Source organism: uncultured Lactobacillus sp. (assembly GCF_946477725.1).
Taxonomy (GTDB): domain Bacteria; phylum Bacillota; class Bacilli; order Lactobacillales; family Lactobacillaceae; genus Lactobacillus.
Window position 1 is genome coordinate 1 of record NZ_CAMKZC010000013.1, and the last position, 43082, is coordinate 43082.

Annotated in this window: 40 protein-coding genes and 2 tRNA genes; 9 read left to right on the forward strand and 33 right to left on the reverse strand. The window is 37.3% G+C overall.

Annotation, left to right across the window (positions count from 1 at the left end; all coding sequences use genetic code 11):
• Window positions 1–793, reverse strand: a 793-nt coding sequence (gene trpS / locus Q0R51_RS06295; protein ID WP_294757458.1) for a tryptophan--tRNA ligase, incomplete at its 3' end; no start/stop codon positions are given.
• A gap of 97 nt (window positions 794–890) precedes the next feature.
• Between trpS and Q0R51_RS06300 the strand changes: the two genes are divergently transcribed.
• From Q0R51_RS06300 to Q0R51_RS06310, 3 genes are all read left to right on the forward strand, one after another.
• Window positions 891–1496 (forward strand): SOS response-associated peptidase family protein, encoded by a 606-nt coding sequence (locus Q0R51_RS06300; RefSeq protein ID WP_294757460.1) that lies wholly within the window; start codon window positions 891–893, stop codon window positions 1494–1496.
• A 156-nt stretch (window positions 1497–1652) separates the two neighbouring features.
• Window positions 1653–1723: transfer RNA gene (locus Q0R51_RS06305), tRNA-Gly, on the forward strand.
• A 205-nt stretch (window positions 1724–1928) separates the two neighbouring features.
• Entirely contained in the window at window positions 1929–4667 is a 2739-nt protein-coding gene (locus tag Q0R51_RS06310; RefSeq protein WP_294757461.1) for a MucBP domain-containing protein, read from the forward strand.
• 53 nt (window positions 4668–4720) lie between these two features.
• Here Q0R51_RS06310 and Q0R51_RS06315 read toward each other — a convergent pair whose 3' ends face one another.
• The 4 genes from Q0R51_RS06315 to greA all read right to left on the reverse strand — a co-directional run bounded on the left by Q0R51_RS06315 (window position 4721) and on the right by greA (window position 7674).
• Window positions 4721–5383 carry a CPBP family intramembrane glutamic endopeptidase gene (locus Q0R51_RS06315; protein ID WP_294757463.1) on the reverse strand — a complete coding sequence of 221 codons (663 nt, stop codon included), beginning with the start codon at window positions 5381–5383 and terminating at the stop codon, window positions 4721–4723.
• An 88-nt stretch (window positions 5384–5471) separates the two neighbouring features.
• Entirely contained in the window at window positions 5472–5828 is a 357-nt protein-coding gene (locus Q0R51_RS06320) for a hypothetical protein (RefSeq protein ID WP_110446526.1), read from the reverse strand.
• The gene (locus tag Q0R51_RS06325; RefSeq protein ID WP_174795091.1) at window positions 5821–7134 is read right to left on the reverse strand and encodes a Y-family DNA polymerase; all 1314 of its coding nucleotides are present in this window, start codon (window positions 7132–7134) and stop codon (window positions 5821–5823) included. The genes Q0R51_RS06320 and Q0R51_RS06325 overlap by 8 nt, the downstream gene beginning before the upstream one ends.
• 78 nt (window positions 7135–7212) lie before the next feature.
• The gene (greA, locus tag Q0R51_RS06330) at window positions 7213–7674 is read right to left on the reverse strand and encodes a transcription elongation factor GreA (RefSeq protein ID WP_294757467.1); all 462 of its coding nucleotides are present in this window, start codon (window positions 7672–7674) and stop codon (window positions 7213–7215) included.
• Window positions 7675–7883: 209 nt separating this feature from the next.
• Between greA and Q0R51_RS06335 the strand changes: the two genes are divergently transcribed.
• Both Q0R51_RS06335 and Q0R51_RS06340 read left to right on the forward strand, forming a co-directional pair.
• Window positions 7884–8306 (forward strand): Hsp20/alpha crystallin family protein, encoded by a 423-nt coding sequence (locus Q0R51_RS06335; protein WP_046325466.1) that lies wholly within the window; start codon window positions 7884–7886, stop codon window positions 8304–8306.
• Window positions 8307–8444: 138 nt separating this feature from the next.
• Complete coding sequence (locus Q0R51_RS06340; RefSeq protein ID WP_174795093.1) at window positions 8445–9761, forward strand: C1 family peptidase; 1317 nt, start codon at window positions 8445–8447, stop codon at window positions 9759–9761.
• Window positions 9762–9836: 75 nt separating this feature from the next.
• Here the strand turns inward: Q0R51_RS06340 and Q0R51_RS06345 are convergent, their stop codons facing one another.
• The 6 genes from Q0R51_RS06345 to Q0R51_RS06370 form a co-directional block, all read right to left on the reverse strand.
• Entirely contained in the window at window positions 9837–10772 is a 936-nt protein-coding gene (locus tag Q0R51_RS06345) for a nucleoside hydrolase (protein ID WP_122037974.1), read from the reverse strand.
• Between the two features lie 9 nt (window positions 10773–10781).
• Window positions 10782–11738, reverse strand: a complete 957-nt coding sequence (locus Q0R51_RS06350) for an ABC transporter permease (protein WP_046325476.1) — start codon at window positions 11736–11738, stop codon at window positions 10782–10784.
• Window positions 11738–12883 carry an ABC transporter permease gene (locus tag Q0R51_RS06355; RefSeq protein WP_046325477.1) on the reverse strand — a complete coding sequence of 382 codons (1146 nt, stop codon included), beginning with the start codon at window positions 12881–12883 and terminating at the stop codon, window positions 11738–11740. The genes Q0R51_RS06350 and Q0R51_RS06355 overlap by 1 nt, the downstream gene beginning before the upstream one ends.
• Window positions 12876–14411: an ABC transporter ATP-binding protein gene (locus tag Q0R51_RS06360; protein ID WP_046325478.1), complete on the reverse strand. Its 1536-nt coding sequence runs from the start codon at window positions 14409–14411 to the stop codon at window positions 12876–12878. Before Q0R51_RS06360 ends, Q0R51_RS06355 begins: the two co-directional genes overlap by 8 nt.
• Window positions 14412–14485: 74 nt before the next feature.
• Entirely contained in the window at window positions 14486–15556 is a 1071-nt protein-coding gene (locus tag Q0R51_RS06365) for a BMP family protein (RefSeq protein WP_110446541.1), read from the reverse strand.
• Window positions 15557–15675: 119 nt separating this feature from the next.
• Window positions 15676–16767, reverse strand: a complete 1092-nt coding sequence (locus tag Q0R51_RS06370; RefSeq protein WP_110446542.1) for a BMP family protein — start codon at window positions 16765–16767, stop codon at window positions 15676–15678.
• A 281-nt stretch (window positions 16768–17048) separates the two neighbouring features.
• Here Q0R51_RS06370 and Q0R51_RS06375 point away from each other — a divergent pair, with 281 nt between their 5' ends.
• On the forward strand, window positions 17049–17582 hold the full coding sequence (locus Q0R51_RS06375) for a methylated-DNA--[protein]-cysteine S-methyltransferase (RefSeq protein WP_122037977.1): 534 nt from the start codon (window positions 17049–17051) through the stop codon (window positions 17580–17582).
• Between the two features lie 53 nt (window positions 17583–17635).
• Here Q0R51_RS06375 and Q0R51_RS06380 read toward each other — a convergent pair whose 3' ends face one another.
• The 12 genes from Q0R51_RS06380 to Q0R51_RS06435 all read right to left on the reverse strand — a co-directional run bounded on the left by Q0R51_RS06380 (window position 17636) and on the right by Q0R51_RS06435 (window position 29716).
• Entirely contained in the window at window positions 17636–18289 is a 654-nt protein-coding gene (locus tag Q0R51_RS06380) for an HD domain-containing protein (RefSeq protein WP_187156755.1), read from the reverse strand.
• Window positions 18290–18515: 226 nt separating this feature from the next.
• Window positions 18516–19352, reverse strand: a complete 837-nt coding sequence (locus Q0R51_RS06385; RefSeq protein ID WP_110446545.1) for a hypothetical protein — start codon at window positions 19350–19352, stop codon at window positions 18516–18518.
• Window positions 19353–19592: 240 nt separating this feature from the next.
• Window positions 19593–19665 (reverse strand) — tRNA-Thr (locus Q0R51_RS06390).
• Between the two features lie 63 nt (window positions 19666–19728).
• A complete protein-coding gene (locus Q0R51_RS06395; protein ID WP_046325482.1) occupies window positions 19729–20067 on the reverse strand; it encodes a heavy metal-binding domain-containing protein in 339 nt (112 codons plus the stop codon).
• A gap of 75 nt (window positions 20068–20142) precedes the next feature.
• Window positions 20143–20538, reverse strand: coding sequence for an NUDIX domain-containing protein (locus Q0R51_RS06400; protein WP_187156756.1), 396 nt, complete (start codon window positions 20536–20538; stop codon window positions 20143–20145).
• 99 nt (window positions 20539–20637) lie between these two features.
• Window positions 20638–21903, reverse strand: a complete 1266-nt coding sequence (gene tyrS, locus Q0R51_RS06405; RefSeq protein ID WP_294757480.1) for a tyrosine--tRNA ligase — start codon at window positions 21901–21903, stop codon at window positions 20638–20640.
• Between the two features lie 272 nt (window positions 21904–22175).
• Window positions 22176–25148: an LTA synthase family protein gene (locus Q0R51_RS06410; RefSeq protein ID WP_294757482.1), complete on the reverse strand. Its 2973-nt coding sequence runs from the start codon at window positions 25146–25148 to the stop codon at window positions 22176–22178.
• A gap of 21 nt (window positions 25149–25169) precedes the next feature.
• On the reverse strand, window positions 25170–25802 hold the full coding sequence (locus Q0R51_RS06415; protein ID WP_294757484.1) for a glycerol-3-phosphate acyltransferase: 633 nt from the start codon (window positions 25800–25802) through the stop codon (window positions 25170–25172).
• Entirely contained in the window at window positions 25802–26926 is a 1125-nt protein-coding gene (locus Q0R51_RS06420; RefSeq protein WP_294757485.1) for an LCP family protein, read from the reverse strand. The genes Q0R51_RS06415 and Q0R51_RS06420 overlap by 1 nt, the downstream gene beginning before the upstream one ends.
• Before the next feature lie 103 nt (window positions 26927–27029).
• Window positions 27030–27596, reverse strand: coding sequence for an aldose epimerase (locus tag Q0R51_RS06425; protein ID WP_294757486.1), 567 nt, complete (start codon window positions 27594–27596; stop codon window positions 27030–27032).
• Window positions 27597–27855: 259 nt separating this feature from the next.
• Window positions 27856–28143: a type II toxin-antitoxin system HicB family antitoxin gene (locus Q0R51_RS06430; protein WP_046325489.1), complete on the reverse strand. Its 288-nt coding sequence runs from the start codon at window positions 28141–28143 to the stop codon at window positions 27856–27858.
• Window positions 28144–28282: 139 nt separating this feature from the next.
• Entirely contained in the window at window positions 28283–29716 is a 1434-nt protein-coding gene (locus Q0R51_RS06435) for an MFS transporter (protein ID WP_294757488.1), read from the reverse strand.
• 342 nt (window positions 29717–30058) lie between these two features.
• On the opposite strand from Q0R51_RS06435, the gene hflX reads away from it, so the two are divergent.
• Window positions 30059–31339: a GTPase HflX gene (gene hflX / locus Q0R51_RS06440; RefSeq protein WP_294757489.1), complete on the forward strand. Its 1281-nt coding sequence runs from the start codon at window positions 30059–30061 to the stop codon at window positions 31337–31339.
• Window positions 31340–31416: 77 nt separating this feature from the next.
• Here hflX and Q0R51_RS06445 read toward each other — a convergent pair whose 3' ends face one another.
• The 4 genes from Q0R51_RS06445 to Q0R51_RS06460 form a co-directional block, all read right to left on the reverse strand.
• Window positions 31417–32340 carry a C40 family peptidase gene (locus Q0R51_RS06445; protein WP_294757490.1) on the reverse strand — a complete coding sequence of 308 codons (924 nt, stop codon included), beginning with the start codon at window positions 32338–32340 and terminating at the stop codon, window positions 31417–31419.
• 153 nt (window positions 32341–32493) lie between these two features.
• Complete coding sequence (locus Q0R51_RS06450) at window positions 32494–33213, reverse strand: C40 family peptidase (protein ID WP_294757491.1); 720 nt, start codon at window positions 33211–33213, stop codon at window positions 32494–32496.
• Window positions 33214–33423: 210 nt separating this feature from the next.
• On the reverse strand, window positions 33424–33915 hold the full coding sequence (locus tag Q0R51_RS06455) for a C40 family peptidase (RefSeq protein ID WP_294757493.1): 492 nt from the start codon (window positions 33913–33915) through the stop codon (window positions 33424–33426).
• Between the two features lie 181 nt (window positions 33916–34096).
• Complete coding sequence (locus Q0R51_RS06460; protein WP_294757496.1) at window positions 34097–34642, reverse strand: guanylate kinase; 546 nt, start codon at window positions 34640–34642, stop codon at window positions 34097–34099.
• 94 nt (window positions 34643–34736) lie between these two features.
• On the opposite strand from Q0R51_RS06460, the gene Q0R51_RS06465 reads away from it, so the two are divergent.
• Both Q0R51_RS06465 and Q0R51_RS06470 read left to right on the forward strand, forming a co-directional pair.
• Window positions 34737–35051, forward strand: a complete 315-nt coding sequence (locus Q0R51_RS06465; RefSeq protein ID WP_294757498.1) for a DUF2187 domain-containing protein — start codon at window positions 34737–34739, stop codon at window positions 35049–35051.
• Window positions 35052–35159: 108 nt separating this feature from the next.
• Window positions 35160–36683 carry an O-antigen ligase family protein gene (locus tag Q0R51_RS06470; protein ID WP_294757499.1) on the forward strand — a complete coding sequence of 508 codons (1524 nt, stop codon included), beginning with the start codon at window positions 35160–35162 and terminating at the stop codon, window positions 36681–36683.
• 155 nt (window positions 36684–36838) lie between these two features.
• Here Q0R51_RS06470 and lacG read toward each other — a convergent pair whose 3' ends face one another.
• The 6 genes from lacG to Q0R51_RS06500 all read right to left on the reverse strand — a co-directional run bounded on the left by lacG (window position 36839) and on the right by Q0R51_RS06500 (window position 42687).
• The gene (gene lacG / locus Q0R51_RS06475) at window positions 36839–38263 is read right to left on the reverse strand and encodes a 6-phospho-beta-galactosidase (RefSeq protein ID WP_294757501.1); all 1425 of its coding nucleotides are present in this window, start codon (window positions 38261–38263) and stop codon (window positions 36839–36841) included.
• A gap of 11 nt (window positions 38264–38274) precedes the next feature.
• Window positions 38275–39999, reverse strand: a complete 1725-nt coding sequence (locus Q0R51_RS06480) for a PTS lactose transporter subunit IIBC (protein ID WP_294757502.1) — start codon at window positions 39997–39999, stop codon at window positions 38275–38277.
• Between the two features lie 19 nt (window positions 40000–40018).
• Window positions 40019–40372 carry a PTS lactose/cellobiose transporter subunit IIA gene (locus tag Q0R51_RS06485; protein WP_046325500.1) on the reverse strand — a complete coding sequence of 118 codons (354 nt, stop codon included), beginning with the start codon at window positions 40370–40372 and terminating at the stop codon, window positions 40019–40021.
• 4 nt (window positions 40373–40376) lie between these two features.
• Window positions 40377–41240 carry a PRD domain-containing protein gene (locus Q0R51_RS06490; RefSeq protein WP_294757503.1) on the reverse strand — a complete coding sequence of 288 codons (864 nt, stop codon included), beginning with the start codon at window positions 41238–41240 and terminating at the stop codon, window positions 40377–40379.
• 173 nt (window positions 41241–41413) lie between these two features.
• Window positions 41414–42040, reverse strand: a complete 627-nt coding sequence (locus Q0R51_RS06495; protein WP_198202577.1) for an LVIS_2131 family protein — start codon at window positions 42038–42040, stop codon at window positions 41414–41416.
• A 101-nt stretch (window positions 42041–42141) separates the two neighbouring features.
• Entirely contained in the window at window positions 42142–42687 is a 546-nt protein-coding gene (locus tag Q0R51_RS06500) for a hypothetical protein (RefSeq protein WP_294757506.1), read from the reverse strand.
• Between the last annotated feature and the right edge of the window lie 395 nt (window positions 42688–43082).

A 43082-nucleotide genomic window follows, 5' to 3' on the forward strand; every position in this document is an offset into this window, starting at 1 on the left:
CCTTTAATTGCGCTACCTTATTCTTGTCAGGATCAAAAATATCAAGGTAGGTAAAGACAGTATTGCCCTCTACTTTGCCTGGATCTTCAACATGGATGTGCTGGGGATCAGTATACATTGACATTACTTTTTGTTCAACGGTCTTGGCATCATCAGATAAATAAATAGCATTATTTAAGGATTTGGACATTTTAGCATTACCATCTAGACCTGGCAAGCGTCCCTCACCTTTTTCCGGAAAGTAGCCTTTAGGTTCTACTAAGACATTGCAGTTATAGACACGATTAAAAGTCCGCACAATTTCACGTGCTTGCTCTAACATGGGCTCTTGGTCATCTCCAACGGGTACCAAAGTTGCCTTAAAGGCTGTGATATCAGCTGCCTGTGATACTGGATAATTTAAGAAACCCACGGGAATGGAATCGTTAAAACCTTTTTGCTTGATCTCAGCTTTAACAGTTGGATTACGCTCTAAGCGGCTGACTGTGACTAAGTCCATATAATAGGCTGTCAGTTCAAACAAGGCGGGTATTTGGGATTGAACGAAAACGGTTGAAACTTGAGGATCTATCCCCACTGCTAAATAGTCTAATGCTACTTGAATTAAACTTTTTTGAATCTTTTCAGGATTACGGGCATTATCAGTTAAAGCCTGGGTATCAGCAATCATGATAAATGGGTGATATTCACCCGAATTTTGCAATTTTACCCTATTCTTTAATGAACCAATGTAATGACCTACATGCAACTTTCCCGTTGGTCGATCACCTGTCAGGATAATTTTCTTTTTCAATTTAGTTTTCCTTCCTTAAATAATTAAAATCTTTTTAATATAATAATTTATAATAATTCTACCAAAAATCAAGCAATGATTAAACACGGAGGAAAAAATGTGCAATCAATTTCAACTGCCAAGTTTGGCCGAAATTAAAAAATACTTAGCAAACGACTTAAACTTGCCTTTAATAGAACCAGCAAGTAACTTACCCCAAAACCAGAACATTTTCCCACAAGGAATTGCTCCTGTACTAGTATATTCGGATAAGCAATTACAGTTACTGCCTAAATCCTGGGGTTATCCCAGTCCATTCGACCACAAACAAGTGGTTTTTAATGCCCGGGTTGAACGCTTCTTTGAAGAAAAAAGATCAATGTGGGATTCTTCTTTTGCCAAATCTCGCTGCATTATTGTTGCCAAGCAATTTTTTGAATCCAGTCATGAAACCTATCTGGGGGAAAATAACCATCATTATCATGAACGCTTCAGTTTTAAAAATGCTAATGCCGCACTGACATTAATAGCCGGAATCTATCAAAAAGATCATTTTTCAATGGTTACTACTAAACCTAACGCGTCCTATGCCCCAATCCATGACCGTATGCCTTTAGTTATTCAGGCAGATGAGTTGCGCCAATGGCTGTTTCAAAACTTCTCGTCTTTAGTTGATCGCAGCCAGTTGGAGCTTGATTCTGTCAAAATGCCCCATAGAAAGTAATTACTCTTAAATTTTTCGATCACTTATTATTACGCAAATAAAGCTAAAACACGCGAAAATATTAAGGGCTTTAGCTACATTTTATCTAGCCAGTTTTAAAAATCAAAAAACAAAACTTGGTTTTGCAAACGAAACATGGTAAACTGTTTGAGTAATGCGGGTATAGTTTAATGGTAAAATGTTAGCTTCCCAAGCTGAAGATGCGGGTTCGATTCACGCTATCCGCTTAATTAAAAGGCAATGGCTTCAAAAGTCATTGCCTTTTTCATTGCCTAATTATTAGTTTTTAAGGATAGCAATTACTCTCAACAATATACTATTGTTATATAAAGTCTCAATATAAACTGTTATTTTTACTTTTAAAATGGTATTATTACCTTATCTTTTTATTTTATTTCTTTAATTTGTGAAAGGTTTAATTATGGTTTAACAATGAATTCTAAATCCAACTGCCGCCATCGGGGCAAATTATTATTTACTAGTGTAGCTGCTGCTACTTTGGGCTTAATTATTATGTCTCCTGATATGGCTAAAGCTGATACTTTAGTTGATTCTGCTGCCGCTAAAAAGCAAGTAGCTCAAAGCAGCTCCCTACCGGCTAGCAATAATAATCAGACAGCAGCTTCAACTGATAGTGCTGTTGCTAATAACAATCCAGCAAGTCGTACTTCTGAAGCTGCGGCTAGCAATGTAGCGCAGCCCTCAACTTCTCCTAGCAGTGAGGCTCAAGACGCTAATGAACTGCCAGCTGTGGGCGAAGAAGCTAAAGGAATTACCCCGCGGTCCGTTTTGACAATCTCCTGGAGCGGAATTAATGTAACTTTGGATACTGCTACTGATATATTAACTATACCAGGTGGTACGGTGACTAATCCTTTGGCTATTTTTCAGATTTTTGAAAAATATTATTATGATTATAAATCTCTTAAGAAAATCAAGATTACAGGGCCATTGAAGATTATTGGTAATGCTGGTTATATGTTTGAAGTGCTTAGTGGCCTAACTGAAATTGAGGGTTTTAATCAAGTTGATACTTCTGAAGTTACTAATATGTATGCTATGTTTCTTGGCTGTCCAAATTTAAGTTCTTTAGATTTAAGCAGTTTTAATACTACTAAAGTTACTAATATGAGATACATGTTTTATCAATGTTATAGTTTAACCAGTCTAGACTTACACAGTTTTGATACCTCTAGTGTTACTGGTATGAACTGTATGTTTTATAATTGTTCCAAATTATCCAGTTTAGACTTAAGCAATTTTGATACTGCTAAAGTTACTGATATGACAAGAATGTTTTTTGGTTGTCAAAGCTTAAAAACTTTAAATATCAGTAGTTTCCAAATGGCTCAGGTGACTAGTAAAAGTGAAATGTTAAAAAGTCTACCTAATTTGTCAACCTTAGTTCTGGGTCCTAATAATTATTTGCTGGGAACTGACCTTGATGCAACTGGCGTTTGGTTGAATGTGGGCAATGGTACAGTAGATAAACCGCAGGGAAATAAGAGCTGGACTTCTAGTCAATTAATGAGTAACTATTCCGGGAGCAGAGACCAAGATACGTATGTCAGGTTAGGCGGAGCAGTTACAGTCCACTACCGTGATGAAACTGGTGCAACACTGGCTCCAGATCAAATTTTAAGTGGAAAAATCGGTGACTCTTATAGCAGCGAACCCCAAGATATTGCTGGTTATGTGGTAAAAACCACTCCTGCAAATGCTAAAGGAACTTATACAGATAAAGTCCAGGAAGTCACTTATGTTTACACCAATCAGGTTAAAGTGCTGGTCCATTACGTTGATCAGGACGGCAAGCCAATTGCTGGTGTAACCGATGAAACTCTCACGGGTACCATTGGTGACCCCTATCCGGACAGTGCTGTTAAAGATATCAAAGGTTATACTTTGAAAACAAAGCCAACTGGCAAGTTCTCCAGTACGGAAACCGAAGTCACCTATGTTTACGCTAAATTAGTCACAGTCATAGCTCATTATGTTGACCAGGATGGTAAGCCGATTGCCGCTGATGAAACTTTGAATGGCAAGATTGGTGACCCATATCCGGACAGTGCTGTTAAAGATATCTCGGGTTATACTTTGAAAACTAAGCCGACAGGCAAGTTCTCTGGTACTGAAACGGAAGTCACCTATATTTACGCTAAATTAGTCACGGTCATAGCTCATTACGTTGACCAGAACGGCAAGCCGGTTGCCGAAGATGAAACTTTGAATGGCAAGATTGGTGACCCATATCCGGACAGTGCTGTTAAAGATATCTCGGGTTATACTTTGAAGACTAAACCGACAGGCAAGTTCTCCAGCACGGAAACCGAAGTCACCTATATTTACGCTAAATTAGTCACGGCCATAGCTCATTATGTTGACCAGGATGGTAAGCCAATTGCCGGTGTAACCGATGAACATCTAACAGGTGCTATTGGTGACCCTTATCCGGACAGTGCTGTTAAAGCCATCCCGGGTTATACTTTGAAAACTAAGCCAACTGGCAAATTCTCTGGCACGGAAACGGAAGTCACCTATGTTTACACTAAAAATGCCTCGGTTAACCCTGGCGGTACTGCTGGCAGGCAACCAATTTTGGGTGGCTCCGTTACGGTTCACTATCAAGATGAAACCGGCAAGCAACTTGCACCTGATCAGATTTTAACCGGTAATGTCGGTGAAGGTTACCTTACGCAAGAAGTAGCTCTGGCTGGCTATAAGCTGACCCAAAGACCAGCTAATGCGACTGGCTTTTATACCGCCAATCCGCAAAGTGTCACTTATATTTACACTAAAAATGTCACAGGACAAGCTGCAGTCAGGAGAACTGTTTTTCATAATTCCTACCTGTACGACCAAAATGGCGGCCGTAAAACGGGCAAATACCTGATGGGCAAGACCATTTGGACCTATGGCACTAAAGTTATTCAGGGCAAGAAGTATTACGATTTAGGCCAGGACAACTATGTTAAGGCTACTAATGTTTCCGGCGTTAAGCGCAAGCTAAGACGCAACAGCTATATTTACAGTAAAACGGCTAAAAAGCTGCAGCGAAAAGCTTTAAAGAGGGGACAAAAAGTAAGAACCTATGGCGCAGCCGTTAAGATCCACCGGAAGTTATACTATATCGTAGGGAAAAACCAATACGTCAAAAAGAGTAACTTTTAATAAATATTACAAGTAAAAAATAAGAGTTAGGAAATTCTCCTGACTCTTATTTTTTAAGTCATAATTATTAAGATAATGCCGTTTAGCACCGCTAAATAAATTGGCATCCATAAAGTTTGAGTATAAAGGTAAGACCAAGCAAAAAGTCCACCGAGTACAACGTTAATTACTAATAGGAACAGTGAATTTTGCCAATTAAGTAAGCTGAACAAGATACCAGAAGTAAGTATGCCCAGAATTGCTGTTAAGACAGTGTTGCTTCTAAACGCATAATTAAACAAAAACCCAGTAATTAAAAATTCTTGCAGGATTGGCAAAACTATCCCTATTGCAGCTAGTAAAAACCAGTAGGTTAAACTTGCTTCATGGTGCAAATAAGCAACTTGAAAATTATATAATTTTAATCTGCCGTAGGATTGGAGCCAGGAAACACTAATACGTAAAGCCGTTACTACAGCAGTCAAACCAATTATTAAGCCAAAATTGTTCAGCCAGGAGCCCCCAAAACTACGGTCAAAAAAGCGTTGTTCTCTATTAAAACGATAAACAAAAAACAATGAAACCATCAACGAGATAGTTGCAAATAAGATTAAATCCCAAATATGAATCGGTGAATTAGCAGTAACTAGCTTAATCACACCGACAACCATCAAATAGCTAATAAAATAAACAAAATAGCGTATAATGTTGCCTTGCCTCGATGCTGGTGTATTCACAAAAATTACCTCTATACTATTATGTACCTTACAAGTTCCATATTATAGCAAAAAAAGCAACCTATATAAAATATCAAGAAAAATTTTCTCAATCGACACTGATATTGTTGATATCTTCTAGCGCAATTTTTTGGCCAGCAACAATAATACCATCATCACTATAGCCACTGACAAAACCAACTATATCGGCGGGCAGCTGATCATCACTGTTCATGACCTTAACTTGCAGGTGAACCATGCGGTGATTACCATACGCCTTAAGGAGTTGCAGGCTTATTTCTTCCATACTCATAGTTTGTTTAGCGGGATGCTTCACGCTGCGCTTTTGCTTATCTTTATTAATTGCCATTGTATGATCGCTTAAAAAGAAACCTTGCCACTTTTTCATTTTGCGATCTTGATAGTTTTTAAAAAAGTCTGTGACAATTTTATCAAAATCATTCATATGCATTTCCGCCATTATGCCCGCCAACTAAACTACTGCGCCTGATTGCTGTTGCACCTTTAGCCAAGCTCGATGCCTTGACCAAACTGGTAAAGCCATATTTCTTTCTGATTCTATCAATAGTTATATTTATAGTCCGTTTTTTTATCTGCTCAGAAGCTGGAACAAAAAAGGTCAATTGCTGGCAGGTATCCGGCTCTAAACGACTGCAGTTAACCCCTAAAGCACGGACTGTTTCGCCATGCCAATTTTTACGAAAAAGTGCCAGTACTTCTTGCACTAACAAGTCATTATCATTGGTCGGACAAATTTTTTGCTGCACATTAAAGCCCTTGCGCCTGCCATCTTGTTCATACCTGGAAAAGCCGACAAATAAACTAATGCAGCCAGCTTGCAAGCGGTGTGCCCGTATTCTGGCACCTACCTGCTCGCCAATTTCACGTAAGACTATCTCAATCTCCCGCTGATCTGTATAGTCACGGTTTAAAATCTGAGAATTACCGTAATTTTTCATTATGGAAAAATATTTTTCGCTAATAATGCTGCGATCCACCCCCCAGCTGATTGCAAATAACTGCTCACCAATCACGCCAAATTCTTTTTTTAAGATTGCTGGATCAGTATGTGCCAATTCATACATATTATTAATATGTAACCGACGCAAACGGACAGCTATTCTTTTGCCAATCCCCCAAACATCTTCCAGATCTTTAATTTGCCAAATAGTATCAGGTACATCAATATAATGCCAATAATCAATCATTGAACAACGGTGTTTAGCAGAAATATCCATGGCTAATTTGGCTAGCAATGGATTTTCTCCTATTCCGCAAGTAGTGTAAAGTCCAATTTTTGATTTGATTTCTACCTGAATTTTGCGTGCTACCAGATACGGATCGTTGCCAAACAAACGCCATGACTTAGTCATATCAATCATGCTTTCATCAATAGAATAGACATGGATATCCTCATCAGCAGCATACTTTTGAAAAATTGCCAATACCTGCATGCTGCGCTTGATATATAAATTCATATGAGGTTCTACTAAAATCAAATCCGGCGCTTCTTTTTTCGTGGGTAAATCACGTACCCGCATGACGTTAGTCAACCCATATTTCTTTTTCGCTAATGGTGAAGCCGCCATAATTAGCCCCGAGCCGTAATTTGTATGTGGCTGATGCGAAACTACTGCCAACACAGCTTTCATTGGGTTTAGACCTAATTGAAGTGCCTCACAACTAGCAAAGAATGATTTGTTATCAATCATAAAAATTAACCGGTGTGGTTCATAACGGTAATCATACATTGCTTTCACTTCCTATTGCAAACTTACGTTCGCTAAAATAAATTATACAAACACAAGTTCGAATAATCAAGCAAAAATTTATTCAATTGCCGCAATAGTAACCTGATACTCACCGGCAGGTGCTGCAACACTTACAGTTTGACCAGCTTCTTTTTTCATAATTGCTTGACCCAGAGGTGAGTCAAACGCAACTTTTCCTGCAGCAATATCAGCTTCCATGCGACCGACAACCTGGTATGTTTCAGTTTCTGGGTCGTCAGCAAACTTTAGTGTGACCGTCTTGCCTAAATCTACTTTACCATCGGCCTTTTTTTCGATAATTTCGGCATATTTCAACTGTTTTTCCAGATAACGCAGACGACTTTGAAGGTGGCCTAAATCACGCTTGGCCTCCGTATATTCGGTATTTTCCGATAAGTCGCCTAAAGAGCGGGCTTCCTGTAAAATTTTAATTCTTCTGGGTCTATCCTTTTTTAAACTGGCTATTTCATCTTTAATTTTTTGGTAACCCTTGGGCGTCATTTTTTGATAATAAACCAAAATATTCTCTCCTAATTATTTTCTTAAAAATATTATCCACAAGCTATAAATACCAATTTCAAAGTATCTAAGCTAATTGTTTAGCACTCTAAAAATAATAGTGCTAATTATTTCCTTTTTATTAATCTGCATACTATAATAATAATTGTAAGGAAGAAATGAAAGTCTTCTGATACAAATATATAAATTTCGAAAGGAAGTTTTTTACTATGGCAAATGATATGATGAATCGGCACAATGACCTATTTGATGCGATGAACGATTGGTTTGATCTTCCGAGAAAATTTTTTGACGATAACGAAGTAGCAAAATTAATGCAATCAGATGTTGTTGAAAACGACAAAGAATACGTAATTAAAGTTGACATGCCTGGAATGGACAAGGACAAAATTCACCTAAATTATAATAATGGTATTTTGAGCGTATCCGGCTCAAGAAAATCATTTAAGGATATGTCTAAGGATAACAGTATCATCCACCGTGAAAGAAGTGAAGGCCACATTTCACGCAGCTTCAGATTACCAAATGTAGTTGCAAGTGATATTCACGCAAAGTATGATAACGGCGTATTGACTATTACCTTGCCAAAGCAGCAAGCTGGTGCAAATGATAACTCAATCCAAATTGATTAACTTATTACCACATTGCATAAGTTTTAAATAAATTACCAATACAATTCTCTAAAGCGAGTTCAGCTATTGAACTCGCTTTTATTTTAGCTTAAAATATATAGTAATTTAAAAATAGATTAAAAAAGGAGAATTTATTTTATGGCTCATAAATTAACTGTCCAAGAGTTGGAAGAATTTGCCGCAAACTTTAATGAAAAACCACAAAATCAAGTTGTTGCCCGAGCAGCTCAAAAAAGTGGTGTTTTAACAGCTGCTTACAATGAACGCGTTCAAGGTGAATTGACCCGTGTGTTTTCAACCGAACTTGATACAGAAAATGTTACTAATCAACGCCAATCAGGTCGTTGCTGGGAATTTGCTACTTTAAACATTTTACGCCACAATTTTGGTAAAAAATATCACTGCAAGAATTTCACTTTCTCACAAAGCTACAACTTCTTCTGGGATAAAATTGAACGGGCAAATATTTTTTATGACAATATCTTAGACACAGCAGACGAACCACTCGATTCACGTACTGTTAAAGCCCACCTAGATGGTGCAGGCGAAGATGGTGGCCAATTCCACATGGGCGCTGCTTTAATTGAAAAATATGGTGTCGTTCCTTCTTATGCAATGCCTGAGAGTTTCAATACCAATAATACTAATGGCTTTGCCAAAGCTTTGGGTGATAAGCTGAAGAAGGATGCTCTGGTCTTGCGTAAATTAAAGCAGGCCGGTAAAGACGATGAGATCGAAAAAGCCCGTAAGCAATTCTTAAGTGAAGTTTACCAGATGACCGCAATTGCAGTCGGTGAACCACCTAAGAAATTTGATTTGGAATATCGTGATGACGATAAGAAATATCACTTGGATAAAGATTTAACTCCACTGGAATTTCTGCATAAATACATGGGTGACGTTGATTTTAATGACTATGTCGTATTGTCTAACGCCCCGGACCATGAATATGATAAATTATACGGTCTACCTTTTGAAGATAACGTTGAGGGGTCATACCGCATCAAATTCTTAAACGTGCCAATGGAATACTTGGAAACTGCAGCTGTTAACCAGTTAAAAGATGGCGAAGCAGTCTGGTTCGGCAATGATGTTGGTGAACAAAGCGACCGCAAGAAGGGCTATCTTGACAGTGATTTGTACCAACTAAGCGAACTCTTTGGCGTAGACCTTAAGATGTCCAAGGCTGATCGTTTGCGCACTGGTGCAGGCGCTTCTACTCACGCAATGACTTTAGTTGGCGTAGATGAAGACGGTGGACATGTTCGCCAATGGAAGGTTGAAAACTCCTGGGGCGAAAAGAACGGTGACAAAGGATTCTTTGTTATGAACAACGACTGGTTTAAAGATTACGTTTACGAAGTTGTTGTCCACAAGAAATACCTGACACCAGAGCAAGTAGCTATAGCAGAGGGCCCAATTACTGATTTGCCAGCTTGGGATTCACTCGCTTAAGCTGATCTATAACTAATAAAAAGACGAAATTCTATTGTGAATTTCGTCTTTTTTATTACAAATATTAATTAATGTCTAACTACGCAATAATAATTCATCAAACTTTTTAAAGAATAAATTTTTATCTGCTTTAGTCACTAAAGTTATTTCACGACCAGCGGGATCATCTTCCAGACGGCCTGCTGCCAAGCCTTGGGTAATTACTCTTACCTTGTGTTTTTCAGTCGTCAAAACAACTGCGGGATACAGGGCACTAATGACCGTTAAAACGTCCCAGAAGTATAATTGCGCAGTTGGTATTGGCGGATTAACCAGAAGACAATATCCTTGTGCAACTAAATCCATAGCTGGATGTTCACTTAAACTGGCCCAGTGCATTCTTAACTCATCAGTTAAAGGCAGTTCTTCACTGCTTTCAAGACCAATAACCTGCATGGGAATGCTTGATTTCAAAACAGTTTCAAGCGCAAAAGGATCCCAGAAAGCATTCCATTCTTGAGTACCGTCAGCATTAACCTGAACAACATTACCATGACCATCAAGGGAACCACCCATCCAATACAGCTTTTCAATGTTATCCGCAATTTGAGGATTAGTTTCTAGTGCGCGCGCTAAATCCGTTAAAGGACCTGTCATAACTAAAGTTACAGGCTGCTCTGATGTCATAATTTTCTCAACCATATCTAAATGAGCTGGCTTGTCCGCCATCTTGGTAATCACTTTGCCAGAACGATTCAATAACGGCAGATAATTGAAAGAATATGCCGCTTTACGCCAATCTTCCGGAAACTGATTAACGGCGCGAGAATTTGATTTGGCAATTTCCAATTGATCACCGCGCAAGTTAAAGCGGTCTGTCAATTTACGACATACTTCAACAGCCGGATCAACATAGCCATCAGCATCAATTGCGCTGACACCGATCAACTTAATATCCGGCGCTTGCAAAAACAGTAAACAAGCTACCAAATCATCAATATTACCATCATGGTTAAAATAAATTGTTTTCATTAATACTCCCTATTTTGACTTAATATAATTTTGACCATCAGCTGCTGGAGCAACCGATTTTCCGAAGAACAGAACTAAAACTATGATTGTAATTACATAAGGAGCAATCTGCATGTAAACAGCAGGTATGTGGCTGAAGAACGGCAATTGATTGCCGATGATACTAATACTTTGAGCAAAACCAAAGAAAAGCGAAGCCATCATTGCACCTAACGGATTCCATTTACCAAAGATCATGGCCGCCAAAGCCATAAAACCTTGGCCCACAATAGTAGAAACTGAAAAGTTACCAGAAATTGCCTCTGCAAAAACTGCACCGCCAACTCCACCTAAAAAGCCTGATATTAATACTCCAGCATAACGCATGCCATAAACATTAATCCCCAGAGTATCAGCAGCTTGCGGATTTTCACCACATGAGCGCAAGCGCAAGCCAAAGCGGGTTTTATACAAAATCCACCACAATACTACGGACACCACTATTGCCAGCCATGCTGGTGCTGATGTATTTTGAAAGAAAATAGGCCCTATTACAGGAATATCAGCTAAGCCAGGAAAACTAAAATAACCAAAGCTTTGAGTAATGTTTTCAGTTTGCCCTTTATCATAAATAGCTTTAACTAAAAATACTCCTAAAGGCGGTGCCATGAGGTTAAGTACAGTCCCACTGATAATATGGTCAGCATGAAAATTAATGGTGGCAACAGCATGTAGTAATGAAAAGAGCAGACCCACAATTCCACCAATCAATAAGCCAAGCCATGGCGTTGCTTTACCAAAAGTAGAAGCAAAAGTCAGGTTAAACACAATGGCAGAAAAGGCACCGATAGTCATTATTCCTTCTAGTCCAATATTGGTAATACCTGAGTTTTCACTATAAACGCCACCTAAAGCGGTGAAAATCAACGGAGCCGAATAGACAAAAGTTGATGATACAATTAACGCTAAAATCGTAACTAAATTCATTAATTTTGTCCTCCTTGAGTTTTAGTAGAATCCGCCACCGCACTGTCTGAATCCGTATCAGCGGTTTTGGTGTCTCTTTGAATTGCCTGGGCTTTTTTAGTTTTAAATAGTAGTCCAATAACATATTGAATAGCAACAAAGAAAATAATAGCGGCAATAACTATCGAAACGATCTCATAAGGGATACCGGCAATGGTCTGCATCCCTAGACCACCAATTTTTAATATCGAAAACAATAATGAAGCTAGCAAAATACCAACAGCTGTGCCGCCACCAAGAAGGGCAACAGACAAGCCATCCCAGCCAATATCCAAACTAGTCGTCTGGGTAAAGTAGTTTTGATAAGTACCAAGGCCCTGCACAACTCCACCTAAACCGGCAAAACCGCCAGACAGGAGCATCGATAGCATAATATTCTTTTTAGCAGACATTCCGGCATAACGACTAGCTGCAGCATTAGTACCAACCGAACGAATTTCAAAGCCGGTGGTAGTCTTTCTCATTAAATACCAATACAAAAAGACGGCGACTAAAGCAATAAAAATTCCCGCATTAATCCGTGAATCACCAAACATTGAACTAAGCCAGTTAATCTTTAAACTACCGTTAGCAGTAATTGTTTTAGTAGTATCAGTATCAATACGTAATTTCGCTGACATTACCTGCTGCATCAAATATTGACAGGAATAAAGCACAATGTAGTTAATCATAATAGTTGTAATTACTTCGTTAGTCCCAAATTGAGCACGCAGCCAGCCGGCAACACCGGCAACAAGTGCACCGGCAATAATACCGGTAATTACAGCCAGTGGCAGTAAAAATACTTTAGGCATATTGGGATTAGCCAGCACCACCCAGATGGATGACAACCAGCCTGCTTGCGCCTGGCCTGGTAAACCAATATTGAAAAAGCCGGCAGTAGAAGCAATGGCAAATCCAATAGCAGTGAAAATCAGGGGAGTTGCTTCACGAATAGTTTCACCTATACCATTCATATTGCCTAAGGCGCTGGAAAACATTGAAGCATATGCTTGAAACGGGTTGTAACTCCAGACCAGCATGATGATTGCCCCAACTAAAAAGCCTGCCAAAATTGAAATAATTGGTACTAAAATTTTTTTGGTTTTTAGTGTTACTTTAAGCAAGAGCGCTGCCTTCTTTCTTAACGCCAGTCATTAACAATCCTAATTCCTCATCACTCGTGTTTTCCGGTCTGACTTCACCTGAAATACTGCCATTATGAAGGACAATAATCCGATCAGACAATTGCATAATTTCATCAAGTTCGTATGAAATTAACAAAATTGCTTTACCCTGAGCTCTTTCGTTCAAAAGCTGCTTATGAATGTATTCAATCGCACCAACATCAAGTCCGCGTGTCGGCTGAAAAGCAATAACTAAATTACTGTTACGACTTAATTCACGGGCAATAATTACTTTCTGTTGATTTCCACCAGATAAATCACTTACAGGCATTTTTTCACTGGTTGTTCTGATATCAAATTGCTTAATCAATTTTCTAGCATGTTCGTGAATGACATCATAATGCATGACGTTGTGACGTGAAAATGGCTCTTGATAATAAGTTTGCAGAGCTAAATTGTCTGAAACTGAAAAAGGTAAAATCAAGCCATATTTTTGCCGGTCAGCAGGTATATATGAAACACCCTTTTCAGTTATTTGCCGCACCTTGTGATTAGTCATGTCTTCGCCGTCAATTATAATTTTGCCGGCATGAACATGTTGCAAGCCGGTTAAAGCCCTGACAAGTTCATCTTGACCATTACCATCAATACCGGCAACACCCAAAATTTCGCCAGCATGCAAATTAAAAGACATTCCTTTAATTACAGCCACGTTTTGCTTATTTTTCACTTGCAAATTTTCAACCTGCAACATCGTTTTACCAATTTTTGCTACTGGCTTATTAAGCTTCATGTTAACATGACGACCAACCATCAATTCCGCCAAACGATTATTATCGACATTAGCAACAGCAAAAGTTCCTACACTTTGACCAGCACGAATAACAGTGACACGATCAGCAGCTCTCTCAATTTCTTCCAGCTTGTGCGTGATTAAGATAATTGACTTACCCTCTTTAGCCAGTCCACGCAAAATTTGAATAAATTCCGTAATTTCTTGTGGCGTTAAAACAGCAGTAGGCTCATCAAAAATCATAATATCAGCTCCGCGATACAAAACTTTGAGAATTTCCACTCTCTGTTGCTGTGCCACAGTAATCTCACTGATTTTTTTCTGAGGGTCAATATTTAAGTTATAGCGCTCAGATAAGGCCATAATCTGCTTCTCAGCTTTTTTGAAATCTAGTTTAGGTCCCTTGGTTGTTTCATGACCCAAAATAATATTTTCCAAAACTGTAAAGGATTCCATCAACATAAAGTGCTGGTGCACCATACCGATACCTAGGTCTTTGGCAACAGTTGGATTTTTAATATTAACCTTTTTTCCGCGAACTTTGATTGTACCTGAAGTGGGCTGAATCAATCCTGATAGAATGCTCATTAGAGTTGATTTACCAGCACCGTTTTCCCCTAATAACGCCAGAATCTCACCTTTTTTCAAAGTCAGATTAATATCGTTATTAGCTTTAAAGCCATTAAAATCCTTAACAATATGGCGCATTTCTATTACGTTCGTCATATTTTCCATTTTATGTAAATTTCCTTTTTCGTAAAAAACTCTTTGCATAAGTATACACAAAGAGTTTTAATCAATAATTTACTTTAATTTTGCGCTACAGTAATTTTTCCGGCAACTATTTGTTGTTTAGCCTTTTCTACTGCCAGCCATGCCTTTGGTGTAAGGTTGCCTTTAGTAATTGAAACACCATTGCCTTTTAAGGAGTAGACAAGATGCTTTCCTCCTGGAAATTTTCCTTTAGCAGCATCGTCAGCCAAGGATTTAGTTGCAACGTTTAGTCCCTTCAATACTGAAGTTAAAGTAAAGTTAGCCTTTTTACCATCTTTCGTTTTATAGTTACCAAGATTTTTCTGGTCAACATCTACACCAATTACCCAAACCTTGTTACTTTCAGGTTTAGTTTGATTTAGGGCCTTAGCTTCTTGGAAGACTCCGCTACCGGCTGAACCTGCAGCTTGGAATACTACATCACATTTATTAGCATACATTGACTGAGCAATTGATTTAGCTTTATCGTTTGAAGTAAAGTTACCGATATACTGTACGCTGACATTAATCTTTTTATGCTGAGCTTTAGCAGCGTCTTTTACGCCTTGCTTGAAACCAGCTTCAAAAGTATCAATGATAGCTGACTTAGCTCCTCCGATAAAACCAACTTTGTTGGTTTTAGTAGAATAAGCAGCAGCCACACCACCTAAATATGATGATTCATTACTCTTAAAAGTTACTGAAGCCACATTTTTTTGACCAGTAATCACATCGTCAACGATTACAAAATTTTTCTTAGGATTCTTTTTAGCAGCTGCTTTAACCGAATCTTTTAACATATAACCAATACCAAATATTGTTTGGTAACCAGATTTAGCAGCTTGGTTAAAGTTAGGCGTATAGTCAGTAGCACTGCTAGATTGGAAATACTGATAGCCTTTACCTTGCTTGAAATGATGTTCTTTACCATAATCTTTAAAACCGGCCCATGCAGCCTGGTTAAAGGATTGGTCATTAATACCATTGCTATCAGTAATTAAAGCAATACTGTCTTTTTTGTTCTGACTGCTTGTTCCCTGCTTTTTTCCCGAGCAAGCATTCAAAACTAAAGTAAATGATGCCATTAAAAATCCTAATGACAAAAATTTCGTAAATTTCTTACCCATTGATTTTACCCTCCACAAAATACGAACTTTTCATAGTTAATATTATAATAAAATACGCATTAATTCAAGAAATATTTTTTTGTGGTTGATTATAGGTAAAAATGTTGGCGTATTGCGAACTATTTACTTGGATGAATTGGCACTTTGATATTACCCTTAATAATTTCTGTACGAGCTTGACGTGAATATTGCCAAGCTTTTGCACTAATTTGTCCGCGTTTGATCGAAACTCCGTTAGTTTTTAAACCATAAACCAGTTGTTGACCGCCAGGGAATTTCCCGTGATAAGCGCGATTAGAAATGTCCCGTGTAGCTACATTTACACCGGTAATAACTGAAGTCAAAACAAAATTATCCTTTTTACCATCTTTAGACTTGTAGTTACCTAAATGAGACTGGTCGGAATCGACGCCAATAGCCCAAACTTTGTTAGCAGCTGTTCTTGTCTGGTTAATTGATTTAGCCTCTTGGAACAAGCCGTTGCCAGCTAAACCAGAAGCGTGGAAAATGATATCGGCTTTTTTAGCATACATTGACTGGGCAATTGCCTTTTCTTTATCAGCACTCTTAAAGTCGCCCACATATTGGTTTAAGAGTGTAATTTTTTTATGCAATTTTTGCGCCTGATCATGAACGCCTTTGGTAAAACCGGCATCAAATAAATCAATAATATTGCCATGGGCACCGCCAATAAAGCCGATGACATTCGTCTTTGTTTCTGTTGCCGCAACAACACCTGCCAAATAGGAAGCCTGCTCACTCTTGAAGTTGGCAGAAGCTACATTCTTCTGCCCCTTTATTACTTCATCGACAATAACGTAGTTCTTTTTAGGATTCTTTTTAGCAGCAGCCTTGACTGCATCCTTTAAGCTATAGCCAATACCAAAAATTGTCTGGTAGCCGGCTTTACTTGCCTGATCAAAATTAGGCTCAAAATCCGCCGCACTGCCTGATTGAAAATACTGGTAGCCATTGCGCCCGCGATTAAGATTATGATCTTTGCCATATTCCTTAAAGCCTTGCCAAGCAGACTGGTTAAAAGAATTATCATTAACACCCGCAGTATCAGTGATTAGCGCAATTGAGTGCTTGGCACTACTACTTGAATTGCTGGCGCCACCCTGCTTTTTACCTGAACAAGCAGTAAGCGCTAACCCTGCAGCAACCGCTATCGCACTGATGGAAAAGATTTTTTTGATTTTTGACCTCATATTGTACCTCCTGTAAATATCACAATACCTAACATACCATATCTGGTAGTATTGTCAAAAGTAAGCTACAAGATAAAGTGTTGATCTGATAGCATTCCTATTTTTTCATGAAAGCGAAACTGAGCCTTACTCATAATGTTTTGTATACCACAAATAAAAAAGTTAAAATTTTCGTATAGGTGTTAATTAAGTTAATCTGGCGCCATTAAGCAACCTTTGTTCATAAACTAACGTATAATAAAATAAACGGTAAAATGTTCGTCAATGATAAAGGTAATCTAATGAAATTATATAAAGCTTTTTTTAAATCAAAATTAGGAACATTAACGCTTTTAAGCGATGATAACCACCTCTTAGGATTATGGTTTAACGGACAAAAATATTTTGGTGCCGGCTATGATTTGAGTCTTGTCAAAGTCTTTCCCAGTAACCCGATTAAATTGGCCCAAAAATGGCTGACTGACTATTTTGCTGGGCAAAACCCCGACCCGTATACTGTTCCCGTGAAACCTGACGTGTCAGCCTTTAGGCAAAAAGTACTTAAGGAACTGCAAAAGGTGCCTTACGGCGAGCTTGTCACTTATAAAGAATTGGCCAACCGCATGCAAAAGGGGCAAAAGAATAAAGTAAATAAGGCTCGTGCAATTGGCAATGCTGTTGGACACAATCCTATTAGCTTAATCATTCCCTGCCACCGAGTAATTGGCAGTGACGGCTCTTTAACGGGTTATGCTGGAGGTCTCGACCGCAAAAAGACATTATTAAAAATGGAAAATCCCCAAATCAAATTTTCCAGTCAATTAGACTTACTATAAAGCATTTAATATTCGGTTTTAAAGCAAAAAAAGCTGCATGGAGCTCATGCAGCTTAAACATTCCATTCGGACATAAATTCTTGGACATAGTCACGCATAAATTCGGTTCTTTTTTGTGCTTCCTTTTTACCTCCAGCTGTATTCATTAAATCAACTAAGTGAAATAATTTTTCATAGAAATGGTTAATTGTTGTTTCCGTGTGTTTTCGATATTGATCATGACTAACCAGCTTTTGCGGTTTGATTCTGGGGTCATATATAACATTGCCATGGGCACCACCATAAGTAAAAGCCCGCGCAATACCGATTGCACCTAGGCTTTCAATGCGATCAGCATCTTGGACATATTCTCCAGAAACTGGCAGCTGATAATGATGCTCTATATTGGCTGAAAAGGACATATGCTGTATTGTAAATAAAATATCTTTTACTTCTAAAGCAGTAAACCCTGCTTGTGGCAACAATTTTTTAATACTGGCAAGAACCTGATCAGGATCTGCGCAAATCTTTTCATCAATAGTATCATGCAAATATCCAGCCGCCTCGATAATAGCAACCATACGGCTGGCTTTATGTGCAGCAGGATTATCCTGCAAATACATTTTGCTGGCCAAATGCGCTACCCGTTGGCCATGATAAAAATCATGACCAGTTTTTTCATCTTGCAGCTGCTCTTTAACAAATTCTGTTACTTTAGCTAAATCCAAATTAATTTCCTTTCCGCATCCAACTATTAAGCCTGCATTACCTCAAAATACAACTTAATGACGATTTTACCGCTTTTTTACTAAAAAAAGACAGACTACAAATTCATAGCTTTTACTACTTGTTTAATAGTCTATCTCTTTTGATTAATTTAACCAAACCATTTATGTTAGTCACAAAGATTAAGAAAACACTAGCTTTTGAGTTAATTCTTACCAAATATCAATGCTAAATGTTTAATTTCTTATGGGCTGGTTTGAACTTATGGTTTTTAGTTATAGTACCAATGTGATTATAAGTTACTGTCGCTGGTTTAAATTGACTTAAATCTTCCGTCTTAATATAAGTCACAATTAATTCACCATTGGGCACATAGTTATACAGCGGGTAATAATTTTCATAGGTATTAGTACCGTCAACTCTGAATTTAATCGGTGTGCGTCCAATCCAAAAACCCTTATGTTTGCCCTTTGTTTGACCATCTTGCTTCAGGGAAACTGTAAACGTGGCGTCTTCCTTATTACTATATATAATGTTTTCATTAGTTAGCGTTTTACCATATTTATGATCTGATTCACTGTAACCATTATAAGCATTAGCCAAAGAACCATTGTAATCATGAACTACCGCATGTCCCTTTTTAAGTTGGTAACCATATGGGACCTGGCAATATGCGGCTGGGATAATATATTTTCTTTTGCCATCTTTTTCCTTAATATTACTAATAAAATAGCGCGTGCCGTTGATTGTGCCAGCACCTATAAAGACATCCCAGTCATCAATCCCAGGATCAGACTTAGTTCCTATTAATTTTAGTGATTTAAGATCACGATACGCTTCAACATTGTCGCCTGGAATAAAACTAGCGTACCATTTTCTTTTTTTGATGTAATGGACACCAGACTTTTTAGAAAGTTTCTGGAGCTTGTTATAATCCTTAGTTGTCGCAACCGGTAGTGATTTGGCAGCAACGGTTTGAGAGTTTAAACAAGCTAGTGTAGTAATGCCAGCAGTCAATAACACTCCCGCAATTATGATTTTTTTGAATAATTTGGTTTTCTTCATAGCAAATTGACATCCTTTCTGTAAGATACAGTTTGACCTTTTATAATAGATTATTTACCTGACACTATTAGTTATATAATCAATAATAAAATTAAGCAATATAAAAATTAGATAATAATGATTTTTTATTTTCAATTTTTCGATACAATTTTACCGCTAAAACTGATTACGACACTTAATGCAGAATAGTCCTTAAACTATCACAGCAATATTTTGATAAATTACTGATATTAAAAATTAAGCCACTTCCCAGATTTGAACTGGGGACCTCCTCCTTACCACGGCGGTGCTCTACCTTCTGAGCTAAAGTGGCGAATTAAATTCAATAAAAAAGCATTCACTTTCCATAAAGCGAATACTTCAAATAATACTATATCTATTCGTCGTCTGCAATAAATCTTACAGCAGTACCGTAGGCAACCACTGACTGCATGTCGCCACTGATTGAACCAGAGTCAAAACGCATCATCACAATTGCATCTGCGCCCTTATCCTCTGCAGCTTGACGCAGCCTTTCTAAAGCTTGATTGCGAGAATCTTCCAGCATTTTGGTGTAACTGCGAATTTCACCACCAACAACTGATTTTAATCCTGCACCAAAGTTTTTAACAAAATTTTTGGACTGAGTAGTCAGACCAAATACTTCTCCGATAATTTCGTATTTTTTACCAGGTATATTTTCTGTAGTTGTTATTAAAATTTCTTTTTGTGCCATTTTGCCCTCCTAGCAGTATGGTTATACGTTACTAAATTAATAGTATGAAATCCCATAACTTTTTTGTCAAATTAGTCAAATCAGATTTATTATTTTACAAGCAACTTTAGGAGGCATTAAATTAATCTGAGTTAGGTCTTTAACAGCTACCCAATCAGGCTGATAAACATTTGCATTATTAGAGCGTTCTTTTTCTTCTCCACTAATTTCTGGTGCAGCTATAAAGGAAATTTCAGCATAAAAGAAATGTTCATCTTCTTGACTTTTGTATTCAAATAGCTGGTTTAAGGCAGCTGGTTTTAGTTGAATACTTAGTTCTTCATTAATTTCTCTGATTGCGGTTTCAACTGGGGTTTCATTCCCTTTAGCTCCACCTCCCGGAATTACCCAGTAGTCTCGACCATTTTTTAATCTATGAATTAATAAAATCGCATCATTTTCAGAATTATAAAGAATTACACGTGCACGCATATCAACCACTCCTTCCGAAAAAATAATGTTTTCTTATTATACTCTTTTAATTAGAGTTAAAAAAGGGCAGTTGCGAAAATAGCAACTGCCTCTTTTAGATTAATCTTTAATTGTAACTAAAGTATATTTTCTTTTGCCTTTTCTAATAATAACGTATTTACCGTCAAAGGCTTTAGCAGGATCGACCTCAAAGTCAACTGCTTGCTCGCGCTCACCATTAACATAAATTGCTCCGTTAACAACATCTTCTCGTGCCTGACGTTTAGAAGATTCGATTTTGGTGTCAACCAAGAAGTCTACAATATTTTTGTTCTGAGATGTTGATTCGGCTGCAGGTGCACTCTTTAAGCCCTGCTTAATCTGCTTAACTGACAAATCTTTAATATCTCCGGAAAACAAAGCATCTGTGATCATCTCTGCCTCTTTTAATCCTGCTTCGCCGTGAACAAACTTGGTTACTTCCCTTGCAAGTGTCTTTTGTGCTGTCCGCTTCCATGGTTCGGTCTTTACTTGTTCAGCCAGATCATCAATTTCTTCATGACTTAGGAATGTAAAGTACTTCAAATACTTAACCACATCACGATCATCCTGATTAATCCAGAACTGGTAAAATTCGTAAGGGCTGGTTTTTTCAGGATCAAGCCAAACAGCTCCACCAGCTGATTTACCAAACTTGGTGCCATCGGCTTTTAGCATTAACGGAATTGTTAAACCAAATGCCTGTCTGTCTGGCCCCATTAACTTGTGAATTAAATCAATGCCAGCGGTGATATTGCCCCACTGATCACTGCCACCAATTTGCATTTGGACACCATAATTTTTATTTAACTGGTAAAAATCAATGGCTTGTAAAATTTGGTAGGAGAATTCAGTAAAGGAAATACCATTTTCCAAACGACTGGCAACTACATCTTTATTAATCATGTTATTAACTTGGAAGTGCTTGCCATATTCACGCAAGAATTCAATTAAACTTAATTTATCAAGCCATTCAGCGTTATTAACGATTTCAAAGTTGTCAGTGCCAAACAGCTTTTCCATTTGTTTAGTCAGAGCTACCTCGTTTTCATGCAATTTTTCCGCACTAAGAAGCACCCGCTCAGATTTACGCCCAGAAGGATCACCAATTGTTCCGGTACCACCACCAATAACAATCACAGGATGATATCCGGCCAACTGAAATCTTTTTAAGATCATGAAGGGAATAAGATGGCCGATATGTAATGAATCACCCGTGGGATCAGTACCACAATAAAGAGCTAAATCATCGTGTTCTTGTAAATACTTGGTTAAGCCAGCCTCATCAGTTTGCTGGTTAATCGCTCCGCGCCACTTCAAATCTGCTAAAATATCAAAATTTGCCATCTTTTTTCCTCCAATAAAAAAGTCCCCAGATTCATTTAGGAATCTAGGGACGACTAATTACCTTTTCAGCCGTGGTACCACCCACGTTTACACTCAAATTACAAGTGCCTTAACCATGGTCTTTACGGGAACCACCCAACTAGTATTTCGCTACTCTTGACCTGTCTAGCTCACACTAACCGCTAGTTCTCTGAACGCTGAATCAAGGTGCTACTTAAAATTTATTATAATGAATAATACTCATTTTTTCTTAATAAGTCAACACAATTTTATTACTTATAGAAGCCTTTAATCTTTAAGCCATATGCTTTACCTGCTGTCATATCATATTGGATAGCTTCATAGTCAGCTAAAATTTCTTGTTGCTTTTTAGTGAGATATTTTGGATCAATTACTTGTCCTTGCCGGCCAATTAATTCGAAGCCCTTATCGCCTTTAAAGTTAATCGTAATTGCCGGCAATTTCTTATGCACTTCAGTTAACAGCGCTTGGTAAGGGGTAACTTTCGAATCAGTCTGTTCCAGCATCATAGCAATAAAGTCACTCGAGCTGACGAAGTTATTAGCCCTACGCGGCAACCTAGTCTTAGCACCATGTTGACGAGCATACTTGTTTGAGTAAATAAAGTAGCGCGTTGAATGCATTTGTACCGGATACTTAGCAGTATAGTTTTGAGAAATAATGCTTGGATAGTGATCGCCATAAAAGACTAGAGTAATAGGCTTTTGAATTTTATCAATCTGCTTGATAAATTGCTCAACTGCCTTGTCAGTATATTGCGTACCCTTGACATAGGTAGCCATTTGATCACGTACTGCTGGAGACTTGAACAACTCTCCCGAAATCTTACCCATGTATTCGTTGTTGGGGTACCAGTTATTGTATGGCATGTGGTTTTGAATTGATATCAGGTTGATAAACTGGCCGCCATTACGTGAATTGATTTCTTTTAGTCCGTTGGCGTAGGTAGTGAAGTCAGAGTTATAACCGCTCTTACCTAGCTTCTTTTGGTCAATAATTTTATATTTTGAACCAACATAGATAAACTTATCAAACTTAAATCTATGGTAGTCTTCCTGACGTGAGTAGTATGTACCGATAAATGGGTGGACTGCAGATTTATAATCAAAGTTCATCCCTATTGTCGGGTAGAAGTCATAATTTGGCACAATCTGAACGTAAGGGGTCAAAGTAGACTTGAACATACCCATATTCAAACCAGTTAAGGTTTCCCATTCCATGTTGGCAGTACCACCACCATAACCAGCACTCAACATATTACCGTAGGTTGAGCGTGACTTCATCGACTGGATAAATTTAACTGGATTTGGAACATCACGATCGAATCTAATCGTAGGGAAGGTGCTTGGATCAACAAAGCTTTCACTCAGATTAAAGACAATGGTTTGATTCTTCAGGTCATTTTTACGTTTCTTATTAATTTTGGCAGCAACTTTTTCATACTTGGTATTTAGTTGCTTAATGCTTGTTTCTGAATAACCTTCAGGCTGATCCATAATTTGCAGGTCAATGTAATTCAAGAAATTAAGGACAGGCCCATTAACCTGAATATCACGCTCTGGGTTACGAAATCTCTGTCTGTTGTCAAAACCGCGATTAATATGATAGATTACGCCACCATCATGGTTAAAACGCAGCGGCGTAACAAATAGTAACAGACTTAACAGTGCCCAAATTCCACGCCGTTTCCATGATCCGCGCTTTTTGATTGGACACTTTAATTCTAAGAAAATATCCAGCGCAATTATTACAACCAATGCAATTAAAATTACAATGACAGTTGTTTTACCAATCATTGGAATCAAGGTTCTCCAGTTGACTATCTCACTTAATTCAGTAGGATAGATTGGTTCACCACGGAGTAAAAGCTTAATTTTATTTGCGATAGCCCAGCCGATAGCTATCAGACTTACCAGAATATTCGAAGTCCAGTAACGCGTTGTTACGAAATAAAATACTGAGAACAATGCATCTAGAAAAATGGTGGTTAGAATCATGGCAAAGAACTTAGTGCCAAGAAGATAAACTATCGCATTAATCGTTGCCGCCGTGCTTATCTGAATTCGTAAGTTATCGGATTCAATTAGGAAAGAGCCAAAACTTAAAATGTAGAACCAGGCCCAAGTTAGCAGATTAACCCTGTTTTTAATAACAAAGTTGGTAAATATTGCCCAACCCTTTTCACAAATTTTGGCCAGATTAGGTTCATGATCTAAGTAATTGATAATCTTAGCAAATGGATTTATTTGGAACAAATAGCGCTCAAGCAATTGATACCAGACAACCACAATGATTGTCATCACTAGCAGCAAAATCAGCTTGTCAATAATGGATGATCCTGTAAAGCTAAAAGCTCTCATAAATCTGGGTGAAATAGGTGCATCCATGATCATGATTACTGGGATAAAGTAGCGCATCTGCTTTTTGTTAAAAGTTAAGATTAACTTCTTAAACAATAAAAAGACGGCCACCACCAGTAAAAACATAAATGGTGACGTAGGATTATTTAAAAATTCCCTGTTCCAGTCGCCACCACCATTACCGGAAATTATCTGAGACCAGTAAACAGCGTCAAAGCCGGAAACGCCAATCACTACAATGAAGAAGGACAAAAAACCACTGATTAAAGATAATGTCAGCAACTTATTATTGATGGGAACATTGGCTAAAAACATGCCCCAGGCAAAGAAAAGCACTAAGTACAAGCCATAAAACGAGTATTGAAAAGATAAATTACCGGCACTGAGGGCAAAACCTAATAATGTCAGCAAACTTAGTACTAAGAGATTTTGCTTAACAGTTAATTTATGCAAAAAGTCATACAGGTGTGGCTGGATTAGTAAGCAGAAAACCAGGCCGGAGAACAAAACTGAAGTACTGGTAATGATGGGAAACAGCATTCCCCAAACGCGCCACATATTAAAACGGGTTGGAACTATAAAGAAAAAGAAAATGTAGTAAACGATCAAAGTAACACTGGCTAGCAGCCAATATTTAAAGCTTTCACTAACACTTTGCTTTTTCTTGCTGTAAACAGCACCAAATACCATAGGCACTATCATTAAAGTTGCGTTGTGCAACATGTTAGGCATAAAGTGAATAAATGAAAAGTGCGCACTGGCAGCAAATCCTTTCAAATTAAACATTTGCACTAGCATAAACAGAGTTGCCACCAGTAGGAAAATTATCTGAATAGCTTTTAAAGATTTCTTATTTTTATTCATATTCCTAAGTTATATTCCTCACTAAAAATGATGCTGTTGACTATCATGCAATAGACCCAATTTTTTCTTAATTGAGTATAAAACATCAACCTTTTTTCCGTTGCCAGTAAAAAAGTCACGTAGGTCATATCTAAATTTGAAAGTCATGACCAGAGTCATTATTAATAATACGATTCCCGCTTCTTTAACTTTAAAAAGTTCATACAAACTGAACAATATTATAAAAATTATCGGCGGAATCGTCAAATTTTGTAATAGTATCAGTAGTATTAAACAAACTAGAAGTGTCACCGCAGCAGCAGGAGTATCATACAGCGCCGCTACTATCACGGCTACCGTGACGCCCTTTCCCCCGTCAAAATGGTTCCAAAAGGGAAAGCAGTGCCCCAGCTCCAAGCCTAAGCCAGCATACAAAAGAGCAATATTGTCTGAGAAAAGATAGTGTCCGATAAGAAGACAGATGAGCGTTTTTAACAAGTCACCAATACAAGTTAATATACCCCATTTTTTCCCAAACACTGCTCCGACATTAGCCGTTCCTGGGTTACCCGAACCCACCTTTGTGGGATCCTCGTGTAAAGCAAAGCGGCAAATTAAAACCGCAGACAGCAAACAGCCGAATCCATATCCGATAGCGATTGACCACAAACGCATTACCAATTGTCGCCTTCTTCCTGGTAACTTTGATCTTGATAATCCTCGTAAATATGATAATCTTGATTTTCAGGATTTTTAAAATCAAACCCTTGAATTTTGTTACGTTTGTTTTGATAGGTTTCGTTATTGTCTACTGGTACAATAGACAAGCCTAATTCCGTTCGTAAGTAATCTGAAACTCTTTGCAGTTCCTTAGTTGATTGTACTTGATAAGATGCACCGTCAATTGTCGCATTGTGTCCGTGAAGATAATCATTTTTGACATTCTTGGTAGAATCACGGTAGTTAAACGCAATTTGACGCAGCGCATCAAAGGGCAAATTAGTTTTAATGTTATCAGAAATTGCAGACAATACTGAATCTAACCTGGCTAAAGTATTGATTGACACTGACTTCTTGATGATAGTAGTTATCACTTGGCGCTGGCGCTTCTGACGGCCATAATCACCTTCTGGATCGTCATAGCGCATACGTGAATAGGCCAGAGCTCCACCGCCACCCATGTGAGTCAACTGGTTTTTCTTAAAAATGTAACCACCATATTCAAAACTCAAAGTGGGTTTGATATTAATGCCACCGATATAGCGGATTAGCCGCATAATACCTTTCATATTTACCAAAACATAATATTTAATTGGCACATTAACTAACTTGGACACGCTTGCCATGGACATGGCTGCTCCGCCGACAGGATAAGCAGCATTAATTTTTTTAACTTGGAATTTTTCTGCTCCTATCATTTGGGCCATTGTGTCTCTTGGTACCGACATCAATGAATAGCGCTTTTTCTGCGGATTAACGACGGCAATAATAATAGTATCAGTATTACCTATTTTTTCTTTACGATCAAGTGCCCCGGTATCAGTGCCCATTAGCAATACAGCAAATTTTTTCTTGCCATCAAACTCGCCATTTTTGATCTGCACACTATTTTGGTCATCGTAGGCATTATCAACTGCATCTTTCGTGCGCAAATAAATATATGCGGAATATGCACCAACCGCCACAGTCAACAGGACTGCAAGGCTTAACACCCAAGCTAAAATCCGCTTTCTTCTGTGGTAGTCCTTGGCGTGTAATTCGACCCGACTCTTATGCGGGTGATTCTCGTTGTGATCCATAACTTTTTACTTACCTAAAATCTAGTTACAATGAGTATATTATAGCAAAAAAACAAACCGACGACGGTTTGTCAATTTTATCTTATTAAAAACATTAATTTGTTTAACTCAATGTTAAGGTCAACGTCAATTCTTCATCACTATCACTGGCTAGACTGGCCTGGTCTATACTAGCTTTAACTTGATCATTAGAAGCAGTTAACGCAAAATGAGCAGAGGCCAAAGTCAAAGTAGTATCGTCCCTACTCAGCTCGAGTTCATTTGCGTTGGTAGTGATTGACCAGCCTGTGAAAACAGGCATTAAGAATTGTAACGAAAATGGCAAATCTTTATGCGAATTATTTTTTAAATAAAACTTAATATCAATTCTATTTCCCTCCAAAGCATATGTCAGAATTGCCTCAAAATGGTAAGGAAAGTTTTTATAGCTTGAGTTGTCGTCAATTAACGCTAAGCTTACTCTGGAATCTCCCTTATCTACAACTGTCCATGGCAGGATGTCAGCCAGGTTTTCCCCTTGACCTGCTCCCTTAAAAATAATCTCTAATTGTTTTTGCTCATTCTCATCTTTAAAATAATCAGTTTGCTTATTTTGGGCAATAAAGTTAACTAACTTGGCACCCTTTTCAGAAATAGAAATTCGCAAAACAGAACTTTCAATCGTTTGCATAATTTACTCCCACACTTTTTTTCTTTCTCAAAAATAGCACTCAAATAATGTTATTGTCAATTTGTATCGAATATCTAAAATGCTTTTGTACATTTAATTAGAGCTTATTGCATACACTTTTTAGTAAAACAAGCTAAAAGTATTAGCAAAATTTTGTTAGATATATTATAATAGACTTGTTCCCGAGAATTAAAAGAAAGTTTTTGGAACAAGTTAATAAAAAGAGCATCCCAAGAAATTGGGGTGCTTTTTTTGTAAATCAAATTTCATAATTAATCCGATCGCGCGACGCCTCAGTTAAATCTGCAGAAACCGGTGCAACAAAGGAACCATCATCTGGCAACTTAATATCACTAGCTTTGCTAGCCTTCGGCAATACCGCTTTATTGTATAAACGACTCGCAAGTGTATCAGCAGCCATTTTCATTGCTTCACGCAGACCTTGCCCTTCGGTTATTCCCCCTTTAACATCAGGGAAACTAATTACATATATATCATTTTCCAGTGGCTTAAAAATGGCTGGATACGTCACAACTTTATGGTTCATCCTAAACCTCCTCGTTTTGCACTTTCCCTCTACAATAATATACCCAAATAAGTAAAAAGAAGAAAAAATTATTAAAAAATTATTTTTTAAAGCAAAAAAGTGTTGAAAATTTTTATTTTCGACACTTATTTACAAGTTATTATTTATTATTTTTGAATAGTCTCCAGCCACTTAAGATAACAGTAATTAGACAAATTATCATTGAAATAATGAAAACTACATGCATACCATAAATAAAAATTTCAGGTTGCTTGGGTAAATATGCGGTGACTCTAGCTCCTTTTGCTTTGCTCATTGCCGCAAATAATACGGTAGTTGCACTGGAAATACCAATAACCATACCTAGATTACGGGATAAAGAGTTAATACTGCCAGCAACACCTAAATCCTTTTGTTCAACAGAACCCATGACAAGTGAATTATTAGGAGAACTAAAAATGCCGCTTCCCAATCCCATTAAAGCGATGCTGATAATGAACAGCCAAATTGGTGAATTTAAGTTGCACAATGTGTAACCCACCTGGCTGATTAACAGTAAAACCAAACCAATAAATGTGATTAATTTAGGACCTATCTTGTCAGAAAGAGAGCCTGCAACAGGAGCGGCAACCAGCTGGACTACAGGTAAGATCATCAAGATATAACCTGTTTGGCTCGGAGGTAAGTGACGCGCATTTTCCAAGTAAAAAGGTGTGACCACATTGAAGAAAAAGTTGGTAATAAAAATTAATAACGCACAGAGCAGACTAACTGAAAAATCCGGATTTTTAAACAATTTGAATTGTAACAACGGATTAGCAGCATGATATTCCACATAAACAAACCAAATAAAACTTACAAGACCAATTATTAACATTAATAAAACCGGTAAAGAACTGAAACCTAATTGCTGGCCTAAGAAAACACCACCAAATAGAGTAATCATGCCGAAAGCAAAGCTGAACGAACCCATTTTATCCAGAGGAGCTTTGGTAAAAGTAATGTCTTGTGGTAAAAACTTGGCGCCAATTAATGCAGCAATGATTCCCACCGGCACATTAAGCCAAAAAATGTAAGACCAGGACAGGTGACTTAATATTAATCCACCTAAACCGGGTCCAGCGATTGAGCCCAGAGCAACAAAGGAGCCAATAGTTCCTAACGCTTTTCCTCTTTCTGTAGTGGGAAAAATTTCTGTGATAATACCATTATTAGTAGCCATAGTCATAGCGGCACCAACTGCTTGCAAGGCCCTTGCGCCCAGCAAAAACAATAGATTGATTCTAAAACCTGATAAAAGTGACCCCGCAATAAAAAAGATTGCGCCTAAGCGAAAAATTTTAATCTTGCCCAAGATATCACTTAACTTGCCAAAAAACAAAATAAAGCTGCAGACTACAATTAAGTAGAGCGAAACTACCCATTCGGACTGGCTCATTGGAATCCGCAAATCTTTACTGATTACTGGCAAAGCAATATTAACAATTGTGCCATCTAAAGTTGACATGAACGTGAAAAGTCCCACGGCAACCAGAATCCACCAGCGATTCTGTTGTACCTTTTGATTAGTTTGATAGCTTGTTCTTTGTGCCATTTTTACAAATATCTCCATTTCCAAAATTAGTTAGGTACCTTAATAGATTGAATTATACTCCTTTTTTTCTCTCTGCCAAGTAATAAAAACTACTAGCAGTATTTTTGCAAAACTTAGTAGCTAAAAGAGCCGTCGCTAGCATAAATCATTTGAGACAGCTATCTTAAAAAGCTTTATTTTGCCACCAAAATTGGTGGACAATTAATCTTCTTTTTGGTAAAGAAACATAGATGTATTAAAATTAAACTAATAGCAAAACAAAAGAGGTATGAATCATGAGGATTAAAAAATATTAATTTATAAGATCACCATTAATAACTTCACATACAGAAAGAGAATTAAATGATTGAAAATACTCCCCATAAAACAAAAGCATTTATTGCAGGAGTTAATTTAAATGACCCCAATTTTGATTATTACATGAATGAACTTGCCAATCTTACAGAAGCCGCAAACATGCAGGTTGTGGGACAGGCACGACAAAATGCGGAACACATCATAGCTGGAACTTATTTTGGTCTGGGAAAAATAAATGAAATTAAAGATATGGCACGGGGCCTAAAAGCAAAAGTATTAGTGCTTAATGATGAGCTAACACCTGTACAAATTCGTAATTTAGAAAAACTGACTAAGCTACGGGTAGTTGATCGCACAGAATTAATCTTAGAAATATTTTCAAGCCGTGCCCGGACTAAGCAAGCAAAATTACAAGTGCAGCTGGCGCAATTACAATATGAATTACCCCGCCTGCATCCCTCAGAAAACTCGTTGGATCAACAACGCGGTAATGGCGGTTCCACCGGTGGTGGTTTTGCCAACCGTGGGGCCGGGGAAACGAAACTGGAATTGAATCGGCGCACAATTGGCAAACAAATTTCTATTATAAAAAAGGAACTACAAACTATTAGTAAACAAGAAGAAATTAAAGCCAAAAGACGCAAGCAAAATCATATTCCTAAAGTTGCACTAGTCGGCTACACTAACGCTGGCAAATCAACAACAATGAATGGGCTGTTAACGGAATTTTCCAAGCATAGTGCCAAACAAGTTTTTGTCAAAAACATGCTGTTTGCGACGTTGGATACAAATGTTCGTCGCATCGACTTAGATAATAATTTTAGCTTTATCCTGTCAGATACAGTTGGTTTTATTTCTAAATTGCCCCATAACTTGATTGAATCTTTTAAAGCTACGCTGCAGGAAGTAAAAGATGCCGATTTATTAATTAACGTCGTTGATGCTTCTGATCCCAATATGATTCAAATGATTCGCACCACACAAAATGTGCTTGCTGAAATTGGCGTCAAAAACACACCGATGATTACTGCCTATAATAAGGCTGACAAGTCAGAGCGCAATTATCCGCAAATTGAAGGTAGCGGTATTCTATATTCTGCAATTGATACCAAGTCTATCGCAACCCTTGCTGATTTGATAACTAAGCATATTTTTAGCAGTTATAAGCAAATTAATCTGCTTTTACCCTTATCTGCGGGAAAGATTTTAGCTTACTTGCATGAAAATGCTCAAGTATTAAAAGAAAACTATCAAAATGATGGTATTCATGTTGTTGCGCGTCTTTCACCCCAAGAACAAGCACGCTTAGCTAATTATATTAACTAAAAAAAGATCCTCACACACTTATTATTGTGAGAATCTTTTTCATTTACTCAGAGTATAACCTCAAAACCACCATTTTATTATTGAATAACGCGCTTTGCTACACAAGGATAAAAATATGAACTGATTGTCTGCAAAACTACCCCCTGTTCAGGCGTTGCGGCACAAACATACTGATTATTGCCAACATAAATTCCCACATGATAAGGCGCATCTTCTGAGCCCCAAAATAAAAGATCACCCGGCTGCAACTGATCCAGCGATACAGTCACTCCAACTTTTACCTGGTCAGTCGTTACGCGGGGCAATTGCACGCCACCGACTTGATTATAAACATACTGAACCAGTCCCGAGCAGTCATAATTATCTGGGCCATTTCCGCCCCAGGCATAACCTTTGCCAATTTGACTTTCTGCTAAGTTCACCACGTCTTGTGCACGTTTAGAAACATTATCAGCAGAAACTTTATTACTCAAACGTGTTATTGGGGTTACATTAGCGGCACTCTTTGTTTGGATCGCATTATTAAGTTTAGGTCTAACTGTCTTTTGCTCCTGCGCCTTTGGCTTAGCTGTCTTCTGCTTATCCGGTGCAACTGCTATTTTTTTAGTTTTACTTTTAGCCTTTTTATTCTTCTTTTTAGTTACTGCACTCTTAACTTGCTCGTGCACAGTTTTTATATTAGAATCCTGCGTTAAATCTTGCGTGTAACGTGCTTCAATCCATTCACTGTCGCCAATCATGTACCATAATTTACCTTTGCGATCAACAGCCGTTTTGGCAACATTCCATTTACTTTTATTTTTTGCACGAAAACTGATCAGTTGCCCGCCATTATAATCTGTCCATATTTTCACACTCTTATTTGGCAGACAATTGATTTGTATTCTTTTTATAGGTGTCTTAAACGTAGCAGCATCTACAGTTTTTTGTGGTGAAGCAACACCAATTCCGGTTAATGTCAATGCTGCAGCAAGACCCATTTTCCAAAAATTACGCTTCATCAAATCATTTCTCCTTTGGTAGCATAATGTGACCAAAAACTAGTATTTAACTTCATTTTAAACGCTTCAGATTTTTAATCAAGTTACACTAACTAAATGGTACTAAAAAAACACTTAGAAAATTTCCTAAGTGTTTTAATTTTTAATATATTTCTATTCAAGAACACGTTTTGCAACTGAGGGATAGAAGTATGAACTTAAACTATCCTTAACAACACCTTGTGAAGGAGAAGCAGCATGAACATATTGGTTATTGCCAACATAAATACCAACATGGTATGGAGCACTTGCTGATCCCCAAAACAGAAGATCGCCAGGCTTTAAGTCCTGTATCGAAACCTGTTTACCTTGTTTAACTTGTGAATAAGTACTACGACTCAGGTTCACGCCAGTAGCTTCACTAAATACATACTGAGCCAAACCTGAACAGTCAAATCCTTGAGGTCCATTGCCACCCCAGGCATATGCTTTGCCCACTTCTGCATTAGCCAAATTAACAACTTTTTCTGCTTGCTTAACAGACTTTTTTGGTTTGACCGACTTTACTTTAACACCAGGTTTGACAGTATAACGTGCTTGAATCCATTGACCTTCACCAATTTGATACCAGGTCCTACCTTTTTGATCAACGGCACTGCTTAAAACATTAACCGTTTTACCGTGTTTTATCCGTTGGCCGGTAAAAGTAGGATTTTCATAGTTATCCCAAATATTGATGCCATAACCGGGAACATAATTGATTTTTACTTTTTTAGTGGCAGCTTTAACATTAACAGTTGTCAAATTATTATTGGCTAAACTGGCAACACCTAAGCCAGTAACGGTTAGCGCCGCAGCAGTAGTAAATTTTACTAAGTTACTTTTAATCTTCAAAATCAAAATCCCCCCGTATTCGCATCAAACTATTTATATTAATAAGCTCTACTTCTATATTACAAAATCAATTTTACACGCAAAGTATTACAAAAAGGTTACAGAAATAATACTGGTACGTAAAAAAGCCCTTTCACGAATTTAGTAGTAAAAGGGCGTTCAACTTAATTTTATTGTTTAGCAAATTTGGGGAAAATTAGAAAAGAGTGCTTAATCTAAAATACGTTTAGCAGCGGAAGGATAAAAATAAGCACTAATTGACTGCTTTAAAACACCCTGGCTTGGCGTAGCAGCATGTACAAACTGGTTATCACCCACATAGATACCGACATGGTTTGGGGCAACTGAAGATCCCCAGAAAAGTAAATCACCTTTCTTTAATTTTTTTAGTGAAACTTTTTTACCTTGTAAAACTTGTGAGTAAGTAGTTCTTGGTAAAATTTTATTTCCAGCTGTCTTGTAGACATATTGTACTAAACCGGAACAGTCAAAAGAATAAGGACCCGCAGCGCCATATACATAGCCTTTGCCAACTTGCTTTTTAGCTAAATTAGCTACAGCTGTACGCTTCTTGGTTACACTACTAGCACTGACATCATTAGCAGTAGCAGCACTAACTACCGTTACGCTAGTTGCACCAGTGAAAAAGAGGGCAATAACAATTATTAACTTAATTAATCCTTTCGAGTGTCCGTGTTTCAAAATTAAACTCTTTTCTAAATATATTTATTAATTTTAGCAAGCAGAGTTAAAACTACTTATCTATTTCTTCCGACATTTTCTATCTTACTCATTTAATGTTACACATTCGTGTCAAACGAGCTACAAAATGTTAAGAATTTTAATTTGAAACCGTTTTTACAAAAGTAATTGCTCAAGCAAGTTACCTACTCAGTTTTTTAACAATATTATCGAGTTGACGCTTAGTCTGATTCCAATCGTCATTAACCAAGATGTGCGCGTATTTTTGTAGAGTTGGCGGCAGGACGTTTAGTTCATTGCCAGTTAAGCGTTCTTTAATCTTATTTGGATCATCTCCGCGCTTTATTAAACGTTCGGCCAGCATCTTTTTCGAACTGGCAGTAACGTATAAAAAATAGACTTGTTTTTCTAACTTTGCTAGGTAAGATTGCGCTCCCTTAATGTCGACAATCAAAGACACTAGATCATGATCCTGCCAAGCCTGGTCTAGAGCTTCTTTACTTGAACCATACTGGTAGGAACCATATTTGACATGTTCAAAAAAATGCAGTTTCTTAAAACTGGCTTCACTTTCAAAGTGATACGATTCTTTTGAACTTTCTCCCGGCCTCATTGGCCGGGTGGTGTGGGTCAATACCCTGGGAATGGCGAACGTATTTGCCAAGTATTCTGAAATAGTAGTTTTACCAGCACCGCTGGGGCCGGCAATTAAAATTAATTTTTGCAAAATCCGAGCTTCCTTTACTTGAAAACTATTCGCTTTTATAATAATATCTTTCTATTATAGTGAAACATGGCTAAGAGAGGAAGTAAAACTTATTATGAAAAAAGCTGACGTCAAAGCAGATGACATTCTCAGTGCCAAGTCTGATGAAGAACTGACCAAACCATTTGTGGGCAAAGTAGAAAAAATTTATGAAAATTCTGTTCTGCTAAAAATAATCGATTATGATAAAGCTGATAAAACTGCAGTTAGTGACCTCAATCAAAAAATAGTGGTCAACTTTAAGAACCTAAAAACCGTTTCTAAAAAGAAAATGAAGGAAATTCAGGCTTTAGCAAAAAGTGACGTTAAAGTAGAAAAGATCAAAAAATCTGCCACAGAAAAAACAACTACTGCCACAAACAAAGAATAATAACTATTTATTAATTAAGAAACAGTGATTAATGTTCACTGCTCTTTTTTTTTGCCTTATTTTTGCCTAAAATTAAAGCATGAAAATATTTATGATATGGAGAAAAAAGTGAAAGAAAAAGCAAAAACCATTTTATTTTGGTTTATTCTAATACAACCGTTTCTAGATTTATATTGGTTCTATCATGGCACTCTGGCTAATATTTTACCATTTACACTGCCCACAATTATCCGTATTTTTGCAGTGGCGAGCCTGGTTTGCCTTTACTTTAGCTCGCAAAATTCTTGGCAGAAACTATCACAGGAAAAATGGCTGCTAATTTATATTATTTTATTAGTCATCTATTCAGCACTACATTTAATGCACGTGCAGCATTTTACCAGCGTGAGTCCCAACAATTATGGTTATTCCCCTAGTGGAGAAATCTTCTATTTAATTAGAATGATATTACCCTTAACAGTGCTTTATTTGACTGATGAATTAAATTTTGGGTCCCAGCAATTGCAAATGGTGATCGAAGGCATCTCTGGACTTTTTTCCGGGACTATTGTACTTTCTAACCTTTTCGTTATTTCCCTGAAATCATACGAAACAGGAACTATCAGTGCCAACATTTTTGAATGGTTCTTTAATCCCAATATCGGTTATTCCCATATGGCATCTAAAGGCTTCTTCAATTTTACCAACATGATTTCAGCCGTCCTCTTTATGTTGTTGCCGCTCATGCTCTACTATCTTTTCACTTCATTTAACTGGCATACCATTTTGTTAAATGTGTTGCAGGCTCTGGCAATGATTGAAATCGGCACTAAAGTTGCTGCTATTGGTCTGATTGGCGGAATAATAATCGGTCTCATCCTGTTTGGCCTGCATAAATATCTGATTAAAGATGTAAAAAAGGGCGGCAAAGCGTTTTTAGTTGCTGTCTTAATAGAAGCAGGAGCCCTAGTGATTTTGCCCTTTGGCCCTGCAATTCAGCGTTATAATTATGAAATTTATCTAGCTAAACAGTCTGACCATGATTTAGCGGACGAAAAAAAGGAATTAGCTGCTGGTTTACAAAAATACCCTAATGGCAAAAAAAGAAAAGAGTTTTTACGTTACTTCATTAAGAAAAATTATCAAGAATATGCGCTTAATCCCAAATTTGTCTTTAAAAGCTATCCTTACCAATATGACCCGGAATTTTGGCTCAAAATTATGAACGAACCGGGCCAGTCGCGCATGGAAAACCGCCAAATTGAAAAGGCTATGCTCAATCAAGTAGTCAAAACCAATAACAACAAACTAGACAAGCTTTTTGGTATTTCTTACATCCGAGAAAACAATATTTTTAATTTAGAACGAGATTTTACTGCCCAAATATATTCCTTAGGCTGGCTGGGAATGCTTTTGTATGTCGGACCATATTTGGCAGTACTAATTTATGGTGCATACAGGTGGCTCAGATATAAAGCAGCACGGACTTATTTAGTCAGTTCCTTAATCGTTGCCAGTGGTTTCATCCTACTTGCTGCTTTCTCTTCCGGTAATGTGGTGGACTTTTTGACAGCCAGCTTTATCCTCGCCTTCATTGAAGGAAATCTATTAGTTCAGGTTCGTAAAAAGGAAACAATAGCAATATCCAATTAATGTAAAATGTAGCTTTATCATAGTTTTAATTTTAGATAAAGGACTAACTGTCACAATCAGACTTAGTTCTTTTATTTGTTAAAAATTTTCTGCCCATTAGAAAACCCCGCAATTTATTCAATTTCGGGGTTTAAACTAAGTTAGTTGCTTAAATTTTATTCTTTATTCATTGTATCTGCTAATTCTTTAAACCATAAGGCACTCCTTTTAACATAACGCTTCTGCGTTTTGAAATCTACATAAAACAGACCATAACGTTTGTTGTAGCCATTCGCCCAGGAAAATTGATCTTGCAGAGACCATACAAAATAGCCTTGGACATTCACTCCTTCAGTGCGAGCTTTTAAAAGGGCTGCGACATGTTGATCAATAAAATCAATTCTGGGAGTGTCATCAATAATCTTATCTGGGCTGACAAATTTATCCTTATAACCTAAACCATTTTCAGTCACATAAATTGTCTTACAGTTAGGATAATCATGACTGATACGCTTTAATGTGTCATAGAGACCCTGTGGGAAAATATTCCAGTCCCAGTCGGTTGTCGGTACCCCCGGCTTTTTGACAGTTTCTCCTACTCCTTTAAACTTAAAGGAAGAAGTACCCTTGTCACCAGTACCGTTAAAGTGGTTTTCACTTTCGCCATGATACGCTTTAATAAACTGATTTTGATAATAATTTAGACCAAAAATATCATTTTGTGATGCAGCTTTAGCGAGAATATCGAGGTCACCGTCTTGAATATCCAAATGTGCGTTATTTAAACGCAGTATTTCATTAATTGATGCCATGGTATCGTCTGAGTAATAGCCTAAGAACGTCCCATCAAGCAAAAACTTGTTCAAAAACGCATCTTGCAATTTAGCTGCATGTTTATCTTCAGTACTGGTTGATATTGGATATACTGGTTGAATAACATGAATTAGGCCAATTCTACCTGGTAAACCCAGCTCTTTATATAAATTAACTACTCTGGCATGTGCCACTAACTCGTTATGTTCGGCCTGAATTGCACTGGTGACATCAAAATGATGGTTTGGTGGAAAAGTACCGGCAATGTACTGTGAATATGCTAAAGAAATTAGTTCATTAATAGTAAACCAGTTTTTTACCTCTTTAAATTCATTAAAGCAAAACTTGGCATAGTCAACAAAATAATCAATATTCTTGCGATTTAACCAGTCACCATTATCAAATAAAGTTTTAGGACTATCAAAATGATGCAGGCTAACGTAAGGTTCAATGCCATTATCAAGACATTCTTTGAATAATTTATGATAATATTCCACGCCTTTTTGATTTACTTGACCGTAACCCTCAGGAAAAATTCTGGTCCAAGCAATTGAAACGCGCACAGCATTTAAACCATATTTCTTGGCAAGCCCAATGTCTTCTGGATACCGGTTGTAAAAGTCACTAGCAGGATTTGGTGAAAATCTGCCCTGTTTTTCAAGGTAATCATCCCACATTGTTTTGCCCTTGCCATCAACTTGAGTGCTGCCTTCAACTTGATAAGCGGCAGTGGCACCACCCCACACGAAATCGCGAGGTAATTTTTGTACTCTATTTAGTAAAGTCATTTTATTCTCCTTTATTCTGAAATGTTAGCAATTATCAGGTCCAGACACTTGTCGGCATGCTGGGTCATATCTATATATTGCTTCCCGGTAGTCGTAATCATTTTAGCGTTATTCTTATCACATTCCTTTTTCAGTTCATCTTTCATCGCATTCATTTGCGGTGCCAAAATAACGATGTCCATTCCTGAAAGCAAGTCGTGGTGAGCACCAAATGAAGTAGCAGCCACTGCTAAAGGTAAATTGTTTTCAGCAGCTAACTTGTTTAAGGCTTTGGCCAAAATACCACTGGTACCGCCCCCTGCACAAAGTACGAGAACATTCAGACTTTTACCATCTTTTGTTTTAGACAGTGGAATTTTGCTTTCACTTGCAGTTTTATTAGTATTATTTTCAGAAACAGAAGCTGCTAGTTCAGTACTGGTATTAGCAGCAGTTGCATTAGTTACTTTTGCTGCTTCTTCAGCACATTTTTGCATGTCATATGCTTTAAAGAACGGGTAGTACATCACAACATCAACTACTAGAAGCAATATTGCCAAGATAATTGAACCAATCGAAAAGCCGGTACCCATTATCAAGCCGAGTGTTCCTGGTGTAGTCCAAGGCAAATTGTAAATAAAGCCAGGCATGTGGAAGACATCAACAAATATTTTAAAAAGCCAGACATTGGCAATTGGTGTCAAAATGAAAGGAATAAAGAAGACTGGGTTCAAAATTAATGGTGCACCAAATAAAATTGGCTCATTAACCCCGAACAAAACTGGAATTGATGCAGCACGACCTACTGCTTTTAATTCCTTTGATTTAGACATGAAAGCAAACATTAATGTAATTACTAAAGTGGCACCAGTACCACCTAAAGTAGCAACAAAGTATTGTGTACCTTGAGCCAGAATTCTGTTGGCGCCTGCAATATTACCAGCTTTCCAGGCTGCTAAGTTTAATTCAACATTGCTTAAATAGATAGCAGTAACCGCCGGCTCAACGATTGATGGCCCCTGGATTCCGATAAACCAGAAGAATGCCATCGCACCATAAACTATTGCCAGACCAAAATAACCGTCTGCTGCGGTAAATAAAGGTGATAAAACTTGAATAATCCAGGCAGCTAGGTTAGTCCCAGTCGCAGCTCTAAAAGCTAATGAAAAGATCCAGAAGAAAAACGTACTAATTGCAAAAGGAATAATGTTTTTAAAGGCTCCCGCAATATTTTGGGGTACAGCATCTGGCAATTTAATCGTAATATTGTGTTTAAAACATTGATAGTATACATTTGGAACTATAAATGCTACCAGAAAGGCACAAATTAGTCCTTTGGTACCAATCATTGCAACTGCAAAATACAGGTTGTTCATTTTATCAGTTAAAGTATCAACAGCTACCAAGACAAAAGAAACTTGTGCGGTAAACTGCACACCTACGGTTGGAATTTGATCTGTTTTTGGTAAATCCAGATTAAACGAATCAGTTAATGCCTTAGCAACCGATGAAGAGGCCATTAATGCTAAAACTCCCATGGACATGTTGTAAAACATGTTTAATGCATTAGCCACTTTGGTTGGCCAGGCAAAGTGCCAGATCAAAGGCACGTTGGCTATCAGTAAAAATATACTGGAAAAGATAATTATCGGCATTAAAGCAATAAAGCCATCTCTGACCGCCCGCAAATATTTATTAGCGGCGACTTTTTGAAAGAATGGCTGTGCTTTTTCAATTTGCTTAATTACAGCATTCATTTTTAAACTCCTTGTTCATTTACTTATTTTTTAGTTCATTCAATTCCTTCAGAGCGGAATTATACTTCTCATACAAATCTATAAAATATTTAGCTTCATCCCTTAATAGCATCGTAGTCATTAAAGTATCCTGCCCGTGTGACATAATGAATGTGGTCTCCATTTCTTCACCACTGGCTTCTTTACTCATTAGTTTTGTTTGTGCATTATGAGCATCATTTAAAGAGCTGTCTGCACTTTTAACCAGCTCTCTGGCCTTGTCATAATTGCCTTTTTTAGCTTCATCAAGTGCTGTGATTAATGCAGTCTTCGCATCGCCAGCATAAGCGACTATTTCAAAGCCGGCCATTGAAATTTCTTCTTTAGTTGCCATCTTTTTACTCCTTTTCTTTTGGCCCTAAAATTTGATGAATGTGAATGATAAAGTAAACCCTCTCTGCGTCTGACGGCTGAAAATTAAATTCAGCATTAAGAGCCTGAAAAATTTCTTGAGTTATTTTGTAAGATCGCGGATAGGCCTTGATCATGTCACATTCAATCTTTTTATCGATAGATTCATTTTTTTCTGGCGGACGCCAGAGCCTTTTGGCCAGATACTGCAAGTGAATTAGAAATCGTCTAAAGCTGTCCCGATTTTTACCATTTTGATAAATGTTATTGTTATCCAGGACATTAAGAACAACATTAATTAATTTAGACGTGTTAAAAATATATTTTGATTTACCTTCGTGCTTGGCAATACCCGTAGGAATCTTGCTGTTGATAAAATGAAGCGCTATACTTTTAACCTCTGAAAGTGGAAAATCAACGCTTAATTTATCGTTAATAATTCCCAGAGCTTCGTTTGCAATTTGATATTCTTTTGGATATTTTTCACTTAAATCTGGAATTTCATTTTCCCGATATTTTCCTGCTAACAGTAATTTGTAGGCGCCATTGACATGTTCACTTAAGGTGAGATAGATTGAATCATAAACCTGAAAATGATAATTGATTCGCGCATTTTCAATAACCGCAAAAACTGCTGCAATAATATCTGCAGGAATATTATGGAAAAGGTAATTAAACGACTCTTTATCCTTCTTACTGTCTAAATAAAATATTTTCTGAATTTTTTTAGTATCAACTAGTCTATTTTTGCCCTGTTCAAATCCCACTCCCTTACCGAAAACAATAGCTTCCTGTCCTTTCCCAACATCAACTAAAATGCTGTTATTATTAAAAATTTTTTTAAGGCGCATAACATCTTCCTTTTTTGCAGAAAAAAAGAGACTACTAGCAATAGCCGATGAACAATAAAAATTCATCAGTTATACTAGTAGTCTCGCCTAATTTGATAGTAACAATCTACTTAAATTTTCAATACAGATAAAGCATACCACACTTTTACAATTATGCAAACGCTTTATTTATTTTATTTTTCTTTCTCCCTGATAAACGATGAATCCGGAATCCTGATTAAGTAATAACGAGTAGCATTATGCCCTGCATGCATGCCAATACCATTTTGCCAGACTTTTTTGTAGTTAGCGGTGTATATAGCAACGTAAGCTCGTTGATATTTGCGGTCCATTGTCTGCAGTTGTTTTTTGTTATACGGAATTTTAGCTGCATTAAGATCCAGAGGACTTTTACCATAAGCCACCGTAGCGAAATCACTGGCTACTTTAATCTTTTTACCCGGCCTGTAATAAGTGAAAGTCTGGGTACTAATTCTTTTCTTTTTCGAATCAATTGTAACGTAACTTGAATTGCCTTCTCCCGGGTTCATGACAATCGGTTCATAAGTAATATGAGACGTAATCTTAGTCGTATCATCAAGATCCGGGTTATCCAGCATAGTCTTGCCAAATAACCAGACAATCCCAACTAAAAGAGCGGCTACTTCAATGATATCTATCAAAAAATTGGGCCAGCTAAATTGCCGGTGTTTCTTAATAATCATTGTGATGCGGCGCTTACGAATGTTTTGCACAACAAAAACGAAATAAAGAATAACTACTACCCATAACAATACTCCAAGTAGATTCCAGCTAATCATAATGGACCTCCTGCATCTTTCTCCATTATATGGTAAAAAACACCTTTTGAATAGTTACGTTCAAATTTGCATTAATTTTCACCTACTAAGTCTCAGATATTTTATTTTTTAGTCTTTGTCTCTTTTTGCGCCTTTTTTGTATTAGGTTTTTTAACAACAGGCTTCTTTTTAGCAGAAGCAGCAGGCTTTTGGTACTCACGCACTTGTTTTATTTTTTCCTGCATAGCATCTGTTAAGTTGGCAACAACTTCGGTTTCATTTTGTTCAATTTCTGCTTCTGTCGCGATTTGATCAATTCGGAATCCCGATGCATTCAAATATTCCGACTGCGTTTCAAAGTATACTGCAACCGGATAATCTTTGCCCTCTTCAAAAAAATTGGCATTCTTCTTATAATTACTATATGGCAAGTTGATCATATTGGTCTCTAACGCAAAAGTTATGGGTCTTTGACCGGTAATTTCAAGAGCAATATGACTCAGTGAATTATGCTTAAGGGCAGCTTTAGTTTCCTTAATTAATTTAGTTGCCTGCTCACGCAACTTGGTTTTGGACTTGCTGATATCAGCATATTTAGTAGTTTCTAAGTCTTCAATATAATCTTGCTTTTCTATTTTGGTAGTGAAATCTGTTAAGCTTATTTTCAAGTTAAAAATCCTTATCTAATTTATCAATATTTATCATCTTTTATACGATACTCAAATTTTGGTTTAAAAACAATTTATTTTATTTCTTTTAAAAATAATTTTTAAAAAACATTTTTTCTGCTCAGAGTTATTTTATAATATTTTTGCAATTATTTAGTTGAAAGAAAACGAAAGCTACGCACTATTTTTGTAAATATTAAATAACGCTTTAGTCCTTAAAATTTTGCAAAAGCGCTTTTATAAAAATTTATCAAAAAAACATAGACTTATCTACTTTACAAGCGTTTTCACATAGAGTAAATTTAACATGTAACTAAAAATTTTTCACTAAATTTTTTAACTGAAAGGTAGACGAATATGTCAGATAAAGTTTACACAGATTATTTCTATAATTC

What these genes read in the sequence shown, in the direction of transcription:
- Q0R51_RS06375 (WP_122037977.1), top strand. Translation starts at nt 17,049, where the DNA reads ATGAAATTATATAAAGCTTTTTTTAAATCAAAATTAGGAACATTAACG.
- Q0R51_RS06370 (WP_110446542.1), bottom strand. Translation starts at nt 16,767, where the DNA reads ATGAGGTCAAAAATCAAAAAAATCTTTTCCATCAGTGCGATAGCGGTT.
- Q0R51_RS06345 (WP_122037974.1), bottom strand. Translation starts at nt 10,772, where the DNA reads ATGAAAACAATTTATTTTAACCATGATGGTAATATTGATGATTTGGTA.
- Q0R51_RS06465 (WP_294757498.1), top strand. Translation starts at nt 34,737, where the DNA reads ATGAAAAAAGCTGACGTCAAAGCAGATGACATTCTCAGTGCCAAGTCT.
- Q0R51_RS06310 (WP_294757461.1), top strand. Translation starts at nt 1,929, where the DNA reads ATGAATTCTAAATCCAACTGCCGCCATCGGGGCAAATTATTATTTACT.
- Q0R51_RS06300 (WP_294757460.1), top strand. Translation starts at nt 891, where the DNA reads ATGTGCAATCAATTTCAACTGCCAAGTTTGGCCGAAATTAAAAAATAC.
- Q0R51_RS06430 (WP_046325489.1), bottom strand. Translation starts at nt 28,143, where the DNA reads ATGAACCATAAAGTTGTGACGTATCCAGCCATTTTTAAGCCACTGGAA.
- Q0R51_RS06410 (WP_294757482.1), bottom strand. Translation starts at nt 25,148, where the DNA reads ATGAATAAAAATAAGAAATCTTTAAAAGCTATTCAGATAATTTTCCTA.
- Q0R51_RS06415 (WP_294757484.1), bottom strand. Translation starts at nt 25,802, where the DNA reads ATGCGTTTGTGGTCAATCGCTATCGGATATGGATTCGGCTGTTTGCTG.
- Q0R51_RS06360 (WP_046325478.1), bottom strand. Translation starts at nt 14,411, where the DNA reads ATGGAAAATATGACGAACGTAATAGAAATGCGCCATATTGTTAAGGAT.
- Q0R51_RS06445 (WP_294757490.1), bottom strand. Translation starts at nt 32,340, where the DNA reads ATGAAGCGTAATTTTTGGAAAATGGGTCTTGCTGCAGCATTGACATTA.
- hflX (WP_294757489.1), top strand. Translation starts at nt 30,059, where the DNA reads ATGATTGAAAATACTCCCCATAAAACAAAAGCATTTATTGCAGGAGTT.
- Q0R51_RS06340 (WP_174795093.1), top strand. Translation starts at nt 8,445, where the DNA reads ATGGCTCATAAATTAACTGTCCAAGAGTTGGAAGAATTTGCCGCAAAC.
- Q0R51_RS06490 (WP_294757503.1), bottom strand. Translation starts at nt 41,240, where the DNA reads ATGCGCCTTAAAAAAATTTTTAATAATAACAGCATTTTAGTTGATGTT.
- Q0R51_RS06325 (WP_174795091.1), bottom strand. Translation starts at nt 7,134, where the DNA reads ATGTATGATTACCGTTATGAACCACACCGGTTAATTTTTATGATTGAT.
- tyrS (WP_294757480.1), bottom strand. Translation starts at nt 21,903, where the DNA reads ATGGCAAATTTTGATATTTTAGCAGATTTGAAGTGGCGCGGAGCGATT.
- Q0R51_RS06425 (WP_294757486.1), bottom strand. Translation starts at nt 27,596, where the DNA reads ATGCAAACGATTGAAAGTTCTGTTTTGCGAATTTCTATTTCTGAAAAG.
- Q0R51_RS06365 (WP_110446541.1), bottom strand. Translation starts at nt 15,556, where the DNA reads ATGGGTAAGAAATTTACGAAATTTTTGTCATTAGGATTTTTAATGGCA.
- Q0R51_RS06400 (WP_187156756.1), bottom strand. Translation starts at nt 20,538, where the DNA reads ATGCGTGCACGTGTAATTCTTTATAATTCTGAAAATGATGCGATTTTA.
- Q0R51_RS06395 (WP_046325482.1), bottom strand. Translation starts at nt 20,067, where the DNA reads ATGGCACAAAAAGAAATTTTAATAACAACTACAGAAAATATACCTGGT.
- Q0R51_RS06480 (WP_294757502.1), bottom strand. Translation starts at nt 39,999, where the DNA reads ATGAATGCTGTAATTAAGCAAATTGAAAAAGCACAGCCATTCTTTCAA.
- Q0R51_RS06335 (WP_046325466.1), top strand. Translation starts at nt 7,884, where the DNA reads ATGGCAAATGATATGATGAATCGGCACAATGACCTATTTGATGCGATG.
- Q0R51_RS06385 (WP_110446545.1), bottom strand. Translation starts at nt 19,352, where the DNA reads ATGAAGAAAACCAAATTATTCAAAAAAATCATAATTGCGGGAGTGTTA.
- Q0R51_RS06350 (WP_046325476.1), bottom strand. Translation starts at nt 11,738, where the DNA reads ATGAATTTAGTTACGATTTTAGCGTTAATTGTATCATCAACTTTTGTC.
- Q0R51_RS06495 (WP_198202577.1), bottom strand. Translation starts at nt 42,040, where the DNA reads ATGATTAGCTGGAATCTACTTGGAGTATTGTTATGGGTAGTAGTTATT.
- Q0R51_RS06435 (WP_294757488.1), bottom strand. Translation starts at nt 29,716, where the DNA reads ATGGCACAAAGAACAAGCTATCAAACTAATCAAAAGGTACAACAGAAT.
- Q0R51_RS06320 (WP_110446526.1), bottom strand. Translation starts at nt 5,828, where the DNA reads ATGAATGATTTTGATAAAATTGTCACAGACTTTTTTAAAAACTATCAA.
- Q0R51_RS06485 (WP_046325500.1), bottom strand. Translation starts at nt 40,372, where the DNA reads ATGGCAACTAAAGAAGAAATTTCAATGGCCGGCTTTGAAATAGTCGCT.
- Q0R51_RS06420 (WP_294757485.1), bottom strand. Translation starts at nt 26,926, where the DNA reads ATGGATCACAACGAGAATCACCCGCATAAGAGTCGGGTCGAATTACAC.
- lacG (WP_294757501.1), bottom strand. Translation starts at nt 38,263, where the DNA reads ATGACTTTACTAAATAGAGTACAAAAATTACCTCGCGATTTCGTGTGG.